Annotated in this window: 62 protein-coding genes and 4 pseudogenes (1 of these 66 running past the window's edge); 55 read left to right on the top strand and 11 right to left on the bottom strand. The window is 45.3% G+C overall.

What is annotated here, in order from left to right; translation table 11 throughout:
- The 15 genes and pseudogenes from tilS to dusB form a co-directional block, all read left to right on the top strand.
- Nucleotides 1-254 carry the end of a tRNA lysidine(34) synthetase TilS gene (gene tilS, locus JCM14374_RS06560; protein ID WP_054695085.1) on the top strand. It extends 1,150 nt beyond the left edge of the window, so the window shows 254 of its 1,404 coding nt (coding positions 1,151-1,404); its start codon lies off the left edge, out of view; the stop codon is at nucleotides 252-254.
- Nucleotides 255-390: 136 nt separating this feature from the next.
- Nucleotides 391-2,196: an ATP-dependent zinc metalloprotease FtsH gene (gene ftsH, locus JCM14374_RS06555; protein WP_054695082.1), complete on the top strand. Its 1,806-nt coding sequence runs from the start codon at nucleotides 391-393 to the stop codon at nucleotides 2,194-2,196.
- 262 nt (nucleotides 2,197-2,458) lie between these two features.
- Nucleotides 2,459-2,980 carry an HD domain-containing protein gene (locus JCM14374_RS06550; protein ID WP_054695075.1) on the top strand — a complete coding sequence of 174 codons (522 nt, stop codon included), beginning with the start codon at nucleotides 2,459-2,461 and terminating at the stop codon, nucleotides 2,978-2,980.
- A 19-nt stretch (nucleotides 2,981-2,999) separates the two neighbouring features.
- Entirely contained in the window at nucleotides 3,000-4,175 is a 1,176-nt protein-coding gene (folP, locus tag JCM14374_RS06545; protein ID WP_242848866.1) for a dihydropteroate synthase, read from the top strand.
- On the top strand, nucleotides 4,168-4,527 hold the full coding sequence (gene folB / locus JCM14374_RS06540) for a dihydroneopterin aldolase (RefSeq protein ID WP_054695069.1): 360 nt from the start codon (nucleotides 4,168-4,170) through the stop codon (nucleotides 4,525-4,527). Before folP ends, folB begins: the two co-directional genes overlap by 8 nt.
- Before the next feature lie 271 nt (nucleotides 4,528-4,798).
- Nucleotides 4,799-5,149 carry a 2-amino-4-hydroxy-6-hydroxymethyldihydropteridine diphosphokinase gene (gene folK, locus JCM14374_RS06535; RefSeq protein WP_054695066.1) on the top strand — a complete coding sequence of 117 codons (351 nt, stop codon included), beginning with the start codon at nucleotides 4,799-4,801 and terminating at the stop codon, nucleotides 5,147-5,149.
- A gap of 163 nt (nucleotides 5,150-5,312) precedes the next feature.
- Nucleotides 5,313-6,155 (top strand): Rossmann-like and DUF2520 domain-containing protein, encoded by an 843-nt coding sequence (locus tag JCM14374_RS06530; RefSeq protein WP_242848865.1) that lies wholly within the window; start codon nucleotides 5,313-5,315, stop codon nucleotides 6,153-6,155.
- A gap of 65 nt (nucleotides 6,156-6,220) precedes the next feature.
- On the top strand, nucleotides 6,221-7,051 hold the full coding sequence (gene panB / locus JCM14374_RS06525) for a 3-methyl-2-oxobutanoate hydroxymethyltransferase (protein WP_054695063.1): 831 nt from the start codon (nucleotides 6,221-6,223) through the stop codon (nucleotides 7,049-7,051).
- An 18-nt stretch (nucleotides 7,052-7,069) separates the two neighbouring features.
- A pseudogene (gene panC, locus JCM14374_RS06520) lies at nucleotides 7,070-7,916 on the top strand (pantoate--beta-alanine ligase).
- Between the two features lie 4 nt (nucleotides 7,917-7,920).
- Nucleotides 7,921-8,292, top strand: a complete 372-nt coding sequence (gene panD, locus JCM14374_RS06515) for an aspartate 1-decarboxylase (RefSeq protein ID WP_054695060.1) — start codon at nucleotides 7,921-7,923, stop codon at nucleotides 8,290-8,292.
- Between the two features lie 188 nt (nucleotides 8,293-8,480).
- A complete protein-coding gene (nadA, locus tag JCM14374_RS06510) occupies nucleotides 8,481-9,383 on the top strand; it encodes a quinolinate synthase NadA (RefSeq protein ID WP_083453914.1) in 903 nt (300 codons plus the stop codon).
- Nucleotides 9,384-9,398: 15 nt separating this feature from the next.
- A complete protein-coding gene (gene nadB, locus JCM14374_RS06505) occupies nucleotides 9,399-11,000 on the top strand; it encodes an L-aspartate oxidase (protein WP_054695057.1) in 1,602 nt (533 codons plus the stop codon).
- A 217-nt stretch (nucleotides 11,001-11,217) separates the two neighbouring features.
- Nucleotides 11,218-12,051, top strand: a complete 834-nt coding sequence (nadC, locus tag JCM14374_RS06500) for a carboxylating nicotinate-nucleotide diphosphorylase (RefSeq protein WP_054695053.1) — start codon at nucleotides 11,218-11,220, stop codon at nucleotides 12,049-12,051.
- Between the two features lie 38 nt (nucleotides 12,052-12,089).
- On the top strand, nucleotides 12,090-12,854 hold the full coding sequence (locus JCM14374_RS06495) for a type III pantothenate kinase (RefSeq protein WP_054695050.1): 765 nt from the start codon (nucleotides 12,090-12,092) through the stop codon (nucleotides 12,852-12,854).
- Between the two features lie 88 nt (nucleotides 12,855-12,942).
- Nucleotides 12,943-13,911: a tRNA dihydrouridine synthase DusB gene (gene dusB / locus JCM14374_RS06490; RefSeq protein ID WP_054695047.1), complete on the top strand. Its 969-nt coding sequence runs from the start codon at nucleotides 12,943-12,945 to the stop codon at nucleotides 13,909-13,911.
- On the opposite strand, the gene JCM14374_RS06485 is transcribed toward dusB, so the two are convergent.
- Both JCM14374_RS06485 and JCM14374_RS06480 read right to left on the bottom strand, forming a co-directional pair.
- Entirely contained in the window at nucleotides 13,900-14,103 is a 204-nt protein-coding gene (locus JCM14374_RS06485; protein WP_054695044.1) for an aspartyl-phosphate phosphatase Spo0E family protein, read from the bottom strand. The genes dusB and JCM14374_RS06485 overlap by 12 nt on opposite strands.
- A gap of 30 nt (nucleotides 14,104-14,133) precedes the next feature.
- Nucleotides 14,134-14,382 (bottom strand): hypothetical protein, encoded by a 249-nt coding sequence (locus tag JCM14374_RS06480; protein ID WP_054695042.1) that lies wholly within the window; start codon nucleotides 14,380-14,382, stop codon nucleotides 14,134-14,136.
- Nucleotides 14,383-14,527: 145 nt separating this feature from the next.
- Here JCM14374_RS06480 and JCM14374_RS06475 point away from each other — a divergent pair, with 145 nt between their 5' ends.
- The 8 genes from JCM14374_RS06475 to lysS all read left to right on the top strand — a co-directional run bounded on the left by JCM14374_RS06475 (nucleotide 14,528) and on the right by lysS (nucleotide 19,944).
- Nucleotides 14,528-14,914: a hypothetical protein gene (locus JCM14374_RS06475; protein WP_054695040.1), complete on the top strand. Its 387-nt coding sequence runs from the start codon at nucleotides 14,528-14,530 to the stop codon at nucleotides 14,912-14,914.
- A gap of 187 nt (nucleotides 14,915-15,101) precedes the next feature.
- Nucleotides 15,102-15,653 carry a transcriptional regulator gene (locus tag JCM14374_RS06470; protein ID WP_242848864.1) on the top strand — a complete coding sequence of 184 codons (552 nt, stop codon included), beginning with the start codon at nucleotides 15,102-15,104 and terminating at the stop codon, nucleotides 15,651-15,653.
- Between the two features lie 88 nt (nucleotides 15,654-15,741).
- Nucleotides 15,742-16,656 (top strand): DUF8754 domain-containing protein, encoded by a 915-nt coding sequence (locus tag JCM14374_RS06465; RefSeq protein ID WP_054695034.1) that lies wholly within the window; start codon nucleotides 15,742-15,744, stop codon nucleotides 16,654-16,656.
- Nucleotides 16,649-16,774: a hypothetical protein gene (locus JCM14374_RS15210; RefSeq protein WP_278279244.1), complete on the top strand. Its 126-nt coding sequence runs from the start codon at nucleotides 16,649-16,651 to the stop codon at nucleotides 16,772-16,774. The genes JCM14374_RS06465 and JCM14374_RS15210 overlap by 8 nt, the downstream gene beginning before the upstream one ends.
- 24 nt (nucleotides 16,775-16,798) lie before the next feature.
- Nucleotides 16,799-16,951 carry a hypothetical protein gene (locus JCM14374_RS13470; RefSeq protein WP_157049003.1) on the top strand — a complete coding sequence of 51 codons (153 nt, stop codon included), beginning with the start codon at nucleotides 16,799-16,801 and terminating at the stop codon, nucleotides 16,949-16,951.
- A gap of 63 nt (nucleotides 16,952-17,014) precedes the next feature.
- Nucleotides 17,015-17,557, top strand: a complete 543-nt coding sequence (locus JCM14374_RS06460; RefSeq protein WP_054695032.1) for a hypothetical protein — start codon at nucleotides 17,015-17,017, stop codon at nucleotides 17,555-17,557.
- Between the two features lie 179 nt (nucleotides 17,558-17,736).
- On the top strand, nucleotides 17,737-18,216 hold the full coding sequence (greA, locus tag JCM14374_RS06455) for a transcription elongation factor GreA (protein WP_054695028.1): 480 nt from the start codon (nucleotides 17,737-17,739) through the stop codon (nucleotides 18,214-18,216).
- A gap of 255 nt (nucleotides 18,217-18,471) precedes the next feature.
- Complete coding sequence (lysS, locus tag JCM14374_RS06450) at nucleotides 18,472-19,944, top strand: lysine--tRNA ligase (protein ID WP_054695025.1); 1,473 nt, start codon at nucleotides 18,472-18,474, stop codon at nucleotides 19,942-19,944.
- 49 nt (nucleotides 19,945-19,993) lie between these two features.
- Here lysS and JCM14374_RS06445 read toward each other — a convergent pair whose 3' ends face one another.
- The 8 genes from JCM14374_RS06445 to csaB all read right to left on the bottom strand — a co-directional run bounded on the left by JCM14374_RS06445 (nucleotide 19,994) and on the right by csaB (nucleotide 27,759).
- Nucleotides 19,994-20,428 carry a putative toxin-antitoxin system toxin component, PIN family gene (locus JCM14374_RS06445; protein ID WP_083453913.1) on the bottom strand — a complete coding sequence of 145 codons (435 nt, stop codon included), beginning with the start codon at nucleotides 20,426-20,428 and terminating at the stop codon, nucleotides 19,994-19,996.
- Complete coding sequence (locus JCM14374_RS06440) at nucleotides 20,403-20,684, bottom strand: AbrB/MazE/SpoVT family DNA-binding domain-containing protein (RefSeq protein ID WP_054695020.1); 282 nt, start codon at nucleotides 20,682-20,684, stop codon at nucleotides 20,403-20,405. The genes JCM14374_RS06445 and JCM14374_RS06440 overlap by 26 nt, the downstream gene beginning before the upstream one ends.
- Before the next feature lie 84 nt (nucleotides 20,685-20,768).
- A complete protein-coding gene (locus JCM14374_RS06435) occupies nucleotides 20,769-20,951 on the bottom strand; it encodes a hypothetical protein (RefSeq protein WP_054695017.1) in 183 nt (60 codons plus the stop codon).
- Nucleotides 20,952-21,068: 117 nt separating this feature from the next.
- Complete coding sequence (locus JCM14374_RS06430) at nucleotides 21,069-23,114, bottom strand: DUF5693 family protein (RefSeq protein WP_054695014.1); 2,046 nt, start codon at nucleotides 23,112-23,114, stop codon at nucleotides 21,069-21,071.
- A gap of 170 nt (nucleotides 23,115-23,284) precedes the next feature.
- Entirely contained in the window at nucleotides 23,285-24,781 is a 1,497-nt protein-coding gene (gene murJ / locus JCM14374_RS06425; RefSeq protein WP_054695010.1) for a murein biosynthesis integral membrane protein MurJ, read from the bottom strand.
- 114 nt (nucleotides 24,782-24,895) lie between these two features.
- The gene (locus tag JCM14374_RS06420) at nucleotides 24,896-26,341 is read right to left on the bottom strand and encodes a glycoside hydrolase family 26 protein (protein ID WP_172674173.1); all 1,446 of its coding nucleotides are present in this window, start codon (nucleotides 26,339-26,341) and stop codon (nucleotides 24,896-24,898) included.
- The gene (locus JCM14374_RS13760) at nucleotides 26,292-26,441 is read right to left on the bottom strand and encodes a hypothetical protein (protein ID WP_207641602.1); all 150 of its coding nucleotides are present in this window, start codon (nucleotides 26,439-26,441) and stop codon (nucleotides 26,292-26,294) included. The genes JCM14374_RS06420 and JCM14374_RS13760 overlap by 50 nt, the downstream gene beginning before the upstream one ends.
- A 211-nt stretch (nucleotides 26,442-26,652) precedes the next feature.
- Complete coding sequence (gene csaB, locus JCM14374_RS06410) at nucleotides 26,653-27,759, bottom strand: polysaccharide pyruvyl transferase CsaB (RefSeq protein WP_054695001.1); 1,107 nt, start codon at nucleotides 27,757-27,759, stop codon at nucleotides 26,653-26,655.
- A gap of 406 nt (nucleotides 27,760-28,165) precedes the next feature.
- On the opposite strand from csaB, the gene JCM14374_RS06405 reads away from it, so the two are divergent.
- From JCM14374_RS06405 to JCM14374_RS15720, 5 genes and pseudogenes are all read left to right on the top strand, one after another.
- Nucleotides 28,166-29,263 (top strand): glycosyltransferase family 4 protein, encoded by a 1,098-nt coding sequence (locus tag JCM14374_RS06405; protein WP_054694998.1) that lies wholly within the window; start codon nucleotides 28,166-28,168, stop codon nucleotides 29,261-29,263.
- Between the two features lie 226 nt (nucleotides 29,264-29,489).
- Entirely contained in the window at nucleotides 29,490-30,602 is a 1,113-nt protein-coding gene (locus JCM14374_RS06400; RefSeq protein WP_054694995.1) for an LCP family protein, read from the top strand.
- A 246-nt stretch (nucleotides 30,603-30,848) separates the two neighbouring features.
- Complete coding sequence (locus tag JCM14374_RS06395) at nucleotides 30,849-31,214, top strand: GxxExxY protein (RefSeq protein WP_054694993.1); 366 nt, start codon at nucleotides 30,849-30,851, stop codon at nucleotides 31,212-31,214.
- Nucleotides 31,215-31,406: 192 nt separating this feature from the next.
- Nucleotides 31,407-31,640, top strand: coding sequence for an SH3 domain-containing protein (locus tag JCM14374_RS06390; RefSeq protein WP_054694990.1), 234 nt, complete (start codon nucleotides 31,407-31,409; stop codon nucleotides 31,638-31,640).
- Nucleotides 31,601-31,786: pseudogene (locus tag JCM14374_RS15720) on the top strand (SH3 domain-containing protein); the annotation flags it as partial. The gene JCM14374_RS06390 and the pseudogene JCM14374_RS15720, both read left to right, overlap by 40 nt.
- Here the strand turns inward: JCM14374_RS15720 and JCM14374_RS13460 are convergent.
- Nucleotides 31,729-31,983: a hypothetical protein gene (locus tag JCM14374_RS13460; RefSeq protein WP_157049002.1), complete on the bottom strand. Its 255-nt coding sequence runs from the start codon at nucleotides 31,981-31,983 to the stop codon at nucleotides 31,729-31,731. The pseudogene JCM14374_RS15720 and the gene JCM14374_RS13460 overlap by 58 nt on opposite strands.
- 16 nt (nucleotides 31,984-31,999) lie before the next feature.
- On the opposite strand from JCM14374_RS13460, the gene JCM14374_RS13755 reads away from it, so the two are divergent.
- The 27 genes and pseudogenes from JCM14374_RS13755 to JCM14374_RS06260 all read left to right on the top strand — a co-directional run.
- Nucleotides 32,000-32,227: an SH3 domain-containing protein gene (locus tag JCM14374_RS13755; RefSeq protein ID WP_054694986.1), complete on the top strand. Its 228-nt coding sequence runs from the start codon at nucleotides 32,000-32,002 to the stop codon at nucleotides 32,225-32,227.
- On the top strand, nucleotides 32,217-34,004 hold the full coding sequence (locus JCM14374_RS06375) for an N-acetylmuramoyl-L-alanine amidase (protein ID WP_054694983.1): 1,788 nt from the start codon (nucleotides 32,217-32,219) through the stop codon (nucleotides 34,002-34,004). The genes JCM14374_RS13755 and JCM14374_RS06375 overlap by 11 nt, the downstream gene beginning before the upstream one ends.
- Before the next feature lie 722 nt (nucleotides 34,005-34,726).
- On the top strand, nucleotides 34,727-35,692 hold the full coding sequence (locus JCM14374_RS06370; protein ID WP_054694980.1) for a hypothetical protein: 966 nt from the start codon (nucleotides 34,727-34,729) through the stop codon (nucleotides 35,690-35,692).
- Nucleotides 35,662-37,173, top strand: a complete 1,512-nt coding sequence (locus JCM14374_RS06365; RefSeq protein WP_054694978.1) for an O-antigen ligase family protein — start codon at nucleotides 35,662-35,664, stop codon at nucleotides 37,171-37,173. Before JCM14374_RS06370 ends, JCM14374_RS06365 begins: the two co-directional genes overlap by 31 nt.
- Nucleotides 37,174-37,224: 51 nt before the next feature.
- Entirely contained in the window at nucleotides 37,225-38,298 is a 1,074-nt protein-coding gene (locus tag JCM14374_RS06360) for a mannose-1-phosphate guanylyltransferase (RefSeq protein ID WP_054694976.1), read from the top strand.
- A gap of 207 nt (nucleotides 38,299-38,505) precedes the next feature.
- Nucleotides 38,506-39,518: pseudogene (gene gmd, locus JCM14374_RS06355) on the top strand (GDP-mannose 4,6-dehydratase).
- Entirely contained in the window at nucleotides 39,487-40,401 is a 915-nt protein-coding gene (locus JCM14374_RS06350) for a GDP-mannose 4,6-dehydratase (protein ID WP_172674172.1), read from the top strand. Before gmd ends, JCM14374_RS06350 begins: the two are co-directional and overlap by 32 nt.
- Nucleotides 40,402-40,458: 57 nt before the next feature.
- Nucleotides 40,459-41,196, top strand: coding sequence for an ABC transporter permease (locus JCM14374_RS06345; protein WP_083453910.1), 738 nt, complete (start codon nucleotides 40,459-40,461; stop codon nucleotides 41,194-41,196).
- Between the two features lie 12 nt (nucleotides 41,197-41,208).
- Nucleotides 41,209-41,463: an ATP-binding cassette domain-containing protein gene (locus tag JCM14374_RS14550; RefSeq protein WP_242848863.1), complete on the top strand. Its 255-nt coding sequence runs from the start codon at nucleotides 41,209-41,211 to the stop codon at nucleotides 41,461-41,463.
- Nucleotides 41,464-41,537: 74 nt separating this feature from the next.
- Nucleotides 41,538-42,488, top strand: coding sequence for an ABC transporter ATP-binding protein (locus JCM14374_RS14545; protein WP_242848862.1), 951 nt, complete (start codon nucleotides 41,538-41,540; stop codon nucleotides 42,486-42,488).
- A gap of 9 nt (nucleotides 42,489-42,497) precedes the next feature.
- On the top strand, nucleotides 42,498-43,259 hold the full coding sequence (locus JCM14374_RS06335; RefSeq protein ID WP_054694971.1) for a hypothetical protein: 762 nt from the start codon (nucleotides 42,498-42,500) through the stop codon (nucleotides 43,257-43,259).
- The gene (locus JCM14374_RS06330) at nucleotides 43,256-43,951 is read left to right on the top strand and encodes a hypothetical protein (protein ID WP_054694968.1); all 696 of its coding nucleotides are present in this window, start codon (nucleotides 43,256-43,258) and stop codon (nucleotides 43,949-43,951) included. The genes JCM14374_RS06335 and JCM14374_RS06330 overlap by 4 nt, the downstream gene beginning before the upstream one ends.
- Complete coding sequence (locus JCM14374_RS06325) at nucleotides 43,915-44,421, top strand: glycosyltransferase (protein WP_054694965.1); 507 nt, start codon at nucleotides 43,915-43,917, stop codon at nucleotides 44,419-44,421. The genes JCM14374_RS06330 and JCM14374_RS06325 overlap by 37 nt, the downstream gene beginning before the upstream one ends.
- The gene (locus tag JCM14374_RS06320) at nucleotides 44,364-45,107 is read left to right on the top strand and encodes a class I SAM-dependent methyltransferase (RefSeq protein WP_157048999.1); all 744 of its coding nucleotides are present in this window, start codon (nucleotides 44,364-44,366) and stop codon (nucleotides 45,105-45,107) included. Before JCM14374_RS06325 ends, JCM14374_RS06320 begins: the two co-directional genes overlap by 58 nt.
- Before the next feature lie 24 nt (nucleotides 45,108-45,131).
- On the top strand, nucleotides 45,132-46,184 hold the full coding sequence (locus tag JCM14374_RS06315; RefSeq protein ID WP_054694960.1) for a glycosyltransferase family 4 protein: 1,053 nt from the start codon (nucleotides 45,132-45,134) through the stop codon (nucleotides 46,182-46,184).
- Nucleotides 46,185-46,202: 18 nt separating this feature from the next.
- A complete protein-coding gene (locus tag JCM14374_RS15205) occupies nucleotides 46,203-46,325 on the top strand; it encodes a hypothetical protein (protein ID WP_278279243.1) in 123 nt (40 codons plus the stop codon).
- Entirely contained in the window at nucleotides 46,325-47,608 is a 1,284-nt protein-coding gene (locus JCM14374_RS06310) for a glycosyltransferase family 4 protein (protein WP_054694957.1), read from the top strand. Before JCM14374_RS15205 ends, JCM14374_RS06310 begins: the two co-directional genes overlap by 1 nt.
- A gap of 14 nt (nucleotides 47,609-47,622) precedes the next feature.
- On the top strand, nucleotides 47,623-48,708 hold the full coding sequence (locus tag JCM14374_RS06305; RefSeq protein ID WP_054694954.1) for a glycosyltransferase: 1,086 nt from the start codon (nucleotides 47,623-47,625) through the stop codon (nucleotides 48,706-48,708).
- Between the two features lies 1 nt (nucleotide 48,709).
- Nucleotides 48,710-49,774: a hypothetical protein gene (locus tag JCM14374_RS06300; RefSeq protein ID WP_054694951.1), complete on the top strand. Its 1,065-nt coding sequence runs from the start codon at nucleotides 48,710-48,712 to the stop codon at nucleotides 49,772-49,774.
- Nucleotides 49,758-50,987, top strand: a complete 1,230-nt coding sequence (locus tag JCM14374_RS06295; protein WP_054694948.1) for a hypothetical protein — start codon at nucleotides 49,758-49,760, stop codon at nucleotides 50,985-50,987. The genes JCM14374_RS06300 and JCM14374_RS06295 overlap by 17 nt, the downstream gene beginning before the upstream one ends.
- 27 nt (nucleotides 50,988-51,014) lie before the next feature.
- On the top strand, nucleotides 51,015-51,950 hold the full coding sequence (gene rfbA, locus JCM14374_RS06290) for a glucose-1-phosphate thymidylyltransferase RfbA (protein ID WP_054694945.1): 936 nt from the start codon (nucleotides 51,015-51,017) through the stop codon (nucleotides 51,948-51,950).
- A pseudogene (gene rfbB, locus JCM14374_RS15715) lies at nucleotides 51,943-52,982 on the top strand (dTDP-glucose 4,6-dehydratase). The gene rfbA and the pseudogene rfbB overlap by 8 nt, the downstream one beginning before the upstream one ends.
- On the top strand, nucleotides 52,969-53,904 hold the full coding sequence (locus tag JCM14374_RS06280; RefSeq protein ID WP_054694942.1) for a glycosyltransferase family 2 protein: 936 nt from the start codon (nucleotides 52,969-52,971) through the stop codon (nucleotides 53,902-53,904). Before rfbB ends, JCM14374_RS06280 begins: the two are co-directional and overlap by 14 nt.
- Before the next feature lie 63 nt (nucleotides 53,905-53,967).
- Entirely contained in the window at nucleotides 53,968-54,516 is a 549-nt protein-coding gene (locus JCM14374_RS06275) for a GNAT family N-acetyltransferase (protein WP_054694939.1), read from the top strand.
- A gap of 15 nt (nucleotides 54,517-54,531) precedes the next feature.
- Nucleotides 54,532-55,011, top strand: coding sequence for a 3-hydroxyacyl-ACP dehydratase FabZ family protein (locus JCM14374_RS06270; RefSeq protein ID WP_054694936.1), 480 nt, complete (start codon nucleotides 54,532-54,534; stop codon nucleotides 55,009-55,011).
- Nucleotides 55,012-55,076: 65 nt separating this feature from the next.
- Complete coding sequence (locus JCM14374_RS06265) at nucleotides 55,077-56,855, top strand: thiamine pyrophosphate-binding protein (RefSeq protein ID WP_207641600.1); 1,779 nt, start codon at nucleotides 55,077-55,079, stop codon at nucleotides 56,853-56,855.
- 20 nt (nucleotides 56,856-56,875) lie between these two features.
- The coding region (locus JCM14374_RS06260) for an N-acetylneuraminate synthase family protein (protein WP_054694929.1) at nucleotides 56,876-57,671 on the top strand (796 nt) is incomplete at its 3' end.

Raw genomic sequence — 57,671 nt, 5'->3', positions numbered from 1 at the left:
ACGATAAACTGGAAAAGGACCTGGTAATTCGCAGCCGCCAGCCGGGAGATTATTTTTATCCGACCGGGCTGAACGGCAAAAAGAAAATTAAGGACTTTTTTATTGATATCAAACTGCCCCGGGCTGAACGTGACTTTTATCCGCTGCTGGCAGCCGAAAAAGGCAATATATATGCCCTGCTCGGTTTAAGAATTGATCAAAGGGGCGCGGCAGGACCAGATTCCCGGAATATACTGGTGGTCCAGAAACGATGAGGAAAAGAGGTTTTCGGTCACGTTTGCGGCCATGATTGAAAAGGGTATCACGGTATGCTACAATATTACGGTATATCTCTATACACATGAAAAAAATGGTTACCCCTTCGTATAAGCATTAAAGGAGAGAATGGCTTTGAATAAAGCTCTGAAAAACATAGCCATATACGCGCTCATCGTCCTGTTGGCCCTGTTTGCCATTCAGTTTACTTCAAAGTCCGGGGAAGAGGCCAGCAAGTACACCTATCCCCAATTTTTGAGCAAACTGCAGCAGGGACAGGTAAAGAGCGTTAAGATTGAAGTAGATGACAACATTTATAATGTTCAGGGTAAGCTTAGAAATGACAAATTGTTTATCACTACCGCCCCCAAAGAGAGTGATCTCATCCAGGTATTGAACGAGCAAAAGGTTGATTATACCATAGACCGCGTACCTCCTACCCCCTGGTGGATGTCGCTTTTGACCACCCTTTTCCCGATTATCATTTTAATTGCTTTCCTGATATTTATCATGAATCAGACTCAGGGCGGAGGCAACCGGGTAATGCAGTTCGGGCGCAGCCGGGCGCGGATGATGTCTCCTGAAGATGTTAAGGTCACGTTTGCCGATGTGGCCGGAGCCGAAGAGGCCAAAGAGGAAATGCAGGAAGTGGTCGAGTTCCTCAAAAACCCGCAGAAATTCATTCGCATCGGGGCCAAGATTCCCAAAGGCGTACTATTATTCGGCGCCCCCGGCACAGGCAAAACCCTTATGGCCAAAGCCGTAGCCGGTGAGGCCGGGGTGCCCTTCTTCTCCATCAGCGGTTCCGATTTTGTGGAAATGTTCGTAGGTGTGGGCGCGGCCCGGGTCAGAGACCTCTTCGAACAGGCCAAGCGCAACTCCCCCTGTATAGTATTTATTGATGAGATCGATGCTGTGGGCCGCCAGCGAGGCGCCGGACTGGGCGGGGGCCATGATGAGAGGGAGCAGACCTTAAACCAGCTCCTGGTGGAGATGGACGGGTTCAGCACCAATGAAGGCATTATTGTTATGGCCGGCACCAACCGCCCGGATATTCTGGACCCGGCTTTGTTGAGGCCTGGACGTTTTGACCGTCATATATTAATAGACAAACCGGATGTCAAAGGGCGGGAAGCCATTTTGGAAGTCCATGTCAAAGGCAAGCCTCTGGCTCAGGATGTGAATTTATCGATTTTGGCCAAACGCACTCCCGGTTTTACCGGCGCCGATCTGGCCAACCTGGTCAATGAAGCCGCTCTGTTAGCCGCCCGCCGCAACAAAGAGACCGTAGGCATGGAGGAGATGGAAGAATCTATCGAAAGGGTCATAGCCGGACCGGAGAAGAAGACCCGGGTTATTTCAGACAAAGAGAAGCGCCTGGTGGCCTACCATGAAGCCGGACACGGCCTGGTCGGTTATATTCTGCCCCATACTGACAAGCTGCATAAGATATCGATTATTCCGCGCGGGAGAGCCGGGGGTTATACCCTTTTGCTGCCGGAAGAGGACCGTAATTATATCACCAAGTCCTATCTCTTAGACGAGGTCAGCACCCTGCTCGGCGGGCGCGTCGCCGAAGCGCTGGTATTAAACGATGTCAGCACCGGGGCGCAAAATGACCTGGAACGAGCCAGCAGTATCGTGCGCAAAATGATTACCGAATACGGGATGTCTGATGAACTGGGCCCGCTTACCTTTGGTCATAAGAGCGAGGAGGTTTTCCTGGGCCGGGACATTTCCCGCGACCGCAACTATTCTGATGCCATAGCCTATGCTATCGATAAAGAAGCCAGTTTATTCATTGACACCTGTTATCATAAAGCGGAAAAGATATTGCAGGAGCATATGGAAAAACTCCACCAGATAGCCGCTTATCTGATAGAACATGAAACCATGGAAGCGGACGAGTTCGAAAAAATTATGCAGGACCAGCCGGAATAAATATAATAGCCGCAGATTGACACTAACGTGCTGAACCCTTCCCAAGTCAACCATCAGAAAATACTGTGCGGTTCAATGATAAAATAAGAATAACCGGGGATATACCCGGTTATATTAATTTATACCATCGCATATGAAAAATATGGCAAGCGGTGAAACATTTTGCCATGAAAACGAATAAATTAATAGAGTTATGAAGGATTTTCCCGCTCTTCGTTTAATATAATAAAATACCAGTATACCTTTGTGAAAGGGTGAGGATATGAAAAGAATAGATTTATTGATTAACGATACGATGTATAAAGACTATATCCAGCGCAATATGGATGAAGAAATCAACGCCTATTGTCAGCACGATTTCAGGCACCACCTGGACGTAGCCCGCATAACCTACATACTGGTACTGGAAAACAACGATCTGAACTATTTCATAAAGGAATCTGGTTTGAGCGGAAAGCTGGCTGCTAAAGAGGTGATTTACGCCGCCGGGCTTTTGCACGATATCGGAAAATGGAAGGAATTCCAGACCGGAACAGACCATGCCTCATATGGCTCCCGGCTGGCCCGTGAGGTTTTGCCCCGGGCCTTGTTTAACGAACAGGAGATTGAAATTATCTGCCAGGGCATATTTGAACACCGTAATATAAGCATGGATATGAGCTTCCTGGGGGAGAGGCTGCACCGGGCCGACAACCTGTCGCACCTGTGTCTGGAATGCCCGGCCCAAAATGTATGCCCTAAAATGAAAAACCGCGATGCCAGCTTAAGCAGCCTGGAGTATTAACATGCCGGGGCATCATGTGGTGAAAATATATAATGAACAGGAAGCCAGGGGCTTGCTGGAAGCCGTGGGCGTTGACCCGGGCGCTTACCAGTATCTGCTGCCCAAGGCTTTTTTTCACTGCCTGAAATTAAAAAATATCTCCGCCCGCGCCGCCCTGATAATAAAACAAGAAATGCTCTCCAAGGGCGGAGAAGCCGCTATAGCTCGTCAGGCTCTGTCTGGTGAAGGCTGCGGCGATGTTTTGCTTTTAGGCACCACGAAACAATACCGTTTATTGCTGGACAAGCTCAAAATTCAGCCCTTTGGCCTCAAAGGTTTGGCGGCTGAGATCGAGTCCATCCTGGCGGCTGCAGAACCCAAAGAAAGGGTTCTGCGTTTGGCGGGAGGCCGGGAATTGCAGCTGGGCCAGCGTCCATTAATAATGGGAATATTAAATGTTACTCCCGATTCCTTCTCTGACGGGGGACGATACATCGACCCCGGGCGGGCTTTGGAACATGCGCGGCAGATGCTGGAAGAAGGCGCTGATATAATCGATGTCGGGGGGGCTTCATCGCGGCCCGGTTCGGAAATGGCGGATGAAGACCAGGAGTTGGGGCGGGTTTTGCCCGTAGTTGAAAAACTCCTGCAGGAAAATTGCCTGGTATCGGTTGATACCTTCCGCGGTAAGGTAGCCCGGGCCTGTTTGGAGCGAGGGGTTCATATAATAAACGACATTGGCCGGTTGCAGATGGATGATTCCTTGCTGCCGGTGTTGATCGAGCATCAAGCCCCGGTGGTTCTTATGCATAATCGCATGCAGCTTAAGCAAAATGAACCCTATGAGGATTTGATATCCGATATCCTGATTGAACTGGAGGAGTCTATTGACCAGGCCCTGCAGGGCGGATTGACCAGGGACCAAATTGTGGTTGACCCGGGTATCGGTTTTGGAAAAAATGCGGCTCAAAACCGGTTAATTATCAAGCATTTGGCCGAGTTCAGAAGTCTGGGTTACCCGGTTTTGCTGGGTGCATCCCGCAAAAGATTTATCGGCCAAACCCTTGATTTGGAAGTAGATGATCGGTTGGAAGGCAGCCTGGCGGTAGCGGCTGTGGCGGTAATGAACGGCGCGGATATTATACGTGTGCATGATGTTAAGGCCAGCCGGCGCATTGCTGATATGACCTGGGCGGTGATGCGGGAAAATGGATAAGATAATAGCCCGGGGTCTGCAGTTTAAGGGATGTCATGGGGTGCTGCCGCAGGAGAAGTTGCAGGCGCAGCCATTCAAGGTTGATTTAGAACTGTTTATGGATCTCGAAAAAGCCAGTCGGGAAGACGATATAGGATATACCGTGGATTATGCCCGGATTTATGAGCTGGTACGGGATATAGTGGAAAACAAAAGCTTTAACCTGATTGAAGCCCTGGCAGGCGATATCGCTGCCAATATTCTGGATAAGTTTCCGGTGCAAACCGTGGAAATAACCGTATATAAACCTGAAGCTCCGCTGGAGGGAGAATTCGAATACTTCGCCGTCCGCCTCCGCCGGGAGAGAGCTTGATTAACCACAGATACACACAGATTAACACAGATGATTTTAACTCATAGTTAATCTGCGGCTATTAAAATCCCCAAAATATTGCTTGCCCAATAGGCAGGGTATATGCTAATTTAGAGGGTGAAAATATCTATGAAATTTTAACTTACCTGGGGCTGGGATCGAACATTGAGCCGCGGGTATATTATATAAAACAGGCCGTAAACGAAATAGCGGGATTCCTCAGACCATAATAACAGGGGCTTCGTCTCTTTATAATACCGCCCCCTGGGGCATGACGGATCAAGGCGAATTTATCAACCAGGTGCTGCAGGTAAGAACCGATCTGCCAGCTCTGGATTTCTTACACCATTTACAGGATATTGAAATTAAAATGGGCCGCCAGCACGTTGAAAAATGGGGCCCTCGGATTATAGACCTGGATCTCCTTTTGTACGGCCGCGAGGTGATTGATGATGATGAAGTCAAAGTGCCTCATCCGTACATGCGTCAAAGGTTGTTTGTCCTGGTTCCCTTGGCCGAAATTGACGCGGAATTAGTATTTCCGGACGATGGAACCAAACTTAGGGAGGTGTTGAGTAGAGTCCAGACCGAGAAGGAAACGCAATCAATCAGAAAAATATAGGGGTCTCCCGCCGGTATTCCTGGAAGAGCAGATCGCCTGGATCATTTACGACCAGGACCTGGAGCTTTAAACAGGCGTGGATATCACTGACCCTGAAGGAGGGTTCGAGAGTGAGAAAACGAATCGGCATTATCGGGGCGGGAGTTGTAGGAACGGCAGTTGGGTGGTACTCAACCAGAAAGATTACGAGATTACGGGTGTGTATGATGTTAAATCCGAATCTACAAAACAGCTTGTGGAACGGATCGGATGTACCGCCTATTCTTCACCCCAGGAAGTTTCTCGCTCGGCAGACATCTTATTTATTACTACTTCTGACACGGCTATTCAGGACGTAGCGGGTAGCCTGGCGGAAGCAAAGGCCTTTCATGAGGGACAGGTTATAGTCCACATGAGCGGCGCTCAGTCATCGGAAATTCTTGACCGGGCCAGGGAATTCGGAGCCCTGGTTCTATCAGTTCACCCTTTGCAGTCTTTTGCTAATCCCGAACGGGCTATAGAAATACTGCCCGGTTCGATATTCAGTATCGAAGGGGATAAGGAAGCCTATGAATTCGCGGTTTGCATCGTAGAGACGCTGGGTGGAGAGTATTTCTTTATTGACCGCAAGGCCAAGCCTTTGTATCATGCCGGAGCTTGTGTAGTCTCCAATTACCTGGTGACTATAATAGATTTTGGGATCAAGCTGCTGGAATCCACAGGGATTCCTCGCCAGATGGCCACAAAGGCCTTGATGCCGCTGATTAGTGGGACCATAAAAAATATTGAAAATATCGGGATACCCAAGGCTTTGACCGGACCCATAGCTCGCGGTGACCTGGGGACTATAGCCAAACATCTGGATTGCCTGGATGAAATGGCGCCTGAGCTTTCGAAGCTCTACAGCTGGCTGGGATTTTTTACCGCTCCGGTGGCGGTGGAAAAAGGCACTATTGATTCCCAGCTGATGAAAGAGTTTCAGAAGGCCTTTATACGCCAGCTTTCCAGGGCTAATGTTAACAGCTGACCAGGCAATCATCTGACTGTGACCCTGCAGACGAAGAAACAGACGGGCTTAAGGGGGATTCAATAATGGCACGTATTACTACATCCGTATTAAGAGATAAAAAAGCCACAAAACAAAAAATCACAATGCTGACTTCCTATGATTATTCCCTGGCCGCCATGGTTGACAGCGCCGGAATCGATATGATCCTGGTCGGCGACTCATTGGGGAATGTCATATTGGGTTATGAGAATACCCTGGCTGTTACCATGGATGATATGATTCATCACACCCGGGCCGTCAGCCGGGCGGCTAAAAACGCCATGGTAGTAGGTGATATGCCTTTTCTTTCATATCATGTGTCGATTCCTGAAGCCGTCAGAAATGCCGGACGCTTCATTCAAGAAGGCGGCGCGCAGGCGGTAAAACTGGAAGGCGGACAGGAAAGGGTCGATACCATTAAAGCCATACTGGACGCTCAAATCCCGGTGGTAGGGCATATAGGCCTTACACCCCAGTCGGTGCACCAGTTTGGCGGTTTCAAAGTTCAAGGCAAAGACCTGGAAACGGCCCGTAAGCTGATTAAGGACGCTAAAGCGCTGGAAGAGGCCGGAGTATTCAGCATAGTACTGGAAGCGGTACCGACTGACCTGGCCAAGCGTATAACCGAGGAACTAACCGTCCCCACCATTGGTATTGGCGCTGGGCATTACTGCGACGGGCAGGTTTTGGTTATAAACGATATGCTGGGCATGTTCGGGGGGCATATACCCAAGTTTGTTAAAAAATATGCCGATCTTCAGCCCATAATAATGGAAGCACTGCAGGCCTACCGCCGCGAAGTCGAGGAAGGCAGCTTCCCGGGACCGGAACATGGTTACACCATCGCTGATGATGTGCTGGAAAAGCTGTATTGATATTTTGGGGAGTAATTTATGCAAGTGTTTAACACAGTTAATGAAATGCAAAACTGGTGCACAGACCAGAAAAACCAGGGCAAGACCATCGGTTTGGTGCCGACTATGGGATACCTGCACGAGGGCCATCTGTCCCTCGTGCGGGAAGCCCGGCGCCAGACAGATGTTGTGGTGGTAAGCATATTTGTCAACCCCATACAGTTTGGAGCGAATGAAGACCTGGACAAGTACCCGCGCGACCTCAGCAAAGACCTGGAAATGCTGGAGAAAGAGAAGGCCGATGCTGTTTTTGCCCCTGCGGCGGCAGAAATGTATCCTCCGGGGTACAACAGCTTTGTGGAAATTGAAGGGCAGGTTACAGCCAAGCTTTGCGGGGCGTCGCGTCCCGGCCATTTTAAAGGCGTGGCTACCGTGGTGGCAAAGCTCTTTAATATTTGTCAACCGAACCGGGCGTTTTTCGGGCAAAAGGATGCGCAGCAGGTACTCGTCATTGAAAAAATGGTACGAGAATTGAACTTTCCCTTACAGATTGTGAGCGCCCATAGTAAGAGAAAAAGACGGCCTGGCCATGAGTTCGCGTAATGTGTATCTTAATGCGGAGGAGCGCAGGCAGGCTCTGGTTTTAAGCCAGTCTCTGGCTGTGGCCCGGGAGATGATTGAGGCGGGGGAAAAAAGCCCGCAAAACATCCTAAACCGTATCAGAGATATAATAGAAACCGCACCATTGGCGCGAATCGATTATGTTGAACTTTACCGGGCCGATGACCTGGCGGAAATTGATATGATTGAGGGCAGGATTTTAATTGCCCTGGCGGTAAAATTCGGGAATACACGTTTGATTGATAATCTGTTGGTGGAGGTGTAACAAAGTGTTTCGTCACATGCTCAAGTCCAAGCTTCACCGCGCTGTGGTCACAGATGCCAACCTGAACTACGTGGGCAGTATCACCATTGATCGTAATTTAATGGATGCCGCCGACATCCTGGATAATGAAAAAGTGACTATAGTAAATAATAATAATGGTGAACGCTTTGATACCTACGTTATTGGGGGAGAGCGGGGTTCAGGAGTTATTTGCTTGAACGGAGCAGCGGCCCGGAAGGTGCAAAAGGATGATGTAGTGATTATCCTGACCTATACGGTGCTCAATGACGAGGAAGCCAGATCGCATAAACCCCGGCTGGTTTATGTGAATGAAAAGAACGAGATAGTAAAAGTATGCCAGGGGAGTTACGAATAAGAAGATAATTGACCACAGATGAACACAGATTGAATCCTGATGTACACTGATATATTTGTATGGTTATATTTAATAGCGGTTGATACGTAAAAACTAATATTTATGATTTTAAAATAATCTGTGTGTATCTGTAAAAATATGTGTATATCTGTGTTATATTTCGTACTTTAACCTCAAAGGAGCGGCTTATGTCTGCTGAACTGCTTGCGTATATAAGCAGGCGCAAAAACGAACTGGGCGCTGTGATAATGGCGCATTATTATCAACTGCCGGAAATTCAGGACGCAGCTGATTTTGTGGGAGATTCCCTGGAGTTAGCCCGCCAGGCTGCGGTAACAGACGCCAGGGTCATTGTGTTCTGCGGAGTTCGCTTTATGGCTGAAAGCGCGAAGATTTTAAATCCTGATAAAACGGTTATTTTGCCTGAACCACAGGCCGGTTGTCCTATGGCTGACATGGTTGATGCTGATGGCTTAAAACGCCTGAAAGAACTGCATCCCGGGGCGATGGTAGTCTGTTATGTTAATTCTTCCGCAGAGGTAAAAGCGGAAAGCGATATCTGCTGCACATCATCGAACGCAATTAGTGTGGTGCGGTCCATTCCCGCTGACCGGGAGATTATCTTTGTGCCGGATCGCAATCTCGGCAGTTATATCCAGCGTGAAACGGGCCGGGACATGATTCTATGGGCCGGGTGCTGTCCGGTTCACGACGCGCTCAGCCGCAGGGAAATAGAAGCACAGAAAACTTTGCATCCCGCGCGCCGGTGGTGGTTCATCCCGAATGCCGCCGGAGGTTACAGCGGTGCTGATGCGGTACTTTCAACGGCCGGAATTTTAAAACATGTGGAAAACAGTCCTGAAAATGAGTTCATTATCGGCACCGAAGAGGGACTGCTGCACCGCCTGCGGAAGAACAGTCCGCACAAGAAATTCTATATGGCCCGCAGCGGTTTTAGCTGTGCGGATATGAAGTTAATCAGGCTGGAAAAACTGGCAAACGCTATGGAGACGCTGTCGGAACAGGTAGATGTTGCTCATGATATCCGGCAAAAAGCCATGGTTTCACTGCAGCGCATGCTGCAAATCTAAAGCCGGAAGGTCTATATGAATATTACCAGGTATATAGCCAATGTTGATCGGGATACACCGGTATTAACCACTGATTTTCTCATTATCGGCGGGGGTATAGCCGGTTTATTTACGGCCCTTAAAGCCGCGTCATACGGTAAAGTGGTGGTTCTGGTCAAAAAGTCTATCGAAGAATCGAATACAGGTTTGGCTCAAGGGGGAATAGCCGCTGCGGTGCATGAAGAGGATTCCCCTTTTTTGCATCTGGAGGATACTTTGGAAGCCGGGGCCGGGCTCTGCCAGATAGAAGCCGTGGATATACTGGTCAGAGAAGGACCTGAACGGGTGCGGGAACTGATTTCTGCAGGCGCGCGTTTTGACATGAAAAACGGCAGCCCGTCTCTGACCAGGGAAGGCGCGCACAGCAAAGCCCGTATTCTTCACGCCGCCGACGCTACCGGGGAGGCCATCCGCATCGCCCTGGTGAAAAAGTGCGAGGAAAACCCTGATATAAGCATTATCGAAGAACAGTTCCTGGTTGATATCCTGACCAGTGAAAAAGATGCTGAATGTTACGGTGCACTGGTATATGACCGTGCCCATGACCTGCGGCTTATATATATCGCCCGGGCTACCATTATAGCTACCGGAGGCGCCGGGCAGTTATACAAGAATACCACCAATCCAGAAGTAGCTACTGGCGATGGTATGGCCGCGTCGTTCAGGGCGGCCTGCCGCTTGACCGATATGGAATTCATCCAGTTTCATCCCACCGTTTTATACAGCCAGGAATCGCGGCGTTTTTTGATTTCCGAGGCTGTCAGGGGTGAAGGCGGCCTGCTCTACAATAACCGGGGGGAGAGATTTATGGCCTCCTATCATCCCCTGGAGGAACTGGCCCCGCGTGATGTGGTTTCACGGGCCATATTGAGCGAAATGAGCAAACACGGCGGAGATTTTGTGTACCTGGATATGACTGGTATGCCCGGGGCTGAGACCAGATTCCCCAATATATTTCGCACTTGCCTGGAGAAAGGCATCGATATCAGGCGCGATTATGTGCCTGTTTCGCCGGCGGCTCATTATACAATGGGGGGTATTGCCACCGGCGCCAGCGGAGAGACCGGAATTTATGGTCTTTATGCCTGCGGAGAAGCCGCCTGCACTGGGGTGCATGGCGCGAATCGCCTGGCCAGCAATTCGCTGCTCGAAGGGCTGGTATTCGGACAGCGCATTGTGGAAAATTTTGAAGAAATACTCTACCGCCGCCGCATAAGCGCGGATGATGTGTTCAGCGTTTTTGATCCGGCCCGGGTTTATAGATCCCCGCAGGAAAAGATCGAACCGGGTGAGGCGAGGAAAAGGCTGCAGAACATAATGTGGGAACAGGTGGGCATTATTCGTCATGAAGCCGGGCTAAAGATGGCCAACCAGGAAGTGGAAGGGATATATAATCAGCTGGCCCGGGGCGATGACCCGCTCGCTTACTATGAAGTAGTAAACATGCTGACAACAGCGCATATTATTATTCAGGCGGCTCTGTGGCGCAAGGAAAGCCGGGGCGGGCATTTCCGGTCCGACTACCCCGCCCGCGATGACATCCGCTGGGTCAAACACTTAAGCTTCGTAAACTGCTAGGAGAAAGATTACCACAGATAGACACAGATTTAACACTGATAAACACAGATAATAATACTTAAAATTTTAATTAAGTTGGCTATAGTAAATATAATCAGTTTATTATCCAAGATTTTTAAAGGGTAATAATTTAAGCTTATATAGATTTAAATCCAGCCGATGGAAAAAAACATCTGTGTGAATCTGTGGTAAATTGTTCTCCCGGGAGGTTGGTTTTATGTGGGATGGATTAGAAGAACTTATTAACAGGGCCTTATTGGAAGACATAGGGCATGGTGATGTTACCACACTGAGCCTGGTGGCCCCTGAGAAAAAAGCGGCCGGGGTTTTCCGGGCCAAAGCTTCGGGAATACTGGCGGGGATAGAGATAAGCCGGGCTGTTTTCCGGCAGCTTGACCCGCAAACAGAATTCATTATATATAAACGGGACGGCGAGAAACTGCTGCCGGGCGATATTATTGCCAGGGCGGAAGGCTTAGCCCGGGTTTTATTGACCGGAGAACGGCTGGCCCTAAATTTTGTCCAGCATCTTTCCGGTATCGCCACCCGTACCCGGCGTATGGCGGAATTAATTCAAGACTGCCCGGCGCGGCTGGTGGATACCCGTAAAACCGTTCCCGGGATGCGTGTTCTGCAAAAATACGCCGTAACGGTAGGCGGCGGGCAAAATCACCGTTTCGGGCTTTATGACGGGGTCATGATCAAAGACAACCACATTGAAGTGGCCGGGGGCATTACGAATGCTGTGGCCAGGGCCAGGGCCGGGGTGCCGCATACCCTGAAGATTGAGGTTGAAGTCGAGAGCCTCACCCAGCTTGAAGAAGCCTTGCAGGCTGGCGCGGATATTATTATGCTGGACAATATGGATCTAGCCACTATGAAAAAAGCGGTAGAGATAGCGCAGGGACGGGTTCTGCTCGAAGCGTCCGGAGGAATAAACGAAGATACCATAGCTGATATTGCTCGCACCGGCGTGGATCTCATTTCTTGCGGGCTGCTTACCCACTCCGTGAACAGCCTGGATATAAGTTTTGACATTACGAGCGAATAGCCGCGGGCTAACATTGTCCGGTTAAGGAGGCAAGCGACATGATACTGGTTTTTGATGTGGGCAACACCAATATTGTGGTTGGGGTATTTGATGGCAAAAGCCTGGCAACTCACTGGAGGATTCGCACTGATAATATGCGGACCTGTGACGAATACGGAGCGCTTCTGAAGGTGCTGTTTGACCAGGAAAATATAAATATGAGCGCTATTGATGATTTGGTAATTTCCTCAGTAGTGCCATCCTTAATGATGGAACTCGAATGGATGGGGGAGAAATACTTTCACTGCAAACCGCTCATAGTGGGTCCGGGAATTAAGACCGGCCTGGATATAAAATATGAAAACCCGCGTGAAGTAGGCGCGGACCGGGTGGTAAATGCCGTAGCGGCCTATCACAAATACGGGGGACCATTAATTATCGTGGATTTCGGGACCGCCACCACTTTTTGCATAGTCAGCCAAAAGGGCGAGTACCTCGGAGGAGCTATTGCTCCGGGAATCAGTATTTCCACCGAGGCCCTGGTTTCCCGCGCCGCCAAGCTGCCCAGGGTGGAATTGACTAAGCCCCGCAGCATTATAGGACGAAATACCGTCACCAGCATGCAGGCCGGGATCATTTATGGTTTTGTAGGACAGGTAGAGGGTATAATCAACCGGATGAAGAAGGAAATGGACGCCAAACCGCAAGTAATTGCTACTGGAGGTCTGGCTGCGCTTATAGCCCGGGAAACAGAAGTAATCGATGTGGTGGATGATTTTCTCACCCTGGATGGCCTGCGCATAATTTATGAATTTAACCGGTAAGAGGTGTCAGGGGGACGGTTCTGTTGACACGGCAAAGCCGTGTCAACAGAACCGTCCCCCTGACACCAGACTGACGTAGGAGTAATCAATGCTTTCCATAGGCAGCCTGCAACTTAAAAACCAGGTATTTTCGGCTCCCATGGCGGGGGTTACCGACCGGGCTTTTCGGGACATGGCCCGGGAATATGGCTGCGGACTGGTCTATACCGAGATGATAAGCGATATGGGGCTGTTCTATCGCCAGGAACGCACCTTGCGTATGGCTGATGTGCGGACTGAACCGGCTCCCGTGGCCGTGCAGATTTTTGGCTCAGATCCCGATACGGTAAGCAAAGGCGCGGTTTTACTGCAGGAACTGGGAGCAAGCCTGATTGATATAAATATGGGGTGCCCGACTCCGAAGGTAGTGAAAAATGGAGAGGGAGCCGCCCTAATGCTTGATTTGCCCCGCGCTGCCCGGATTATCCGGGCCACGGTTAAGGCAGTATCTGTTCCCGTTACCATAAAGATGCGCAAAGGCTGGAACCAGGGGGACTCGACCTACCTGGAACTCGCGCGTATAGCTGAGAATGAGGGCGCTCGCGCCGTGGCTCTGCATGGCCGCAGCCGCCAGGAATTCTTCTCAGGTCAGGCTGATTGGCAGGCGATCGCGGATTTAAAAAATGCCATAAAAATACCGGTAATAGGCAATGGCGATATTTGGAGCGCTGACGATGCCCGGCGAATGATAGAAGAAACCAGCTGCGATGCGGTGATGATAGGCAGGGGCGCTTTCGGCAACCCTTTTATTTTCCGGGAAACTGTCGCTTTGCTTCAGGACAGATGCCGGTTAGAGAACCCTAATCTGGAGGAAAGGATAGCCGCAGCTGCCCGCCACTTGGAACTGGCTTGCCGCTATAAAGGCGAAGCCGTAGCAGTGCGCGAGATGCGCAAGCATTTTTCCTGGTACACACGCGGGTTAAGAGGCGCAGCACGTATCAGGCACGACATAAACCAGGCTGTAACTTGCGAAGAAATAATGGCGGCTTTGCGGGAGTGTTACAGATTATCCGAATAAGAAGTAGTATTTATTTATAGCTATGTCTAATTCTCGGCTAACCGATATCACTTCCGGAGCGGTATGGCTTCCTTTAAGCAAAATAACGGTTTCTAGTTTCTTTCGCAGCGACTCAATTTCATCCAATAAATCTTTTGTGTTTTCTGCGCAGGATAAATCATCATCGTAAACTGCCCTCAATAATATGTTCATCAATAACTCCCCAAAACTTACAGGTATTTGTCAACGTGTGGAATTCTTTATTTGATTAAACGCCTCTAAAGTCTCAAATTCCATATAATCATCGAAAGATAGGTTTTCTTCTTTGCATAATCGGTAAATCCCTGCAAATAATTTCGCTCCCCCTTTCTTTTCATTGTTTAATACGCGGAAAAGGTAGGAATAATCAACTCCCAGGCGTTCAGCCAGCTTGGGGATGGTCCAGCTCCGCGATTCTGCCAATTGAATTAAAGCCGCCGCCTTTATGTTCAATATACCCGCCCTCCTGAATGTTGTTTTCTGACAATATTGTTATTAATATACCATGTCTGCGGACAACGGTCAACTTCCAAAACATCTTTCATAATTGTCTGTAAGCAATCATTTCGTTACAATAAACTACAAGGAGGGCTGAACAGTGGGTTTTGAAAAGGAGAATTTTGCGGCTCTGCTGATTCTGGCCAAAGGGAACAGGTCAATAAATAAATATGGCAATGATGCCGGAGTAGATCCGGGTTATATATCCCGTCTAGCCAGATGCCTTATTAACAAACCCCCAAGTGCTGCAGTTATCGTAAAATTGTCAGATGCTGCCCAGAATAATGTGACATTATATCAGATGATGAATGCTGCAGGATATATACGGAATGCTGAGACATTAAACCCTGACAATCAGTCTTTGCCCTGCGTTGATAATGAATGGGATAAGGTGCGGGAAGAAGCTCATAAATATGATATTCCTCCTGATGTAGCTGTCGACTTGATACGTTCTCTGGGTGAATCTTTAAAAAAATTAAAAAAATAGAAACGAAATAAAAGAATCATCAAAAACATTTTAATGCCGATTTGGCCGCTTATCCCCAAAGACTTATCTCCATGAAATATGATAATTCATCAGCCTTTTCCTCAATGCGCTTTTCGTGTTTTCCTGTTTTTTCTTGCTTTGGATGTATAGATGGTGGTAAAATGGACCATAATTTGTGTACAATCTTGTGCGCAACGGGGTTGGGAAGATGAATTTTTATCGTATTCAAGATAAAATCGTTAGCTGGCAGCAGATTGAAAGGACGCTGCAAAAGGTCCTGCAGATGCGTTCACGAGGGTTCTCACAGCAGGAAACCGCGGACCGTTTGCATATCGACCGCACCTTCATTTCCAGGCTGGAGAGCATTGGCGAGCTGCGCAAAGGTCAGTCTTTGGCCTGCGTAGGTTTTCCGGTTTTAAACAAGGCCGAGATAGAGGATATCCTCGAAAAAGGCGGGGTTGACTACATTTTCCTCATGACCGAACAGGAACGGTTGGACTTTGTAAACAGCTTGAGCGGTAAGGAATTGCTCAACCAGTTGATGAACCTGGTGGCGAAAGTAAGAACCTATGATGTAGTTATATTATTAGGTTCAGATGAACGCTTGAAGCTTATGGAGGGGGTTCTGAACAGTCAGGTTATTTCCATTGAACTCGGGGTTTCCCCCATAACTGAGGATAAATGGGTAGACCCGGCTGAGATCAGGAAGATACTGCGTTCTGTAAAATCGGCGCGATAAGCTAATAACCACAGACGAAACTGATTATAGGAATCATCTGTGTTAAATCTGTGTCCTGTGGTTTATAAATCCGAAAGGAGGCTTTAGATTGAAAAGGATAGTCAGTGTAAGCCTGGGTTCGTCCAAGCGGGACCACGCCTTTGAGACTGATTTTATGGGCGAACATTTCCTGATTGAACGTATCGGCACCGATGGGGATTGGAACAAAGCCAAAGAGCTTATCCGCAGCTTGGACGGTAAAGTGGATGCGTTCGGAATGGGCGGAATCGATCTCTATGTTTATATAGCCAACAAACGTTATGTAATAAAGGATGCGGTGCAGTTGCTGGCCGAGGCCAGAAAGACGCCCATGGTGGACGGCAGCGGTTTGAAGAATACCCTGGAACGCAAATGTGTGATGGATGTACAAAATGAGGGCATCATGGACCTGCGGGGCAAAAATGTGCTGATAGTGTGCGCGGTTGATCGCTTTGGGATGGCGGAAGCCTTTGCGGAGATAGGAGCCAACCTGACCCTGGGTGATCTGATATATACGGTAGGCTTGCCGCTCCCTATGCACTCGCTGAATGCCTTGAAAATAATCGGCGGTTCCCTGGCGCCTTTTATCGTTCGTATGCCGTTTGACAAGCTATATCCTACCGGGGATCAGGAGGAAGTAATAATCCCGCGTTACTCAAAATATTATTATAAGGCGGATGTCCTGGCGGGAGATTTCAAATACATCAGGCGTTTCCTGCCGGATAAGCTAAACGGCCAGGCAGTGATAACCAATACCACCACCCGGGAAGATATGAAACTCTTAAAAGAACGCGGCATCAGCAAAGTGATTACCACCACTCCCGATATGGGGGGGCGTTCATTTGGCACCAATGTTATTGAGGCCTTGATGGTAACCCTGATCGGCCGGCCGGTTGATCAGATCAAGCCGCAGGATTATTATCGGATGTTAAAGGAAGTGGATTTTAAACCCGGGGTGGTCGATATGAGGAGCTTTGATGTTTAAACTGGATTTTGCCTTTTTTAACATTATGAATTACGACCGGCGGGGGCTGCTCTTCCAGAAGGTGATTCTGGAACGGCTGGCCCCGGTTTTTTGCTCCCCGGGTGGAAAGATTAATTGATCTGCCCGATTTGGGGCTGCGGGGATGCAGCATAAATTTGCCGTTAGGGCCGGGGAACCTCAGTTTATTGGAGGAGCAAACCCGCGCGGACATGATAGCCAGGTCGAGTTTGCTGCTGGACGACTTCAGCCTGGACCGCATGGCGGTAGACCGGCGCATGAAAAACAACTGGCCTGATCTGCCTGTGGCGAGGAATATATTTTTTGGCGACCACTTTATCAAAGCCCTGGCTTTAGCCTGGTGGACCGCATCGTATCCAGGCGCGAACTGCGCAAGGTGGTTATCGTGGGCGAAATGGACGATATGGGAGCATTTGCCGCCAGAATCTGCGACTATGGCATACCGGTCAGCATTCACAGCCTCCATCCGGCCCGCTACGAAGTCCTGTCCTACCGGTTAATGTATGAAAAGGGCTGTGCGGTAAGTACGAGTTATCTGGAACCGCATAACTGGGGCAGGGGCGATCTGGTGCTAATATTTGATGAAGCCGGAGCAAGATTATCTATACAAGCCCCGGAAGCGTTTTGCCTGTGTCTTAACGACAGCAGCAAGGGCTGGTCTCCGGAAATCGAAAACAATCTGGCCAGAAATGGAATAGATACCGCCCTGCATAATTTGGCGCCCATTGTGGAAACTTGTTTACTGGCCCCTGAAGAGGGCGCTGTTCCTGATAATGAAGCTCTAAAATTCACATGCTTACAGGAAAGGGGTCAAGCCATGGGCCTGTGGGACGTATTCCTGGAAGCGCCGGGAGTCGGGAGCGCGGCTCCATCGCTTTCTTGACAAGGCTATCCAGGCTCTTTATAATACCAGAAAGAATGCAGTAACTACTGCGCTTTTTTATTTATAGCTAATTCTCTAAATCTGTGCAAATCAGTGTTAATCAGCGGCTATTAAATAGTAAGATATTATCGGTGAAAATTGGTGCATATTAAATAAATGAAAGATAGGGGAGCGATTTCATGGCGGAAGAAAAGGAAGTAATATTAACGAAAGAAGGCCTGCAAAAGCTGGAGGCCGAGTTAGAGCACCTCAAGTCCGTACGCCGGGAAGAAGTAGCCGAACGCATTAAGCAAGCCATAGCTTTCGGAGATATATCGGAAAACTCAGAATATGAAGACGCCAAGAATGAACAAGCCTTTATCGAAGGGCGCATTATGGTCCTCGAAAAAACCCTGAAAAAAGCTCGCCTTATGGAAGATGATGATATTCGCACCGATGTGGTTTCACTAGGTTCGCGGGTAACCTTAAAAGAAATGAAATCAGGCCGGGAAGTGACCCTGCTGCTGGTTTCTTCCGCCGAATCCAAATTAAAAGACGGGAAAATATCCGATGAATCCCCGGTAGGACGTGCAATTCTAGGCAAAAAGGTTAAATCCACGGTCGAAGTCGAAGCCCCGGTCGGCAAAATCAAATACAAAATCCTCAAAGTGGAAAAATAAAAGCAAGAAATTGACCCTGCGCGTCTCCGAATATGTAATTGCTTTGAAAACGGGGAAAGATTGCTTCGCTGCCCTCGCAATGACGCAATAATGAATTACCATCTGGAAAAACTGTGCTGTCATCGTTTTGAAAACTCGCGTATTTGTCATTGTTAAGAAAACTATGTATTGGTTTTGCGAGGAGCGAAGCGATGCGGCAATCTTTTCCGGTCATTGCGCTCTGGGTCTATTTATTAAATTTCAGGAGTTGTTTACATGCAAGAACAGGAACAGAATCTGGGCGAACTTAAAAAGGTTCGTATGGACAAGCTTGCCGAACTGCGTGAAATGGGGATAGAACCCTTTGGCCAGCGCTACCGTCGTGACGCCATGGCCAAAGATATCATAGATAAATTTGAACAATTGGAAGGCAAGGATGTCAGTATCGCGGGGCGCATCATGTCGAAGCGCCGCCATGGCAAGGCCGGTTTTGCGAACATTCAGGACCTTTCCGGGCAGATACAGCTCTACCTGCGCCAGGACGACCTGGGGGAGGAAAAATATGAGCTGTTTAAAAAGCTGGATATGGGAGACATACTGGGCATAACCGGCCAGGTTTTCCGCACCCAGAAAGGGGAAATCAGCATACACGTAAAAGATATAACCTATCTTTCCAAATCGCTTAATCCCCTGCCCGAAAAGTGGCACGGGTTAAAAGACGTGGAAATGCGATACCGCCAGCGTTACGTTGACCTCATCGTCAACCCGCAGGTAAAGGATGTCTTCGTCAAGCGCAGCCGCATAGTCAAAGAAATAAGGAACTACCTGGATGAACGCGGTTTTTTGGAAGTTGAGACCCCCATGATGCAGCCCATCCCCGGGGGAGCCGCCGCGCGCCCCTTTATAACCCATCACAACGCTCTGGATATGGATCTCTACCTGCGCATCGCCCCGGAGCTTTACCTGAAACGCCTTATAGTGGGCGGCCTGGAGCAGGTCTATGAGATAAACCGCAATTTCCGCAATGAGGGGATTTCCACCCGGCACAACCCGGAATTTACCATGCTGGAACTATACCAGGCCTATGCTGACTTTACGGATATGATGTCCTTGACCGAAGCCTTGATCAGCCATGTGGCGCAAAAGGTAAACGGCAGCCTGCAGGTGCAATTTGAAGACCAGGTAATCGATTTCAGCCCGCCCTGGCAGCGCGTTTCCATGCTGGATGCTATCGAAAAGCATACCGGACTAGATTTTACGAAGATAAACACCGATGAAGAAGCACGGGAAGCCGCCCGCGGCCTGAAGATGGAAGTGGGGAAAAACGACAGCCGGGGTGAACTTATCAACGCGGTATTTGAGGAATTTGTAGAGGAAAAATTGGTGCAGCCCACTTTCGTATACGGCCATCCCGTGGAGATTTCCCCGCTGGCCAAAAGGAACGCTGAGAATCCGGCTTTTACCGACCGCTTTGAGCTTTTTATCATGCAGCGGGAAATCGCCAACGCCTTCTCGGAATTAAACGATCCCATCGATCAAAAAGGGCGTTTCATGAAGCAGGCTGAAAAGCGGGCCGGAGGAGACGCTGAAGCACATATGATGGATGAGGATTACATAAACGCCCTGGAATACGGGATGCCTCCGGCGGGAGGATTGGGCATCGGCATCGACCGCCTGGTAATGCTGATTACCGGTTCACCTTCCATAAGAGACGTAATTTTATTTCCCACGCTAAGACCCAGGGAATAAGAGGAAAGGGGTGTATCATAGGCCTAGCTTTGGCTCCAAGACACACCCCTTATTTACTCTCCGGCCGTAAATCACCAGAGCAAAGAAAATCCCCGGGAGAACCTATCTTAAATTCTAGATTTTCAGTTTTCATGTCTAGGAAGTGTTTATCCAAACTTATTAACCAGTCTATTTTGGTGCTAATAGCAGCGGCTAGTATTTTAGCATCGTGCAGGTTAATCAGTTTAGCTGCTGTTTTGAAATGCGACTCACTGGGTTCAACCATTACAAACGGCAAGCTGCGGAACAGTTGGTAATAATGGGGCAGTGTCTGCGGCAGTTTTTTCTCTACATTACGTATAACTTCTTTTACGACCTCTTCAGACACTATCGGGACCACCACACGCAGTTCGGCCAGATTAAGTATTTCTCGTGATCCCCCTTTAGATGAAGCCAAACCGGCAATTATGACACTACTGTCAAGAAATATCCGAATCGGTTTCATATCCATGGCTCCCCTCACGAAGATCTGTTAACAGTTCTTCCAGGTCTATACCAGCTTCTTTCATCTTATATTCAACTTGACGTGCCAATTCATTAACGGTGGTATTCTCTGGGAAAATAAGCAATGCTTTCCCAACCTCAAAGACCCGCAGGACAGAGTCCTCCTCAATGCCTAAACGCTGCCGAAATTCAGCGGGGATGGTAAATTGACCTCGGTCTCTCATCCTCACTTTTTTGCTAATCACTGTTTTAGACATAATCAACCTTCTTCCAGAAAATAATAATTCTGATTTCAGATTATATAAATATCTCACATTCGTCAAGGAAATGTGAGATCATAATTACTTCCCTATAAACCTTAAACGGGGCAGCAACAAGCCCCCCGCCATAATAACAAACTCGATTATCGTGCGGCGCGGGCTGTAATCATTTAAGGCCAAATCGAGACCGAAATAGAAAAAAACCGCCGCGCCCAGCCACACCAGAGGATGCCCCTGCAGCCTTCCCAAGCCTTTCTTATCCATGCTTTTTCACCCTCATTATCTCCTGATTAATAACCCGTGGCCAAAGCCGCATACGCCTATGAGCGGTAAAACGGGTTTAACTTCAGCGCTTTGTCTTACCCCACAGTTGTTTATATTCTAATCCTGCACAATAAACCGTTTCCAAATAACCTCTATTATGTAAATACCCAAAATACTCGAAATGCCGGTTATCAATCCGAGCATGAGCCCGCCCAGGGTGCGGCTGGCGGAAATAGAAACGGCGGTGAAAACGTGGCAGAAGCTGTTCACCATCGAAATGCTGCCCATCACTACCCCCAGCCCCAGCAGGAGCGGGATGAAGTTCTTACGGCAGCGGTGGTAAAGGTAAACCATCGCGAATAAGGCCGGATAGCCGATGATGATCTCCTTAAACCGCGGCCGGGCCAGGAACCAGGTTTCCAGGGTCTCGCGCAGTTTTATCTCCAGACCCGAGACCTGCACCACAGCGTTGCCGCTGCGTCCCAGGTAATAATAGCCCGCCATGGCCAGGATTCCAAGGATTAAGAGTACCAGGTAAGTAGGCTGCATCTGCAGGACCTGGGCGGCCCTTTCCCTAAAGCCGGATTCTCCTGCAAAACAGGCGAAGTAATTCACCACAAACAGCACCAGGGGCAGGATGAAGGCCAGTTTAACCCCGCGGAAAATAAAGACATTCATTATATACCGGATATCAGCCAGGCTGCTTATAACCGTGTAGGCCCCCAGCATATTTACCGGCAAAATAATGGCCAGGCTGACCAGGATCTTAAGAGCCACCCCATGCTGCGGAAAATTTCTTAAATACAGCAAGAGCAAGAGGCTGGAAAACGATGGGTATAAAATCGCCGCCGCCAGGGCGTACATCTGGGTCAGGTCACGATGCAGAACCAGAGTCAGAGCCAGGCAGCTCACTACGCCCAGAACTGATAGGAACAGTATCGTACGCGGTTGGGGCTGGAACAGATAGTGCAGATACAGCAGAGCGGCCAGCACCAGGCTTAAAGCCAGCATCAAGCCATTAAAAGCGCCCGGGATCTGGCTGGACAGCCGCGGCAGCGCCTGGTCGGTATGGAATCCCTTGGCCTGAATCGCTGTCTGAAACCTTTCCAGGGTCGTCACGGTATTCTGTATATTATCGGAGTAACTGAGTTTGGCATCTTTAAAAGGCGATACATAGAGGATGCGGATGCCCCGGTCTATAACGGCTCTGACCCAGCGGTAATAGCGTTCATCCACCGTCTGCACGAATTCGTCGTTGGTGGAGGAGTAAACCCGGTTAATCGGGTAGGAGGTGTCAAGCATCAACTGCTCCAAACCCGGCTGGTTAATATACTGCAGCTGGGCGGACGTCTCAATGATTCCTACGATCAAATGGTAACGCTGAACAATATCCTCCATACGCTGCAAATGGTCGGGATATCCAGGCACCTCGCTGCCGAATACGACATATTTCACATCATAGTCACGCACGGCCTGTTCGAACTCATCCAGGTAGTCAAACCGTGTGGCGGTGCTGTTATTATCGGGACGCAGAATTATGTCAAAGCCCTGGTTATACAGGCGGGACAACAGTGTATTATCAAAACCCAGGCGCAGGTCGGGTTCCATGAAGGTGCCGGTATTTTTGTTATTTGATTCTTTAGGTTTATCGAGCTGCAGCAGTTCCGCATTGATTATATAATACCGCCGTCCTTCGCTGGCAAAACTGATGACCTGTGCGGGGTTAAACCGTGATGCCAGCCGTCTGCTAAGGAACTCCTGAGTATCTTTTCGATCGGCAGTTACCACCAGCCGGTCCGGACTGATTTGTGATGTGCCGGCGGCTTTTAGACAGACCTTATAGATCTCAGGTTTGTACAAACGGTTAAAAGCCAGAAATTCTCCATAAGGAGTAAGATAGATGTCCCCGGTATAGGCCAGGTCGCGCAGGCTGACCTCTTTCACCCCTACGGTCTTAACCCCGGCTGATTTAAGCCGGGTCAAAACCTGGTCAATATCCGCGTTGCCCGCGTTGCACATTTTCAAAAATTCCCGGTAGTCAACAGCGGTAACAATATTTTTATTTTTTTCTTCATTGCTGATGCGCAGGTAAGCCCCGCTGCCCGCCAGGGCCAGAGTCACCACCAGCAGAACCCACAAAACCAGCCGTCCCCTTTTTCCCATAAACCCAACTCCTTATAGTATAAATAGCCACAGATTAACACAGATGGACACTGATTATATAAAAATAAAAATGCAGGGTATTAATGCTTAACAATTAATTTCAGTATGTATTAATGCTTTCCGCTATACTTACGAACATGAAATCTGTGTCCATCTGTGGTTGATTAACGTTACCCTTGCCTGAATCTGGGGATAAGGCGCATAGCATAGGCCAGGACGAGGTAGACTGCCCCGCTCAGGGCCAGGGGCAATAGGAAGAACAGCCCCGTTTTCCCCGGCAGCAAAAGACCGAATCCCACTATGACCGCCAGCATTCCGCCCGCCGGTAAAAGCAGGCCGGTGCCAAAGGCCATAAGTTCACGCAGCGGGAACCCTCCCAGCTCGCGTTTTATCATAATTCCCATTATAACACCATACAGCAGCAGGCAAAAAGCGGTAGAAAGGCTGATGCCGCTTATACCGGCGCTTTTATAGAGCAGGAAATCCAGTCCCACATTCAGCCCCACACACAGGAGACTGACCCGCATAGGTATATAGAACTTTTTCAGAGCGTAAAAGACCCGGTTGAATATTTCCTGGCAGGTATAGCCCGGCACCGCCAGGCTGTAAAACAGAAACGCCAGCGCGGTCATGGCGGTGGAATCACTGGTAAAGGCCCCGCGCTGATAAACCAGGGCGATAATGTCCTGGTAGTAGAAAGCCGTCAGGATGAGGTAAGGCAGGAGAATGAAGAATAAGGTGCGGAAGGCATAGCCCAGCATGGAGCGAATACCTTCATAATCGGTTTTCAGACAAAATTCAGATAGGCGGGGAAATACCACTGTGGACATAGCCACGATAAACACACTGGTAACGGTTATAAAAAGGTTGCTGCCGAATCCCAGAGCGGCCGCGGTGCCTTCCGGCAGGTGAGTGCCGAAAGAACGGTCAATGATGAGACAGAGCTGCAGAACCGAATTGCCAAGCAATATAGGTATAAGCTGGCGAAACATGCTCCTCGTGTGTTTATCCTGAAAATTCAGGGTTAGTTTCAGGCTGTACTTATCGCGTAACAAAGCCGGGGCCTGTATCAGGAACTGCAGCAGCCAGCCCGCGGTGGTTATATAGCCCAGGAAAATGATGTCATGGCGCTTCAGCAGCAGAGACGCAATGATCAGCAGATTAAACGGTATGCTGATGGAGGCGGAGAGCAGGAAATGCCCGTGTACCTGCAGTATGCCTGCGGTTATATAAGTCAGGCTGACAAAAAGCAGGGTAGGCATCATAATCCTGGTCAAAGCCGTAGTTATATGCGATATGTTGTCGTGCAGCCCGGGAGCTATAATTCCTGCCAGAAACGGAGCCAGAACCATGCCCAGGAGGGAAATGGCGCCGCATACCAGGGTAATCTGCCCCAGGAGGTTGGCGATATAGCGGTTGCGCTCCTCCAGGCTGCGTTCATTTACGTAATAAGTGAGGTCCGGAATGTTGACGGCGGAGAGCGCCTGCCCGATGCTGGCGAAGAACAAGCCCGGAAAGCTGAAAATCACCTGGAAAGCATCAGTCAGGGCCGTAGTGCCGAAAACGAACGCGAAAACGATCTCCCGGCAGAACCCCAATACCTTGGAGAAGAAAATCATCACCGAAACCGTTATAAAATTTTTACCCGTAGTCCCCATTTGTTTCATATAAAACCTCAATGCAAATATTCCTGTAGCCTTAACCCCACGCACCTTTTAATGCTATTACCTATTACCTATTACCTATTCCTATCCACCAATAATCTAAATAACTTATAAAAATCATCTGTGTCCATCTGGGGTAATTCGTAAACCCTGGAGCCCCTCGGCGAAGGCCTGAATATCCTCTTCGCGGGTGAGACGGTAGGTCCGGGCCGCGCGGCCCTGCGCGTCACAGTCAATGCCGTTGAACCATATGGCGGCTTTTATCTTCTTATAATACTTTATCTGCGTAAACATATCCTTAATCCAGGCGGCCTTGTCGCCTCCCACCAGGTTGCTGCCAAACTCCGTAATCATAAACGGGTAATTAAAATACTTGTTATAGTCGGTATACAAGGGGCCGTAAATAGCGCCAAAAGCCCGCCAAGTCTCGCCTCGATAGTAATTACCGGTATTGTAGCCGGTAAGGCCGATTATATCCACATATGCGCTGCCCGGGAAATAATTCAGGCAGTGGTTCCACTTGAACCCGGGAAAGGACATTTCGTTGGGGTTCCATACCCACAGGGCGTTATCGGCGCCTTCGCGTTGGAAAATTCCGTACACATGCCGCCAGGCGGCTTTGAATAGCTCGGGGTCCTTGGAGTAATAATAAGCCGACCACGCGCACCAGTCCCCGTTCATCTCGTTGTTCCAGCGCAACAAGATAGGATGGCCAAAGGACTTGACCTCCCGGGCATAACTTTCGTAATAACCGTCATATTTCCCATTCAGCAAATCATATATGACGCTGCTGTTGTCCGCGTCAGGCACCCAGGAGTGCAGAGTCAGCTCCAGGTACTTCCCCCGCTCGTAGGCACGGTCGGCCAGCTGGCGCGGGAATGCGCTGTATAGCCCCTGGTACCACAGCAAAAAGTCGAAATGGTGGTCCAGGCTTTTCTCCAGCTCCTCCAGATAACCCATGCTTTCCCCGGCCGTAGGTTCAAATATTCCCCAGCGCAGGGCGGAGGAGGGGCCGAAGTACTTGTCATAAAACTGTGCCGTTTCCGGGGGCCAGGAACGCCCGGGAGGAGCATACCAGGCGGTGTTGGCCGCTATACCGTTTTTGGGCATAAACTCGAAGCTATTGATCACCGGCATCCAGTCCCCCAGGGGCGCGGAAGACTTAATAATCAAGGTATATACCTCCCTGGAATTCTTTATAATCTCGGCACTGAGATAGTAGTTCTTATCACCGGGAAGAGAAAACAGCTTGCTGCGCTGCCACTGCAAAAGGTTAACCGTAAGCCCTTTTACCTTAAGCTTCTTGTCCAGGGTTACGGTATGGTCTTTTTTGTTCTTTAAAAAATCCCGGCTGCATTTGGTGTAAGCGGCCGCATAGTGAACGGTGCCGTTAAAATCATCGTGGTATATCTCCAGCCTGGTGGAAGGGTTAAACATAACCGTCTTTACAGCCGAAAGCGAGCAATCCACCTCCATGTCCGCCGGGAAATTTACCGCGTAACCGTGGGGATAATCATAGTAACGGTTGTACGTTGCCCAGCGGTTTAACCAGCTTGCAGTCATCCTCCGGCGCCCCTCCCGGAGCGGCAGCGATAACCCCGTTCCTGATATATGTATCATCCCCCAGCGCTATCTTGCCAGCGCCCAAAACAAGACCAAGCACTAATATAACGTTGATAATCCATGTAAATGCTCTGCGGTTATAGACTACGACCATATCTCCATATCCTTTCTAAAACATGATAACTACGTATTTGTCGTTGCGAGGAGCGAAGCGACGCGGCAATCTTGACATTAAGATAGCTTCGCTGCCGCTCGCATATCCAGCACCAACCTGAATATCTTTATACACCAAAATCAGTCTCTATCCGTGGCTATTTATCCCTAATCAACCCTATAGCCAGACGCGCGCTTTCCTTCGCGCGGGAGCGCAGGCCGGCAGCCTTTTCCGCTATTCCCGTTCTCGCTTCCCCTGGTTTGAGCATCTGCAGGATTTCCTTTCGCATCGCTGCCAGTTCCACATCCAGAGGGGCCAGCCCGAACTGCTTCAGGAAAGACTCCACCTTCGGATCATAGGAAATACCCGCAAAAGGCGTCCCCTGGCTGGCCGCAAAAATCAAGGCATGCAGACGCATGCCGATGAGCAGATGCAGCCTGGAAAACAGGGCCAGGTGTTCCTGGCTGCTGAGACGTTCCTCTATAAAATACGCCGGGCTTTTCATCGCGCCAGCCACCCGCTGTCCTGCTTCTATGTCCTCTGGATAAGCCAGGGGAATAAATAATATCCTGTAGCCCATTTCCGCCAGTTCATCTAAAACCAGGGGCAGATTATGCAGATCCCTGTCCAGGGCATCCCATCTTCGCAACGAAACGCCGATAATCTTTGCTTCGTTAAGGCCTTTTTGCAGGAGAACCCGGTCTATGCGCTCCTGATCCCTATCATCAGGCTGCAGGGAAAAAACCGGATCGGCGGTGATAACCACCGGAGGCCGCGTAATACCCAGGCTTTCAACATAACGGGCAGATTCCTCATCGCGCAGGGTAATCAGGTTTACCCGGTTGCCTATCCGGCGCATCAGGAATTTGCTGAAAGAACGGTTAATCGGCCCCATGCCCTGGGAGTAGAAAATAACCGGTTTACCCAGAGCCCGGGCCAGGGCCACCACGCTGATATAATAAGGAAGAGTGCGCGCGCTGGTCACATCCTGAAATATGCTGCCCCCGCCGCTTATTAAAAGGTCGCAGCTCCAGAGAGCATGAATAACCTGGCAGGGATTCATGTAGTGTACGGCTTGAATACCGTGCAGAGCGTAAGTGCGCCGGGGATGACCCGATAGAACCACGAACTCGCAGCCTGGTTCCAATTCCCTTATAGTGGAGGTTATAGCCGCCAACAAGGCTTCATCACCTGCATTATCAAAACCATAGTATCCTGATAAAACGATTTTCATCCCTACAGCTCCCAGCAAGCTATTCTGCACACAGCATAATATTATGCCAAAACCCCTCCCGGTTCAAGTCGACCGCTTATCGAAAAAAAGTCCAGACATTTGATCCGAAGATGTATAGTGGATTGCTGAACATAGAAAATATTCGGGAACAAATAGAACAAATCAGAAACGATTGAGACAATAACGAATTTGGTTGATACCAATATCCTAGTATATTACTTAATCAGTGATAATCTGTGGACCAAATCTGTGTTTATCTGGGGCTGATTATACTCCCCTGAAAGCCCGCCCGCATAAACTGCGTATATACCTAAAAAGCCCTGTAAACGTCCTGTTTCATACTGATTCTACATTATCCACCTGGAATTGCCATATGGACAACCCCGGGGGGCGGTGTTAGAATTGTTCTAGTATTTAGAGTTGTGGGGGGTTTCGTTTGCTGCCCTGGTATATATTGCTGCTTCTGCTGTTGTCGGCTTTTGTCATAGCCTATTTCTCCATGCCCCGGGTGATTAAACTAGCCTTTAGACTGGGGGCGGTGGACAGTCCCGACCAGCGCAAGGTGCATTCGCGCACCATGCCGCGTATGGGCGGCACGGCCATATTCCTGGCCTTTATGATTACCATGATTGTCTGTATGCATATTTCCGGTAAATACGGCAGCTCCTTTGCCGGTATGCTGTACGGGGCGGCTCTCATATTTGCCGTAGGTTTGCTGGATGATATATTCCAGTTGTCGCCCCTGGTCAAACTTAGCGGACAGATAATCGCGGCCGCTATCGCCATTTATGGCGGTCTGGTAGTGCATTTTGTCGCCAATCCCTTTGATGGATTCCTGCAGCTGGGTTATTTCGCCATACCGGTTACCTTCCTGTGGATCGTAGGCATTACCAACGCCATAAACCTCATTGACGGTCTGGACGGCCTGGCAGCCGGCGTATCGGTTTTAGCGGCTGTTACGATGGGAATCATCGCCATTATTAAAGGGCAACCCCTTCTGGCCGTTGCGGCTTTCATACTGGCAGCCTCCATCCTGGGTTTCTTGCCGTATAATTTTAATCCCGCCCGCAGCTTCATGGGAGACTCTGGCTCTAACTTCCTGGGCTTCGTTTTGGCCTGCCTGGCGATTATGGGCACCGCCAAAAGCGCCGCCCTGATATCATTGCTGATGCCGGTGGTCATACTGGGCATTCCCATTTTCGACACCTGTTTTGCCATAGTAAGGCGCGTATATAATAAAAACCCGATTTTTCTGCCGGATAAGGATCACCTGCACCACCGTTTGCTGGCCCTGGGCATGAGCCACCGCACCAGCGTCCTGGTTATATATGCCATCAGCGCCCTGTTTAACCTGGTAGCAGTAGTGCTGACCCTGATAAATAATCCCAAGGCCAACCTGGCCCTGATCCTGCTTCTCTTGCTGGTTATCGCAGGAGCGGACCGCATCGGTCTGATGACCGGCGAAAAGAGTAGCAACAGAACACAGCTTGACACAGATTTAACCCTGATGAACACAGATAAACTTCATATGTGAAGCGTGAGGAGTGAGGACTCCCATTACTTGGTTGCGAGGAGCGCGAGCGATGCGGCAATCTAAAACGTCCATATGAGTGCAGCTGTCGAAGAAGTGACATGGGGACGTTGCTTGAACGAAGTGAATGCCCGCGTCCTCATGTCACTTCTCATAGATATAGAAAATAATCCGTGTTAATAAGTGACCCATCTGTGTATATCTGTGATAAATAACACTGGAGGTTCCTATGCTTAAGAAGCCATTTATAAGAAATATGATCCTGCTCGGCCTGGCCTTTGGCATATTCTTCGGCGTAGGTTCCGGCCTGGCCGCACTCTTTAATCACTTTACCGCTTCCCCTGCTTCCAGCGAAGAAGAGGAGAAGGCGGCTATCGAAGGCGAGCGCACCAACATTCTTCTTTTGGGGGTCGATGCTCGTTCCGGTGAGAAACATTCACGTTCTGACACCATCATCCTGGTCTCAATCGATCCTGGTCTGAATAAAGTCGCCCTGATTTCCATTCCCCGCGACACCCGGGTAAAAATAGGCGCGTCTGAGGATAAGATCTGCGCGGCCAACTATTACGGCGGTCCCAGGTATACGAAAAGAATGGTGGAATCCCTGCTGGATACTACTATTGATTATTATATCGAGATGGACTTCAAGGGCTTTAAGAAAATCGTTGACACCCTGGGCGGGGTCAATATAAATGTACCCTGCCGTATGTATAAGCCCTCAGAAGACATAGACCTTAAACCCGGCCGGCAGAAACTGGACGGCAGGGGCGCGCTCGCCTTTGTGCGATATCGCGGTTATATTCAGGGCGATATTGATCGCACCGCTATGCAGCAGACCTTTATAAAAGCGCTGGCAGCCGAGGTGCTGCAGGCTAAGACTATCCCCCGTCTGCCCAAACTGGTCAGAGAATTGAACAACTACGTAGACACGGATATGAAAATCAGTGATGCGCTGCGACTGGCCAGCTGGGCTCCCGGTTTTGAGAGCGATTCGGTAATAGCGCAAACCCTGCCGGGCAGCTTTTATGACGTGCGCGACCAGTGGGGCAATCTTGCCAACAGCTTCTGGGTAGCCGACAATGGCAAGGCCAAAGGACTTCTGGATAATATGTTTGCCGGGCGCACCATAGCCGTTGTAGAAGGCGTTAAAACCGAATCCAATCCCGGTCCTGATGACAGCGAGGGTACAGAGACCCATGAACCAGATTCAGGGATTGTCAATGCCGGCAGAAAATACGAGCGGGCCAATCTTCCCAGCCCCGGCCACAACTTAATAAACAACCCGGCCCCGGCGGTTCCCCAAACCCCGCCCAGCCCCACCGGCCCGGAGGGATATATTTAGGAACGATTAACCACAGATACACACAGATTTAAGACTGATGAACACAGATAGTATTATAAAAGGTGCTAATTTATAGGGAAGCAGCTAAGTTTATTCGGGTTAAGAAAGAAAATCAATTTTGACATAGAATGGCACTAATATAATATGCTGACAATTTAATAAAAACGATGGTTAAAAAACATCTGTGAAAATCTGTGGCTCAAATCCGTATCCATCTGTGGTGAATATCTCTTGTGGGAGGTTTTTATGGAATACCTACACGAAGATATGACAAAGAAAATTATTGCTTGTGCTTATAAGGTACATAACACATTAGGTGCAGGTTTTCTTGAAAAAGTATATGAAAATGCTTTAAAAATTGAACTAGAACGAGAAGGTTTTCTAACAGAAAAACAAAAAGCCATAACAGTATATTATGAAGAAATCCCAGTCGGCGAGTATTATACGGATTTATTAGTAGACGAGATGTTAATTATTGAAATCAAAGTAGCAGCCGCCATTGATAAAGCTCATGAATCCCAGTTAATTAATTATCTCAAAGCCACTGGAATAAAATTAGGCTTGCTTATAAATTTCGGAACTAGAGTAAATGTAAGAAGAATTATAGTATAAAACATCTGTGTCAGAGGCCGAATTACCACAGATACACACGGATTTAACACTGATGAACACAGATAATATTATAAAAAGGTACTAATTTAAGGGAAGTAACTAAATTTATTTAAGATGTAAGAAATCATCTGTGAAAATCTGTGGCTCAAATCTGTGTCCATCTGTGGTGAATAACTTTCAAAGGAGATTATCATGAAAAAGTACATAATAACTGCGCTATGTGTTCTAGCCCTGGTCCTGGCGGTACATATTGCACCCGCCGAGGCCGGCAGCGGCACCGTCACTCAGGACGGGGTAAACGTCAGGAGCGGCCCGGGCCTTACCTATAACATTATAAACACCCTTACCAAAGGGACCGGTGTCACTATCATCGAGACCCAGGCCGGCTGGCAGCATATACAGTTCGGCAGCCTGAAGGCTGGGTAGCCGCCCAATACATAACCACCGCAAAACAAGACGTAACTCTCCGGGTAAAAGAAAACCAGGTCAACCTGCGCTCCGGCCCCGGCACTGCTTATGATGCCGTTGGCAAAGCAGACCAGGGAGATACCCTCTTCCTTCTCGATATCCAGGGAGACTGGTATAAAGTCAAGACCGCCTCCGGGAAGGAAGCATACATAAGACAGGATTTTACAGAGAAAGCAGCTGCAGCGGCCACTCCGGCTTCTACAACTACCACTCCGCCCCCGGCCCCGGCAGCCGGTTCTTCAACCAAGAGCGTCCAGGTCATCTCCGGCCCGCTCAAACTGCGCAGCGGTCCGGGCAGCACCTATGATTCTATAACCATGCTGGACAGCGGAACCATCTGCCAGGTTGTATCCAAAGAAGGCGACTGGTACAAAGTAAAGCTGTCCAGCGGCCAGACCGGCTATATAGCTTCCTGGCTGGTAAAAGAAACCACGGCGGCTTCCAACAGCGCTCCAGCCGCCGCCCCTGACAAAGCTGCGAACGCGTCATCAAATTCAACTTCCGCCCCGGTGGTAAACCTGGACGGGGAAAACCTTGTCATTTGATGTGCCGCCGGTTATCGAAAAAGACCGCACCCTGGTGCCATTGCGGGCCATATTTGAAGCCATGGGCTCGGCGGTGGGCTGGGATGGGGCCAATCAGACCGTTTACGCGCACCGGGCAGGGACCACTATCGTTTTAACCATCGGTTCCGCCAGTCCCACTGTAAACGGGGAAGTTAAAAAACTCGACGTTCCCGCCAAAATAATAAAGGACCGCACCATGGTTCCCCTGCGCTTTATCGCAGAAGCCTTCGGTGGCAAAGTGGATTGGGAAGCCAGCAGCCGCACTATTAGCATTACTTCTCCCCCGGCCAATAATCTGAAAGCCGCCAGCGTAACTACCACGGCAGCCGCCAATATGCGCACGCAGCCTTCCGCTGCCGCGGATAAAGTTGACCAGGCCGGCGCGGGCGAAAAACTGCCCGTACTGCAGGAAAAAGACGGCTGGTATCAGGTCAGCCGCGGAGCTGCCACCGGCTGGATAGCGGGCTGGCTGGTAAAAGTAGCCTGGCAAGAAAACCAATCCGGTTTAAATGACGCGAATCCCGGTGACAGCGCGACATCTATAGGACCCGCGCCTATAGCCAAGGATGTCATACATCTATCCCGGGTCAAAGACGAAAGCGGCATCAGGGTCTGTATAGAATCCGGCGCCCCGTTAAGAGGAGATTTAGACGAAGACGATGATAAAGTCACCTATGAGTTCAGCGGCCGCAAAGTCGAAGGGCTGAACTATTTTGAAGAGGAACTGGGCGGCAGCCTTTTAAAGGTCAGAGGCCGCGACAAAGACGATAAGGCGGTGGTGGAAATCGAATTCCCTTCCGGCACCGTATATAAAACCTCCAGCGAGGAAGGCGGAAACCGCGAGGTATTAACCATTCCCAATTTCATTCTCGATATTCAACGGACCAGTTTCTCAGGAAACGGTGAACGCTTGCTCATAAATACCGCCTACCCGGTTAAATATACCCACCAGCAGGACGGAAACGCCATAATTATAAAATTGAACCATGTGCTGGCCGGCAAAGCAGACCGTAAATATGAATATAACAGCAGCTTGATAAAATCGGTGGAGGTTGCGGATACAGCTACCGGTGATTTATCCACTACCATAATCATTAATACAGTTGATATGGGCAAATATGCCACCGGCGCCAGCGGAACCGGCAGCACCCTGAACGTAATGATGATAAACTCATCGGCCGTCAGAAAACGCAATGACAACCTGGTGGTGCTCGATCCTGGTCACGGCGGGAATGAAGTCGGGGCCTTGAAATTTGAATTAAAAGAAAAGGAGCTAAATCTCCCCATAGCCCTGAAGGTGGGGGAAATCCTCAAAGAGCGCGGGGTAGAGGTCGCATATACCCACAGTGACGACAGCACGGTCAGCCTGGACGAACGCTGCCAGATCGCCAACCGCCTGAACCCGGCTCTGTTCGTTTCTATTCATAACAACTCCAGCACCAAGTCCGATACGCAGGGCACTGAAACCTATTATTACGCTCCGGCCGACAACCCGGACCTCTTTATGATGCTGGACGAGAGAAAAGCCTTGGCAACCTGTATACAAGAAAGCATGACCCGCATCGTGGGCCGCCCGGATAAAGGCGTAAAAACCGCGAATTTCGCGGTCCTGCGCGGCACCATTATGCCCTCGGTCCTGGTGGAATGCATGTTTATCAGCAACCAGGACGAAAACCAGCTCATCCGCCAGACCTATTATCAGAACCTCTGCGCCCAGGCCATCGCCGAAGGCATTTTAAAGTATATGAAGAAATAAGGCGAAAAGTCACAGTTGATGTACTTGATAACGTAAGTGACAGGGGACGGTTCGAGCGTCCCGCAGCGAAGCGAAGGCCGGAGGAAAGACGATGGAACCGTCCCCCTGTCACTTTTGAATAACCCGCCAGGGCAAGCAACAATTACCAGCAAAAGCGTACAAGAAAAAGCAGGACAATATGGATAACTTGTAGAATAATAAGTAGGATTGTGCCAAATTTAGAACAAGTGGGACAAGGGACGGTTCGAGCGTGCTGCAGTGAAGTAAACCTGTTCCTGCTATGACAACAGGACAAGGTTGTTTCGCTGCGTTCGCAATAAACACAATAAAGAACTGCCATCCGGGACAGCCATATTGTCACGGATAAGTAAAATCGCGTTCCGGAAACCCGCGTACCTGTCGTTGCGAGGAGCGCAGCGACGCGGCAATCTAAAGTGGTATAGCAGGGATAGATTGCTTCGCTATCGCTCGCAATGACAAAAAAAGAATCTGTGGAAAATCTGTGTGAAGTGACATAGGGACGGTTCGAGTATCCCGCAGCGAAGCGTTTCTGCTCCCGAAAACCCGCGTACCTGTTGTTGCGAGGAGCGCAGCGACGCGGCAATCTTTAAATGATAAGTGATATGGGGACGTTGCTTGAACGAAGTGAATGCCCGCGTTCTTATGTCACTTATCATAAAAAATTATTCGTCTTGACCAGCGGCTAATTATAAGGATTTAAAATGACTAAGAAAAACAATGTCAAAAAGAAAAAATTAGAACCCGAACAACCTGCAGCCCCGAACAGCAAATTAACGGGCTATTTTTCCATATTCGTCTTTATCCTGGCCGCCGTCCTGGTCTTCTATCCCCCTTTTTTCCGCGGCCTGTTTTTCAGCGAAGACATATTCATATACCACATAGTTACTGCCATAGTGTTCCTGCTGGTCTGCATCGAAAAGATCTACCGCCAGGATTACACCTTTTTGCGCACCCCCCTGGACTGGGCGGTTCTTGCCTTCGCCCTGGCCTATCTTTTATCTTTAATTGGAGCCGTACACCCAGGTGAAGCCTTCTACGGCTTTTTAAAGGCCTTAAACTGGTTTATGGTATTTTGGATAGTATCCCAGGTCATTAAAAGCTACCGTTCATATACCTGGCTGTTAAACATTATCGTAGCCGCTGGAGTGGGGGTAGCCATAATTGGAATTCTGTCAGCCGCCGGTATCTACAAATACCCCTCGGCCTTTGACGGTAAAGTTATAATGTCTACTCTGCAATATAGAAATGCCTGCGGCGCATACCTGGCCGCTATTACCCTGCTGGCTGCCAGTCTGGGAATCTACACCCGGAACAGAATATTAAAACCCATATATTCTCTAGCAGCATATCTTATGCTCCTGGTTATCATCGGCACCATGTCCAAAGGAGTTTGGCTGGTCTTATTAGTATTCCTGTTGGTATTTGTAGCCGGGGTTCCTGGATTGAAGCGGCTTAAAGCCATCTATTTTCTTTTTATTTCCGGACTGGCCGCCGCCATTACTGCATTAAAATTCATTCCTGCGGTTACAGGGGGACAGGCCTCTTCAGCCATGCTCTGGTTGTTAATTGGTCTAATTATTGTGGCAGTCGGAGAACTGGGACGGGAACTTACCACCCTTGCCAGTCAACGCTGGGGATGGAAAAAACCTCTGCGGTTATTGCAGTAATATTGCTGCTCCTTATAGCCATTGCCGCTATCCCCCATAAGGATCAATCGCTGGCTGTCAAAGTCAAACATACCATTACTGAAATGAACATGATTCCATCGACAACGAGTTTCAGCTATGCAACCCGCCACATGCAGACCGATTGGGGACTGCAAATATTTAAGGATAATATGCTCAACGGGGCCGGAGCCGGGGCCTGGAACGCTTTATATCACCGATACCAGGACTACCTCTTCTGGACCACTGAAACCCACAATCATTTTGTACAGGTTGCTATTGAAACCGGAATAATAGGGTTAATGTCTTTCCTGGCCATGTGGGCGGGGCTTTTATTCATAACCGGCTGGCGGGCCAAAAGATTTTTCGTATTAGATAATAAAAATAATATCGAAGAACAAACCGGAAAATGGATATTGAATTGGGGTGTGGCCTGTGCGGCTATCTTGATAGGTGTACACGCCTTTTTCGATTTTGACCTTTCCCTTGGTGCTATGGATGTATTGCTGTGGAGTTTATTGGCCTTGGCGAATTCCGGGGCGGTAATTGACAGCATTTTTCAACCCAAAGCAGCCTCTGCCCCCTGGCTGCTTTTTACAGCCGGGATAGTACTTACAGCACTTTTAATGATTATGGGAGCCAGAAACACTATAGCCTATAACCTGTTTTTAGCCTGTGACAAGTCGATGCAGACAGCAGCCCAAATGAAGGATGGGCTGGAAAAGGAGAAAGAATTAAAGCGAATTCAGGAAATGGCTGAGCAGGCTGAAAAGCTTGACAACAATAATGCCCTCTATCCTGCTACCGTTGCCCAGGCCTGTGCTCTGCGCTTCCTTCCCCTAGCCAGGGCCAATGATTCCAGGGCTGCGGAATTAAGAAACTCCGCCCGGGAAGCCATTCATAAAACCGAAAAACTGGCTCCATATAACATCAGGGTTAGAGGCAGCATGATAAATTCGGCTATGATGCTGCAGGATTATGAATTGATGATGCATAATGCAAATTACCTATTAGAGGCTAATCCGCTCGATGCCAACGCCTATGATAACGTGGTAATGTTGTCCGCTATGGCTGCAGATAACAGCATGCAAAAAGGAGATAAACAAAAAGCTAAAACGTACCTGCAAAACGCCCTTAACAAGGCCGCGATAATGGACACCCAAAAGAAAAAGCTCAACCCCGCTCGGCTACAAGCCCCCTATTGGCAGGGCCGCCCGCTGGAGTTCAGTTCCCGTTCCTATTTTGAGTTAGGGAAGGCCAGTTATTTACTGGGGAAATACCAACAGGCAGAAGGTTATCTCCAGAAAATCATAGATAATCCGGGCGACCTGGCTCCTGAAATAAATGCAATTAAAGCCTGGTACTTTGCCGGCGTATATAAAAACGGCAGACAGGCTGAAGGCAATACGGCTATTCAGAATATTAATGATGCTCAGGCGGCAAATTTATATAGCCAGCTTATAAGCCTTAAACCATTAGATTAGGTAGAAATTAAACCTGGCACCAAATTAGGGAATCTGTTTGGAGGATAGTTTATGAAAATTGTTCCTGTAATAATGGCGGGAGGTAAAGGAGAAAGGTTCTGGCCCAAAAGCAGACAGAATCTACCCAAGCAGTTTCTAAGGCTGGTGGGAGAACAATCTATGCTGCAGCAAACAGTTAGACGTATGGAGAAAATGGTGTCCCTAAATGATATACATATAGTTACGGCTGAAGAATATGCAGGATTGGTAACTTCCCAGCTGCCTGATCTGCCTGAAGATAATATTATCCTTGAACCTGTGGGAAGAAATACTGCTCCATGTGTAGGTCTGGCCGCTGCCCTTCTGGCAGGTCGTTACGGCCATGAGGCTATCATGTTGGTTCTTCCTTCCGACCATTTAATATTAAATGAACAAGAATTCCTGGAGGTTCTTGAAGCCGCCATTAAAGGCGCCAGCTCTCCCGGCAGCCCCCTGGTTACTTTAGGCATTTCCCCGTCAGGACCTGAGACAGGTTATGGTTATATTAAGGCCGGAACCCCGTTAAACATTAATCTAAAATACCCGGTGTACCAGGTGGACAGGTTTGTAGAAAAACCCGATTTAGACACCGCTCGCCATTACATATCCACAGGCAGTTACTATTGGAACAGCGGCATGTTCATTTTTCAAGTGTCAGCAATATTAAGGGAAATGCAATCCCACCTGCCGGAGATGCTGGAAGTTTTACAGCTTATTGCCGGAAGCTCCGAATTTAACGAAACCTTGCGCAGGGAATATCCAAAGCTTAATCCCATTTCGATAGATTATGGCATTATGGAAAAGGCGGAAAAGGCACTGGTTATTCCTGGAAACTTTGGTTGGGATGATGTGGGAAGCTGGACCAGTCTGGAACGAATAGCTTCGTCAAACGATAATAACATAATTCGAGGTAATGTTACGGCTGTCGATTGCCAGGACTGCATTATTGAAGCAGGGGATAGACGACTGGTAGCTGTACTGGGGGTTAAAGACCTTATAGTGGTAGATACCGAGGATGCCACCCTAATCTGCCCGAAAGACAGAGCCCAGGATGTTAGGAAGATTCTCCAACAGTTGAAACAGAAACAACAGGTACATTATTTATAACTACCAGTATTGCTATGAATACTATGTATTTGTTCTTGCGAGGAGCGCAGCGACGCGGAAATCTTCTCCGGTTATCGTTGCTTAAATGAATAATGATCTAACACTTTTCGTTTAGCATGGCGGGTTAAAACCCGTGAAAATCGCGAGCCAGCGAAGTAATCTTTCTGCGAAAATTGCATTTATATTTTACATACGAGGAGGAACACGATGAAAACCGCCCTTATTACCGGTATAACCGGCCAGGATGGCTCCTATCTGGCTGAATTGTTGTTAAACAAAGGTTACAAGGTATATGGCATAAGAAGGCGCAGCAGCCAGATGAATTATGGATGCAGCGAACATTTAAAGAATGATATTGAGTTCATCTATGCTGACATGACTGATTTGACATCACTTATTCATGCGGTCGAGAAGTCCAGGCCTGATGAAGTATATAACCTGGCGGCGCAGTCATTTGTTCAGACCTCATGGGAACAGCCGATACTCACCACCGAGATAGATGGCCTGGGGGTAACCAACTTGTTGGAAGCCATTCGTCTGGTTAAACCATCCGCTCGCTTTTACCAGGCATCTACCTCAGAAATGTTTGGCAAAATACAGGAAATGCCGCAAAGCGAAAAAACCCCCTTTTATCCCCGCAGTCCTTATGGAGTAGCCAAGCTTTATGGCCATTGGATAACTATCAATTATAGAGAAAGCTACCATATGTTTAACTGCAGCGGGATACTGTTTAACCATGAATCTCCTCGGCGGGGGCTGGAATTTGTTACCCGCAAAATAAGCCATACCGTAGCTCGAATTAAATATAAGCAGGCCAATGAACTGCGTCTTGGCAATATGGATGCCAAACGGGACTGGGGTTTTGCCGGGGATTATGTGAGGGCCATGTGGCTAATGCTGCAGCAGCCTGTCCCTGATGACTATGTCGTTGCCACCGGAGAGACTCATACGGTAAGGGAGTTTGTAGACCTTGCTTTTAGATATGTCGGCTTGAACTACCAGGATTACGTAATAATTGACCCGCGTTTCCTCCGACCTGCGAGGTGGAGGTATTGATGGGGAATCCTGAAAAAGCTAAAACCGTGTTGGGATGGCAGCCGGAAGTGAGTTTCGAGGAACTGGTGTATATGATGATGGAAGCAGATTTGAGGTTGGTGCATGATGAGATCAAGGGTGTTGATCACGGGAGTGACCGGGTTTTCAGGACCATATCTGGCTGAATTTCTCCTAAAACAGGGTTTGGAGGTATGGGGAACCGGGCTTCCTTCACAAGAAGGCAATCTTTCACCCGGGGTAATTTTGAGACATGCCGATATCAACCGGATAGATCAGATTCTGGACCTCCTGGAAGAATGCCGGCCTGAAAGCATATATCACCTGGCAGCCCAGAGTTCAGTAGGCAGGTCCTGGCAGGAACCAGCGGAGACCATGCGGGTCAACCTGGAGGGGAGTATAAACCTCCTGGAAGCACTGCGGAAAATAAACAAAGCTTGCCGGGTTTTGCTGGTGGGCTCAGGGGAGGAATATGGCCCGGTAAGCCAGGACGAGCTCCCTATAAATGAATCAAGAAGGCCTGACCCTAAAAACCCTTATTCGTTAAGCAAGTTTTTTCAAAGCATGATAGGGTTGCAGTATTTTAACAACTATAAGATGGATATCTACCTGGCTAGAGCATTTAATCACACCGGACCTGGACAGGGCAGGGGCTTTGTGGTACCGGATTTCGCATCCCAGATTGCAGCCATAGAAGCCGAACAGCAGGAACCGGTTATACGGGTGGGCAACTTGGCGGCCCGCCGTGATTTTTCCGATGTCCGCGATGTGGCAAGGGCTTACTGGAGTATTATGGAAGAAGGAACCCCTGGTGTTATATATAACGTTGGTTCAGGCCGGGCTATAGCAATTCAGGAAATTTTAGACTATTTATTATATCTTAGCCCGGTAAAAATTAAGGTCGAAATTGACCCGGACAAGTTCCGCCCGGTGGACGTCCCTGTTTTGTATGGGGATATATCCCGGCTGCGCGCTGATACGAACTGGCGGCCAGAGATCCCATTAGAAAAGACATTAAAAGATACTCTCGAATACTGGAGAAAGAAATAGAGGCGATAAATACTGAGTACAATACAGCTATTCAAAGAACTGCACAACTACCGGGAGATGTTCAGAAACCTGGTCAAGCGGGACCTGCGTACCAGATACAAGGGATCCGTACTGGGTTTTTTATGGACATTTGTAAATCCGCTGCTGCAGCTGGTGGTTTTTTCGGCTATTTTCTCCACCGTTTTACGCATGAATGTGGACAAATACCCCATGTTTCTATTTGTTGCCCTGCTTCCCTGGCTGTTTTTCGCTAACTGCACCCAGGCAGGCACAGGTCTGATTTTAAACTACGGCAATTTAATAAAAAAGATATATTTTCCCCGTGATATACTTCCCCTGGCCAATACTACAGCTGGTTTGATCAATCTGGCCTTGAGCTTTCTGGTGGCATTTGTGGCCTTAATATTATTTAAGATACCATTAACAATGAGTCTGATAGCCCTGCCGTTGATTATGTTAATACAATACATATTTACCCTGGGGTTTGTTTATTTACTTTCAGCCTTGAATGTATACTTTCGAGACATTGAACACCTGTGGGGAATTATAATCATGGCCTGGTTTTATCTAACTCCTATCGTATACCCGCTGGACATGGTACCCGTAAAATACCTGGAAATGTTTTTCTATAACCCCTTCACCGCCTTTATACTGGCTTACCGGGATATATTGTATCGTGGCATCTTCCCTAATTTCGTATTATTGCTAAATCTAGCTGCTATTTCAATACTAGTATTGATATTTGGCTATTTTATTTTTAAGAGATTGGAACGAGGTTTTGCTGAAGCAGTATAAGGAGAATCAACTGTGGATTATGCGATAGAAGTAAAAGACATATGGAAAAAATACCGTATTTACCATGACCGCAGCTATACCCTGAAGGAAACCCTGCTATTCCGTAACCGCAACCGTTACGAAGACCTGTGGGCTCTTAAAGGGGTGGATTTAAAGGTGAAGCCGGGACAAACCATAGGTCTTATAGGGCAAAACGGTTCAGGTAAGAGTACTCTGTTAAAACTGATGTCTCGCATCATCTACCCGACCGTGGCAGCATCAGAATAAACGGCAAGGTATCCAGCCTGCTTGAACTGGGAGCCGGGTTTCATCCTGACTTCACAGGTTTGGAGAACATATATATGAATGCGGCCATATTCGGTATGACTCGCAAAGAAATTGAGAGAAAATTGGACGACATTATCGAATTCTCCGAACTGGGTGACTTTATCACCAGTCCGGTAAGGACCTATTCTTCGGGAATGTACATGAGACTGGCCTTTGCGGTAGCCGTAAATGTGGATCCCGATATCTTGCTCATTGATGAAATCTTATCGGTAGGGGATGAGAGCTTTCAGAAAAAGTGCTTTTCATATATGCAGGACATTAAGCAAAAGGGTTGCACTATGGTTATTGTATCCCATAGCCTGGGCGAAATTAAAAAAATCTGTGATCAAGTCGTATGGCTACATGATGGAATTATAAAAATAAACGGAGAATGCGATTTTGTTATTGACCAGTATCGAAATCAAATGCTCGCTTCCGCTGATCCGCAGATAAAAAGTGCTCCGGAGCAATCGCATTATTTCCCTCCCGACCCCGATCCCTCCAGAGACATCGTAACTCAGGATATCGGAGGGAGAACCGGCGTCGGCGTAACTCCTAGCAGATGGGGAACTGGCCAGGCTGAAATATACGATGTTACTATTAGAAATAGTTTAAATGAGATTAAGACTTCTTTTAATTATGGAGAAGAAGTTATTATACAATATTCATATCAGCTCAAAGACTCCCTTCAAGATGTAGTTTTCGGCCTCGGTATTTTTCTGCGGGACGGAACGAGATGCTACGGTACGAATACTGAATTAGCTCAGTTGTTTTTTCCTCTTATGGACAAGGGGAGAACGGGAAAGGTAAGGATATCCATGTCAAATCTATATTTAACCGACGGGGAATACGTAGTTAACGTCGCCATTCATAATAAAGATGGGGTATCTTTCGATTATCATCATCGGCTTTATGCTTTCCGCATCGTATCAGGCTCCAATGAAATAGGAATTGTTCGGCCGCATATTCAGTGGCAGGTGCAGTAGGAGGTACATATGCAGGAACCAGGCAAGCTTACGGTGGAAGAAGTAATGGATCGTATTAAACAGGCAATGACCGTTATCAAGTTGAATAATGATTTGTCTCCAGAACAAGAACGACAACAGACTTTTGTCCCGGAGAATTCAAACCATATGGAAGCCAAGCTTAATCAAATGGATATGGAAATCCGTCAGAATAATCTCAAATGGAATATTAATAATGAATGGCTAATTACGTCCCATCGCAAGTATATAGGGAAGATTATTGTATTTGGGAAAAAGGTGGCCCGCAAGTTGCTGCGCTGGTATATAAACCCTCCATGGGACCAGCAGCGTGAATTTAACGGGAGTGTTACCCGGTCAATAAACTTGATGGGAGATATGATTCATTTATTGATGCAGCAAAACCTGGATTTAAATAGACAGGTGATCGAACTAAACCAGCAAAATGATATCCAAAGTGATATTGATTTACTTAAGTCGAATATTAACGAAATAGACAAGCAAATAGAAAGCCAACACAACCTCAATGACACTATTTTAAATAGTTTTAATGATATAAATATCCAAGTATCTAATATAAACACACGACTAACAGTTTCACAAAGCGCGTTTATAGAAATATGTAAGACAGTGATGTTCTTTTTCGCAGAGAAAAACCCGGAACTGTCTATGGCCCTGGCAGTTGAACTGATCAAATTATTTGGGGATCAAGAGTTTATTGATTTTGCTCATCAATTAAACGAAAGAATTACCCTCAGGGAGTATCACGCATGAGACTAGCAGTATTAACAACCTACTTGACCAGATGGGGACACATTGATGCCCTGCGTAAAGAAGCGCGTATTCTTTATGGATTATTGAACCAAGAGAGACCTCATGATGAAATATTCGTGGTTTCAGTGGAAGACGAGATAAATCCAGTTGGCATTGATATGGGTAAAGGTATCTTTTTGACGAGTTTCGAAAGACTTAACGAATTGATTGATAAATTGGCACTGGATGTTATACATATTATTGAGGCAACGCCGTTTTTATTGGCTATAATTCTTAAAGGAAGAACTAAATTACCCTGTAAGGTAATTGTTAACTGTGTTGACAACAATCCCCTGGAAGGAATTAATGAAAATGATTTGGAGGATATACTGCACATATCGGAATATAATGAATGCCATTTTTTCTGTTATTCTGAACATGCCCAGGAGGTATTAAAAAAGGCCGGAATCAGGAATGTTTCACAGACCTTACCTCTACTGGATAGTTCATTTTATTTAAAAGAAGTACCAAAGGCAAACCAATATGAATCTACAATGCCGCTAAATTTAGGATTTGCATCCAGTCCTTTTCATGAGGACAGTTTTTCGGCCAGGGGTTTAAATTTAATAGTTGATCTATTAAGGCAGGATAAAACGAATTTTAATTTAAAAATACCTTGGCGGGAGGAATCACTGAGCCTCCGGATGTTCTAATTTTAGATGAGAGGGTCCAAATCAGTTATGGTTTTATTGATATGGACAAATTTTTTAAAGAGATAGATGTTTATCTTCTGCCTTTTGGGGAAGAGGGGCGTAATCATGCCTGTCCACATTCTTTTTGGGAGGCTGTATATTATAGAAAGCCCCTGGTAGTAACCGAAAAGGTCGGTATTGCATCTATTGTGAACAAATATGGAATCGGGGCCGTAGCAAAAGCTGATGCACAGTATTTTGCGGAGGCCATCAACAAGGTATGTGGTAATTATCAGTATTATGTAGATAGGATCTGCTCTACAAGAGACCAGATTTTGGCGGATATTCTCGATCAGAAGAAAATAATTGGCAAATATATTGCTGAATATAAGTCCTTACTATCCGATCCCAGTCAGGTGATTACTCTAACCGGGTGGAGGCAAGCAGTGCTTTCAAACGACAAAACCTGGTTAAAGGACGGCAATCATTAAAGAAATACTACTTGAGCCAGGCTGAAGCCGAATCCTACCGGGAAAAACGTTTTGAAGACTTCCCCATGAATATATGTAATATGATGGAAAAGCAAGTACTGGACATAGTTTTAGGAGATAAAAAAGCCGGTTGTAAAAAACCGATGGAACTTCTAGATATTGCTGCGGGGGAAGGACGCATTTCAGAAATATTATGTAAATACGGCAATATAACTTTGCTGGAAAACTCAACGAATATGTTAAAGGTTCTGCTTGACCGTTTTAAAGATAATGACCAGAATATAGTGGTTATAAAAGGAGACTTTCTTGAACTGAATCTGGACCATTTAAACAAGCGATTTGATGTAATTACAACGTTCAGATTTATCAGGCATTTTGAGTATCTTGACCGTCAGCAGATTTATAGACGTATAAATGAATTACTGGATGACAGGGGAATTTTTATTTTTGACGTACCCAACAAATATACAGAAATAAAGCTAAGGAATAAATTAGGCTGGGAAAATTTTAATATATATGATGTGTTCTGGACAGCGGAGAGCCTGGAGCAAGAACTTGAAATGAATAGCTTTAAACTTAATAAATTATTTGGAGTGGGCCAATATTGCTTCAAGGAATTTTTAGAGTTTGATTTTAACTTGCCTATGTCCTGGGTGGCAGTAGCTGAAAAACGTCATCAGCAATAAAGAGTATCAGGAGAACAGTTTAATATGAAAAAAAAGCGAATCCTTATAACCTTTGCCGGGGTTCCTTTTATAAAAGGGGGAGCCGAGGTATGTGTTGAATCTCTGTACAATCAACTCAAGTATCGTGGATATCAAGTTGAGACAATCAATCTTCCTTTTCAATGGGAACCGAAATCTGAATTAATTAAGAATATGGTTATGTGGAGATTACTGCAACTGAATCAAATTGCAGGGACACTGGTGGATCTGGTCATTGCTACCAAATTTCCTTCATATATGATCAAACATCCGAATAAGGTTACCTGGCTGTTTCATCAACACCGGGCGATTTATGATCTATATGGTACACCGTACAGCGATTTTAACCCCAATGACCCGAATGATATTATTATTCGCAACCAGATTATTGCAGCAGACAATAAGACTCTAGCCGAATCAAAGAGCATATTTACTATTGCTGATAATACCACCAAACGGCTGAAATACTTTAATAAACTGGATGCCAGGACCTTATATCATCCTCCTAAACATTATGGCAGGTATTACTGTGAGCAATATGGAGATTATATCCTGTCGGTAGGCAGGCTTGAAGGCCTGAAACGAGTAGAATTGCTGATCAAAGCCATGCAATATACAGATAAACAAGTCAAGTGTTTGATTGCTGGTACGGGGGGATTAGCAAGTTATTTAAAGAATCTGGTAGTAGAATTAAAGCTGGATAATAGGGTAAAGCTTTTAGGCTTTGTAGAGGATGAGGAACTATTAAAACTATATGCCAGGTGTTTTGCGGTATTCTTTGCACCCTATGATGAAGATTACGGCTATATAACATTGGAATCTTTTTTGTCTAAAAAACCTGTTATCACATGCCGTGACTCTGGCGGTGTGATGGAGTTTGCGGAACACGGCATCAATTCGCTGGTAGCAGAAACCCCCGAACCAGAGGTCTTTGGTGAATATATTAATCGGTTCTATGCTAATAGGACACTATCAAAAGAGTATGGCCAAAATGGGTTCGATAAAGTGAAAAACATAAATTGGGATTATGTAATAGATCATTTAACTTCGACACTATAACATAAAAAAGGCAAGGTTATGATTATCAATACAATTGCAAGCATTTTGCTTGAACTGAATATCGATGAATCATGTGAAGATATAATACGCAGTTTAGCCCAGGTTATTATAGATTTAGATTTGATGAAAGAGGATTATTGATGAAGATTGCCATTGTTGTACCAAGCCCTGTTCCATATACCATTGGTGGAATGGAAAAGCTGGCCTGGCAAATGACTGAGAAAATCAATGAACTAACAAATCATCAGGCTGAATTGATCAAGCTTCCCTCCAGAGAGCATGATTTTTGGAGCCTGATAGATACATATTACAGGTTTTCTCAATTGGATCTTTCTCATTTTGATATGGTTATCTCTACCAAATACCCAAGCTGGATGGTTAAACATCACAATCATATTTGTTACATGATTCATAAACTTAGAGGGTTGTACGATACTTATCATTTTACTGGCTTACCCACCGAGGTGCACAGTAAGTGTGAATATACCTTGGAACTGGTTAAATTCCTAGATAAAACCTGGTGGCAACCAGATGAAGAGGCATTATGGCAGCAATTGAAGAAATATCGGATGCATAGTAATGAAATTCCCCGGGAGGATACAGCTTTCCCCGGTTCGTTAATTCGTTTACTAGTCCACTACCTTGATAATTTGGCGCTGCAACCATCACGTATTAAAAGATACGGTACCATGTCTAACACGGTTGCTAGGCGAAAAGACTATTTTCCGTCAGGAGAGGTGGTATTCATAGCCAATCCGCCGCCAACTAATGATGCATCCAACAAAATCATCTATGGAGACTATTTTTTCACAGTATCCAGATTGGATAATACCAAGAGAGTAGATATTTTAATAAAGGCGGCAGAACAACTGGATAATGACATAAAGTTGATGATAGCTGGGTCCGGGCCGCAAGAGCAAGAATTTAGGAGTTTAATCAAGGACCAATCTAAAGTGCAGCTATTGGGTTATTGCAGCGATGAGAGGGTTGCTGAATTATATGACAATTGCTTGGCGGTTCTTTATGTTCCCTATGAAGAGGACTATGGTTTGGTAACGGTAGAGGCATTTTTAAGAGGAAAAGCTGTAATAACCTGTTGCGATTCTGGCGGGCCTACTGAATTTATTATAGATGGTCAAAATGGATTTGTGGTTGAGCCAAGGTCGGATTCCATTGCTTCAGCCATGCAGACATTATGGGTGGATAGGCTTAAGGCCAAGGAGATGGGGCAGAAGGGCTTGGAGACAGTTAAAGGCATTAATTGGAGAGGGTTTGTAAACCAATTAATTTTAGAAAATATTTCTGGCAGTGAGAATAGGGTTCCAATTAAAAAGCGCTCCAAAATGATTGTCACTTCAACATTTCCCATTTATCCCCCTCGCGGCGGAGGCAGAGCCGTATTTATAATTTATACAAGCAAGTAGCCAAAGAATATGACGTGGAAATTATATCTATTACAAATCATGATCAGCCAGCTTTTCAGGGAGAAATTGCTCTAGGCTTATGGGAACATCGTATTCCAAAAACTCAAAAACATCAGGCTAGGGAATGGGAGCTTGAAAAAACCGCCGGAGTCCCGGTAACCGATGTAGCTATGCCCATGCTGTCACAGTATACACCTGCTTATAGGAGGGTACTGGAACAACATGCAAAAAACGCGGAAATTATAGTTATATCTCATCCATATTTAGTAAACGAAGGGCTAAGACTTACAGGAAAGCATAAGTTGATTTATGAGGCCCATAATGTTGAGTATGATCTTAAGAAGAGATTGTTAAAACCAGATGCTAAAAAACTTATTGATGAAGTTTTCAGAGTTGAAAAACTATGTTGTGATAAAGCATCATTAATAATGACCTGTTCTGAGGAAGATAGTTTACGCTTAGCGGAATTATATAATGTTAATAGTGATAAATTTGTAGTTGTACCTAATGGAGTAGATACTGCCGAAACGCCTTTTACATCCCTGGACCAACGATATAAAAATAAGAAAAAACTTGGCCTCGAAAATGAAACCTTGGTTCTTTTTATGGGAAGCTGGCATCCACCGAATTTGGAGGCTTGTGAAGAAATATTTAAGATGGCCAGGCAATTGCCGGAAGTTAAATTCCTGTTAATGGGGAGTCAATGTTTAGCGTTTGAGAACCGCAATATACCATCGAATGTTGGATTATTAGGAATAGTAGATGATGATGAAAAACGGTTAATTTTAAGTATTGTAGATATTGCTTTGAATCCTATGCAGTCTGGGTCCGGGACTAATCTTAAGATGTTTGACTATATGGCGGCTGGAATACCCATTATTTCGACTGAATTTGGCGCTAGAGGAATAGATATTAAAAAGCATTTGATTATATCTAATGTTGAGAAAATGCCAGAAAGAATATTTGAGATTATGCAAGATAATCAAGAAAAAAGAAAACAAATAATTCATAGTGGATATAAATTAATTAGGGAAAATTTCGATTGGCAGAGAATTGCTTCAATTTTAAACCAAAAACTAGAAAGTCTTAATATCATATAAGTTGCATTTTATAATACTGAAAGGATTGATTTGTATTAATAACCAACAAAGAGAGAAAATTGTAATATTAATTATAGCTTTGCTCTTTATTTTAACTTTTTTACCCTTAATGCATACTGGATTTACCACTAATGATGATTCGAGAACTGCATTATGGGTTCATATAGCTCAATTACAAGGGAATTATATTGATTTTGCAACTAATATGGCACAAACACAGGGACGCATTATATTCTATATCTCATGGTTTGTTAGTATGATTCCCTATATCGTACATAAAACATGGTTTTATCAACTAATAGCAAAAGGTTCCATCGTATTAAATATCTTATTGTTTTACTGTTTAATTGTCCGCTTTTCATTTAGTAAAAAACTTGGATTACTTTGTCTAGTTCTGTTTCTTGTATGTATTCAAAATAGTTGGGAACATAATTTGTTGGTTTCTTATCCATTTCTTTTTTCTTCAGGATTAAGTCTCTTTTTAATATCTTTATTAACTCTTGATAAATATTATCATTCTAAAAACAAATATTTAATATTATTGAGTATGGGATCATTTCTCATTTCAATGGCCATTTATGAATATTTTATTTTAAATTTATTTCTTCTATTCATAGTTATTTTTATAAATCAAGATAAAACTACAAATTTTAAAATAATTAATGTTATAAAAGAAGGTCTTCCTATTATAGGAACAACTGCAATTTATTTAACTGTCTATATAATTTATAGAAATTATTTCCCTTCGGCTTATGAAGGAGCTATAGTTTCTAAATTCTCCTTATCACTCATTTTAAAGACCATTTATCAATACAGTATTTCATCGTTTCCATTATATATCTATTTTCATTATGGATTTCTTTTTGATATATATTCGGATTTAGCATCAGGGCATTCATATAATTTGATTTACCTTTTAAAAAATGCTAATTCTGCCTGGATAGCTAAAGCAATATTAGCATCATCATTTATTTATTTTCTTTTGGAGCATAAAGAAAAAAATAATATCCAAAAAGGCTATAACATTATTTCTTATTGTTTCAATATTTGTGATCATATCTCCTAGCTTATTAATTGGTATTACGCCTAAGTACCAACAGTGGGTACAAAATGGTTCTATAGGATATACTGTTAATTACTTTTCTTTTTTTGGTGTAATTTTATTTATAGGTACCATAATACTTTGGATATATAATAATATTAAGAATAAATATGTTCGACAAAGCTATGTAATGTTGACAGTGTTATTGATAACTTATGTAAGTATTGCAACAGATTATTCAAATAATCTTATTACTAAGAGTCAAAATTTATCACAGGATAAATGGAGAATCGTTGATTTTTTTCTTAAAACCGATCAGTTTAATAATATTCCAGAAAATAGCGTTATATTAGCCCCATCATTATGGAACTATCACGGAATAGTTCAGAATTTTCCAGAATATTGGTCAGATTATTTCACATATGAAGGAAAAAAACATGTAACTGTCTGTATGGACCAAAGTGAATTTAAAAGATCTATAGCTTTACAAAATAATCCATCAGCATATTTTATTAAATACTCGCAGGAACCGAAAGAATCTAATCAATTTTTGATTTTCGCTAGTTTAATTCCAGATAATATAGAAAACAATGAAAGATTATTTACTAATGAATTTTTAATAATTTCTAATTCAAAGAATAAGAAAGCAACTATATTTGGACAGACTTATTTACGGGGAAAGAAATTGGCTAATATATATTTAAACGGGAATTTAACATTATCTACAGAAAATGATTTTTATTCGCTTTCGATAGATGATAATAATAAAAAGAATTCACCGTTTGTTTTAAACATTATCAATAGTGATAAACCAATTGATCTTGAAAGTACGTCATTAACATATTTTACTGATCATAATCGTATTAAAGATATATCATATGAATGGGGTAAAGGTTTTTATAGTTTGGAGGGAGTTCCAGATCAGAACTGGCGATGGTGTGATGCCAATGGAGAATTAACAATTACAAACTTTACTGGAAAAACTAAAAAGGCATTAGTTAGTATGGGAGTTAATACTGGATACTCGGAAATGTCAAATCTAACGATCGAAAGTGATCTTTTCTCTGATAAATTATGTATTAACTCTAGTGGCAAATTAATTAGGAGAGAATTGATTATTCCAGAAGGTACGCATCAAATTATTTTTAAATCTGATGCCAAAAGGGTAGTTGCTCCATCAGATCCAAGAACACTAGTGTTTATGGTCAGAAATTTTAAAATAATTTTCTCTGATTAAAAAAATGATTGTGCAGGGAGATTTTCTATGAAAGGTATTATTCTTGCCGGAGGTAGTGGGACACGCTTATACCCACTGACTAAAGCAATGTCCAAGCAATTACTACCGATATATAACAAGCCGATGATTTATTATCCCTTATCAGTATTGATGCTTTCGGGTATACGCGATATTTTAATTATATCTACTCCTGAAGACACCCCGCGTTTTGAGCAGCTCTTAGGAGATGGCAGCCAGTTTGGATTATCTGTTACATATGCAGTTCAGCCTTCCCCGGATGGTCTGGCGCAAGCCTTTATTATCGGGGAGACTTTCATTGGAAATGACAGGGTAGCCATGATTCTGGGAGACAATATTTATTACGGACAGGGATTTACCCCGATGCTTCAACGTGCTGTAGCCCGAATGGAAGGCGCTACGGTTTTCGCCTACCGGGTCAAGGATCCCGAGCGCTTTGGGGTAATAGAAATAGATTCTGATTACCGCGGGGTATCTATTGAAGAAAAGCCAAAACATCCGAAATCTAATTATGCGGTAACCGGTTTATATTTCTATGATAATAAGGTGGTCACAATTGCCAAGAACCTAAAACCATCTGTCAGGGGAGAATTAGAAATAACTGATTTAAACCGAGTTTATATGGAAATGGGCGAACTGCATGTAGAAGTTTTAGGGAGAGGATTCGCTTGGCTGGATACCGGTACCTTCGATTCTTTACTACAGGCTTCACATTTTGTGGAAACCATTGAGACAAGGCAGGGTTTCATGATCGCGTGTTTGGAAGAGATCGCCTATTATATGGGTTACATAAATCGAGATCAACTCTTAGCTCTCGCAGAATCATTAAAAAAGAATGAATACGGACAATACCTGCTCAACATTGCCGGAGACGAAGAAAAAGCGAATCTGCCTTTCTGGAAGTGGTATGGTGAATTAGCAGAGGGGAGCAAGAAAATTGGATAACAAGCCAGTTTCTATTCTTATCACAGGTGGAGCGGGATTTATTGGCTCAAACTTTATTCCTTATCTCTTAGAAAAGTATCCGTGCTATGCAGTGGTTAATATTGACAAGATAACATATGCCGGTAATCTGGACAACCTCCGTGAGGCCGAAAATAATAATAGGTATCGTTTTATTAAGGGAGATATTTGCAATCGCGAACTCCTGAAGCTATTGTTTAACGAATACGATATCAGAGGAGTCATCCATTTTGCTGCCGAATCGCATGTTGACAACTCGATTATCGGCCCTGATGTCTTTATTCAAACCAATGTCTACGGAACCTTTACGGTTCTAGATGTGGCCAGAGAATACTGGATGCAAGGACCAGGCAGATACAGACCTGGTTATGAGAAATGCCGTTTCCATCATATCTCAACCGATGAGGTATATGGGAGTCTTGGTGAGACAGGATTTTTCAGCGAAGATACGCCCTATGCGCCGAACAGCCCCTACAGCGCCAGTAAAGCTAGTGCTGATATGATAGTAAAAAGCTATTATCACACATACGGATGAATGTAGTTGTCACCAACTGCTCGAACAATTATGGTCCTAAGCAACATAAAGAAAAATTAATTCCAACAATTATCCGTAAAGCATTGGCGGGAGAAAATATTCCCATTTATGGTGACGGAAAAAATGTGCGTGATTGGCTGTATGTGATGGATCACTGCAAAGGAATAGATTTAGTATATCATAAGGGTACTGCAGGGGAAAATTATAATATTGGTGGAAATAATGAGAGAACAAATATAGACATTGCTCAAAACATTTGTGATATATTAGATAGTATTGTAAATAACAGATTGCATCAATTAATGATTGCTTCTTTTAGGGATTTGATTACATTTGTTCCTGATAGGCCAGGCCATGATCGACGTTATGCCATAGATGCTTCAAAGATCAAAACGGAACTTGCTTGGCAACCAGAAGAAAGCTTCCAAAACGGGTTGCAAAAAACTATAGATTGGTATCTTAATTATGCAAGAAAGTAATACTTATATTTCTGTGGTAATACCAGTTTATAATTGTGCAAAAAGTCTGAATGAGCTATATATTCGACTGGAAGATACTCTATCGAATATAAGTCCTGATTTTGAAATCATCTTTGTTAATGATTGCAGCCCTCAACATGATTGGCAGGTGATTACAGAATTAGCAAGTAAGGATGATCGGGTAAAAGGGATAAATCTGTCACGTAATTTTGGGCAGCATAATGCAATAACAGCCGGTTTGGATAATACGTCTGGCGAATGGGTAGTGGTTATGGACGGGGATCTTCAGGATCAGCCAGAGGAAATAATTAAGCTTTATAATAAAGCTCAAGAAGGATACGATATAGTGTTCGGCCGGCGCTATGATAGACAGGATATTTATTTTAAAAAGCTCATGTCGAGGACCTTTAATAAAGTTTTTGAATATTTAGCAGATACAACAACCGATCATACCATTGCTAATTTCAGTATCTGTAATGCCAAGGTTATTGATAGCTTTCGAATGATGAGAGAAAAAAACCGCTCTTACCAGCATTTCATTAAATGGACAGGTTATAATCTCGTTTATATAGATATAGAACATGCCAGTCGGCCTGAGGGTAAAAGTTCCTATACTTTTAGAAAACGATTGGAATTGGCTACACAAATAATTGTGGCTCATTCTAATAAACCCCTTAGACTTTCCATTGGATTTGGCTTTTTGATGACAGTTCTGTCAGTTGTATACGCTGTTTATTTGGTACTTAGATATTTATTATTGGCTAAACCACCTGCTGGATGGACAAGCGTAATGGTTTCATTATATTTTTTATGCGGCTTGCTATTTGCTAATTTTGGAATTGTAGGTTTATACATCGGAAAGATTTTTGATGAAACAAAGAATAGACCACTGTATTTAATAGATGATCGTATAAATATCTAATTTTAATACCCCTGACACGTATCTTAATTTGAACTGCCAGAGAATATCAGGAGGAAACATACTATGAACCTTAGTTTAAAACGCCTTACAGAAAATGAACTCGAATTACTTATGAACTGGCGGATGAGTGATGAAGTTAACCGATATATGGCTACTTCTCCCAAATTAACTATGGAGGGCCAATATAAATGGTTTGAACAATTAAAAAATGATAAAACACGCATACGCTGGATCATATGGGCTGATGATATTCCAATTGGATCTATGTACCTAGATGAAATTGATTATGAAAATTCAAGTTGCTCTGGACCGGGATGGTTTATTGTTGAAAAAAAATATTTAGACTTTAAACAATTGGTATCATTGCATAGGAACTGCTGCGATTATGTATTCAATGTTTTGGGACTTAATAGACTATATGGCAGTGTAATGACAGAAAATAAAGGGGTTCTTCAACTGGTAAAATTATGCGGTTTTGAGATCGAAGGAGAACGAAAACATGTAGAAAAAGACGGTGTTTTTCACGACTGGATATTGGTTGGACTGACCAGAGACCAATGGGAAAGTAAAAAAGAAAGATTTGGTTTTGAAAAAATCGATATTGAGTCTTAAAAGGAAGGGCTGACTATGGAGCAAACGGCATTGTTTAATTTAGATGCTTTCGAAATTCAAAAATATCAGCAAAATCGGTATCCATTATTATTTATTGATTATGTTGAAGAAGTCATTCCGGGAAAAAGCGCAAGAGGATACAAAAATTTTACATATAATGAATGGTTTTTTCCAGCTCATTTTGAAGACGAGCCAAATGTGCCTGGTTTTATCCAAGTTGAAGCATTGACGCAAATGTTTCTAATGACTTTTTTAACTATTCCAAGTAATAAAGGTAAGAAGACGAGTTTTGTATCAATAGAAAATGCAAAATTTAAAAGAAAAATTATCCCCGGGGACAGACTTGATATAAGTTCAGAATTAAAGTTTTTCCGGCGTGGTCTTGCTAAAGGTATTTCAACAGGGCATGTCAAAGGAGAATTGGCATGCTCGATTGACCTGGTTATAACGATTCCGGATATTCTTAACGAATTTAAACCAAAGATAAATGACTAATTAGAAATGGTATTTTAAAATATTATTGTATTGTGTAACAATGATTTGGAACAAGGGGCAATATTATGCGTGTAGCTGATTATGTGATACAAAGAATATATGAAGAAGGAGCCCAACATATATTCATGGTAACTGGACGAGGTATTCTCTACTTGTCTGATGCTGTTGCTAAACATAAGGACATTATACCTATTTCAGTACATCATGAACAATCTGGCGCTTATGCTGCAGTCGCATATGCACAGTATAATGAAAAAATTGGCGCGTGTCTTGTATCAACAGGATGTGCATCTACAAACGCTATTACAGGAGTTTTGAATGCCTGGCAAGACGGGGTACCATGTATATTCATTTCCGGACAAAATAAATTATATGAAACGGTACGTTATACAGGTATTAATATCAGAACATTTGGATCACAGGAAACAGATATCATTTCAATTATTAAACCGATAACTAAATACTGTACCATGATTGACGATCCCCAAAATATTGCTTTGGAAATGGATAAGGCATTTTTCTTTGCTAAAAGTGGAAGGAAAGGTCCGGTGTGGATCGATATACCGGTTGATGTTCAGAATATGCGGGTAGAGCCCGAAGAATTACAACGATATGTTCCAGATGACATAATATTTAAACCAGACCCTGAGGATATTCAATATATTAGGAAAGAACTCAAAAAAGCGAAACGTCCTGTTATTTTAATAGGAAGTGGGATTCGTTCGGCAAATGCCGTAGAAGAATTCAAAGCGTTTTTGAAGAAAAATCCGTTTCCTGTAACCTTTGCTTGTTCAGCAGTAGATACATACGGTGCAGACTATGAATTATCAATCGGAGCTGTAGGCAGTATAGGAGGTACCAGAGCCGGTAATTTTGCTGTACAAAATTCGGATTTGTTGCTGGTGCTTGGATGCCGTTTATCTCCTATGACTACGGGATCCGAATACGAGAAGTTCGCCAGAGCGGCACAGATTATAGTAATCGATATTGATAGAATTGAACATTCGAAAAATACAGTAAGAATCGATAGATTGGTTGTATCTGATCTAAAAGAATTTATTGAACAATTAAACAATGAGGACCTAAAATGTGCAGATAAAGAATGGATAAAGAAGTGCATTCATTGGAAAACAATATTTCCCAAATGTGAAGAAAAATATAGAGCCAGTGAAAAGATCGACTTGTATTACCTAGCAGATTGTTTATCAAAATTAATGGATGATAATTTTGTGCTGTTAAGCGATGCGGGACTTGAGGAAATAATAATTCCTTCCACCATAAGCTTTAAAGCAGGACAACGATGCATACACCCCGTTTCTCAGGGGTCTATGGGATTTGCCTTACCTGCTTCAATTGGTGCATATTATGCCAGCAAACATCCAATAACCGCTGTAATCGGTGATGGTTCGATAATGATGAATTTACAGGAATTGCAAACAATTAAATATTACAATATCCCCGTACGAATAATTATAATAAACAATAATGTTTATTCAGTTATTAGAACCAGGCAGAAAGATATATTCAGAACACGAACTATAGGAACAGATTATACCAACGGGGTATCATGTCCCAACTTTAATAAGGTTGCGGAGTGTTTTGATATACCTTATATGATTATTGATAACAAGAATGATCTCGAAGATAAATTGGATAAGCTGTTAAGGGTTAATGGACCAATCATTTGCGAAATTTTCTGTGATGAAAACCAGGAATTTATTCGAAATTCCTATGCGCTTAATTCGCAAAGACGTATCGTAAATAGATCCCTGGAGGATCAAGCACCGTTTATGAACCGAGAATTGTTTTTAAAAGAAATGATTATAGATCCTATTGACCAATAAATATGCAGAAAGGAGTAAATATGGCTAGGTGTATATTTCGTGATAACACGGTTATATCAGATTTTGGAACTCCATACTTTGTCGCTGAAGTCAATACGAGTCATAATGGAAATATTAATACTGCAAAACTTATGATTGATAAAGCCATTGAAGCTGGCTGTTCGTGTGTTAAGTTCCAGTCATGGTCTGCTGAAACATTGTATTCTAAGACATATTACAAGGATAATCCTATAGCGAAAAGAATAGTAAGCAAGCTGGCATTAAATGAAAAGCAACTGTTAGAAGTTGCGCATTATTGCACTGATCATGGGATATCTTTTTCTTCAACACCTTATTCAAAACAAGAAGTGGATTTTCTACTTGAACAATGTAAGGTACCATATATTAAGGTAGCATCAATGGATCTAAATAATTATCCTTTTCTCGATTATATTGCAAAAACAGGGGCTCCCATTGTCCTCTCCACCGGGATGAGTGAAATCGAAGAAGTTCGCAAGGCTGTTAATGTTATCAAAGATTCCGGGAACAATAACATCTGCTTGCTTCATTGTATATCAATATACCCGCCGGAACTTTCCACTATCAATCTAAATAATATTTTAGGCTTAAGAATTGAATTTCCAGATTATCCGATAGGTTTTTCGGATCACTCTATAGGAACTGAAATTGCGACAGCCTCAGTAGCTCTGGGTGCAGCATTAATTGAAAAACATTTAACCTTAGACCGTACAAAGATTGGTATGGATAATCAAATGGCAACTGAACCGGACGAAATGGCTTTACTTATACGCAATTGCAATAATGTGCATATAGCGC

The sequence above is a fragment of the Syntrophomonas palmitatica JCM 14374 genome, assembly GCF_001311885.1.
GTDB classification, from domain to species: Bacteria; Bacillota; Syntrophomonadia; order Syntrophomonadales; family Syntrophomonadaceae; genus Syntrophomonas_A; species Syntrophomonas_A palmitatica.
This window is presented reverse-complemented; position numbering and strand designations above follow the sequence as displayed.

What these genes read in the sequence shown, in the direction of transcription:
- JCM14374_RS06330 (WP_054694968.1), top strand. Translation starts at nt 43,256, where the DNA reads ATGAGACTAGCAGTATTAACAACCTACTTGACCAGATGGGGACACATT.
- nadC (WP_054695053.1), top strand. Translation starts at nt 11,218, where the DNA reads ATGTGGGATGGATTAGAAGAACTTATTAACAGGGCCTTATTGGAAGAC.
- folK (WP_054695066.1), top strand. Translation starts at nt 4,799, where the DNA reads ATGACGGATCAAGGCGAATTTATCAACCAGGTGCTGCAGGTAAGAACC.
- JCM14374_RS06310 (WP_054694957.1), top strand. Translation starts at nt 46,325, where the DNA reads ATGAAGATTGCCATTGTTGTACCAAGCCCTGTTCCATATACCATTGGT.
- dusB (WP_054695047.1), top strand. Translation starts at nt 12,943, where the DNA reads ATGCTTTCCATAGGCAGCCTGCAACTTAAAAACCAGGTATTTTCGGCT.
- JCM14374_RS15205 (WP_278279243.1), top strand. Translation starts at nt 46,203, where the DNA reads ATGATTATCAATACAATTGCAAGCATTTTGCTTGAACTGAATATCGAT.
- JCM14374_RS06365 (WP_054694978.1), top strand. Translation starts at nt 35,662, where the DNA reads ATGGAAAAAACCTCTGCGGTTATTGCAGTAATATTGCTGCTCCTTATA.
- JCM14374_RS06550 (WP_054695075.1), top strand. Translation starts at nt 2,459, where the DNA reads ATGAAAAGAATAGATTTATTGATTAACGATACGATGTATAAAGACTAT.
- JCM14374_RS06430 (WP_054695014.1), bottom strand. Translation starts at nt 23,114, where the DNA reads ATGGGAAAAAGGGGACGGCTGGTTTTGTGGGTTCTGCTGGTGGTGACT.
- JCM14374_RS06270 (WP_054694936.1), top strand. Translation starts at nt 54,532, where the DNA reads ATGGAGCAAACGGCATTGTTTAATTTAGATGCTTTCGAAATTCAAAAA.
- JCM14374_RS06360 (WP_054694976.1), top strand. Translation starts at nt 37,225, where the DNA reads ATGAAAATTGTTCCTGTAATAATGGCGGGAGGTAAAGGAGAAAGGTTC.
- JCM14374_RS14545 (WP_242848862.1), top strand. Translation starts at nt 41,538, where the DNA reads ATGAATGCGGCCATATTCGGTATGACTCGCAAAGAAATTGAGAGAAAA.
- lysS (WP_054695025.1), top strand. Translation starts at nt 18,472, where the DNA reads ATGCAAGAACAGGAACAGAATCTGGGCGAACTTAAAAAGGTTCGTATG.
- JCM14374_RS06275 (WP_054694939.1), top strand. Translation starts at nt 53,968, where the DNA reads ATGAACCTTAGTTTAAAACGCCTTACAGAAAATGAACTCGAATTACTT.
- JCM14374_RS06400 (WP_054694995.1), top strand. Translation starts at nt 29,490, where the DNA reads ATGCTTAAGAAGCCATTTATAAGAAATATGATCCTGCTCGGCCTGGCC.
- nadB (WP_054695057.1), top strand. Translation starts at nt 9,399, where the DNA reads ATGAATATTACCAGGTATATAGCCAATGTTGATCGGGATACACCGGTA.
- JCM14374_RS06395 (WP_054694993.1), top strand. Translation starts at nt 30,849, where the DNA reads ATGGAATACCTACACGAAGATATGACAAAGAAAATTATTGCTTGTGCT.
- JCM14374_RS06485 (WP_054695044.1), bottom strand. Translation starts at nt 14,103, where the DNA reads ATGAACATATTATTGAGGGCAGTTTACGATGATGATTTATCCTGCGCA.
- JCM14374_RS06280 (WP_054694942.1), top strand. Translation starts at nt 52,969, where the DNA reads ATGCAAGAAAGTAATACTTATATTTCTGTGGTAATACCAGTTTATAAT.
- JCM14374_RS06265 (WP_207641600.1), top strand. Translation starts at nt 55,077, where the DNA reads ATGCGTGTAGCTGATTATGTGATACAAAGAATATATGAAGAAGGAGCC.
- JCM14374_RS06315 (WP_054694960.1), top strand. Translation starts at nt 45,132, where the DNA reads ATGAAAAAAAAGCGAATCCTTATAACCTTTGCCGGGGTTCCTTTTATA.
- JCM14374_RS06335 (WP_054694971.1), top strand. Translation starts at nt 42,498, where the DNA reads ATGCAGGAACCAGGCAAGCTTACGGTGGAAGAAGTAATGGATCGTATT.
- greA (WP_054695028.1), top strand. Translation starts at nt 17,737, where the DNA reads ATGGCGGAAGAAAAGGAAGTAATATTAACGAAAGAAGGCCTGCAAAAG.
- JCM14374_RS13470 (WP_157049003.1), top strand. Translation starts at nt 16,799, where the DNA reads ATGCAGCATAAATTTGCCGTTAGGGCCGGGGAACCTCAGTTTATTGGA.
- JCM14374_RS06445 (WP_083453913.1), bottom strand. Translation starts at nt 20,428, where the DNA reads ATGAAACCGATTCGGATATTTCTTGACAGTAGTGTCATAATTGCCGGT.
- JCM14374_RS06435 (WP_054695017.1), bottom strand. Translation starts at nt 20,951, where the DNA reads ATGGATAAGAAAGGCTTGGGAAGGCTGCAGGGGCATCCTCTGGTGTGG.
- JCM14374_RS13755 (WP_054694986.1), top strand. Translation starts at nt 32,000, where the DNA reads ATGCTGGACAGCGGAACCATCTGCCAGGTTGTATCCAAAGAAGGCGAC.
- murJ (WP_054695010.1), bottom strand. Translation starts at nt 24,781, where the DNA reads ATGAAACAAATGGGGACTACGGGTAAAAATTTTATAACGGTTTCGGTG.
- folB (WP_054695069.1), top strand. Translation starts at nt 4,168, where the DNA reads ATGGATAAGATAATAGCCCGGGGTCTGCAGTTTAAGGGATGTCATGGG.
- JCM14374_RS06345 (WP_083453910.1), top strand. Translation starts at nt 40,459, where the DNA reads ATGTTCAGAAACCTGGTCAAGCGGGACCTGCGTACCAGATACAAGGGA.
- rfbA (WP_054694945.1), top strand. Translation starts at nt 51,015, where the DNA reads ATGAAAGGTATTATTCTTGCCGGAGGTAGTGGGACACGCTTATACCCA.
- nadA (WP_083453914.1), top strand. Translation starts at nt 8,481, where the DNA reads ATGTCTGCTGAACTGCTTGCGTATATAAGCAGGCGCAAAAACGAACTG.
- JCM14374_RS06420 (WP_172674173.1), bottom strand. Translation starts at nt 26,341, where the DNA reads ATGACTGCAAGCTGGTTAAACCGCTGGGCAACGTACAACCGTTACTAT.
- JCM14374_RS06440 (WP_054695020.1), bottom strand. Translation starts at nt 20,684, where the DNA reads ATGTCTAAAACAGTGATTAGCAAAAAAGTGAGGATGAGAGACCGAGGT.
- JCM14374_RS06370 (WP_054694980.1), top strand. Translation starts at nt 34,727, where the DNA reads ATGACTAAGAAAAACAATGTCAAAAAGAAAAAATTAGAACCCGAACAA.
- JCM14374_RS15210 (WP_278279244.1), top strand. Translation starts at nt 16,649, where the DNA reads ATGTTTAAACTGGATTTTGCCTTTTTTAACATTATGAATTACGACCGG.
- JCM14374_RS06390 (WP_054694990.1), top strand. Translation starts at nt 31,407, where the DNA reads ATGAAAAAGTACATAATAACTGCGCTATGTGTTCTAGCCCTGGTCCTG.
- JCM14374_RS06495 (WP_054695050.1), top strand. Translation starts at nt 12,090, where the DNA reads ATGATACTGGTTTTTGATGTGGGCAACACCAATATTGTGGTTGGGGTA.
- panB (WP_054695063.1), top strand. Translation starts at nt 6,221, where the DNA reads ATGGCACGTATTACTACATCCGTATTAAGAGATAAAAAAGCCACAAAA.